The organism is Nitratireductor indicus C115, from assembly GCF_000300515.1.
Taxonomy (GTDB): domain Bacteria; phylum Pseudomonadota; class Alphaproteobacteria; order Rhizobiales; family Rhizobiaceae; genus Nitratireductor; species Nitratireductor indicus.
Map to the genome: position 1 here is coordinate 167,521 of NZ_AMSI01000009.1, position 51,105 is coordinate 218,625.

Sequence of the window (51,105 nt, forward strand, 5' to 3'; positions counted from 1 at the left end):
GCCAGAGAATGAAGATGACGAGAACACTCACAGCAATGAAGCGACCGATGCGGGTTCCCCAAAGTTCGACCGGGTCCTTGTCATCCACGTCGCGTGCGGCGACGTGATCGCGCACACGGGTCATCACGGAAGCATCGCTCTCGCGCCCGATGCGGGCGAGGATGCGGCGGGATTCCGACATCGCCTCGTCCCGGCCGCCGCTTCCGGCTTTATCGGGGGCACTGTTGCGGGCTTCATTCCGAGCCGCGTCGTTTTCCGGTCGTGGAGCCATGCGACAATACCTGGTGAAAAGCTTCCATTGAACCTATAGCATGGGGTCGACATTCGGAATTGGTTTCCTATCACTGGACCAAATCCTATCGTTACGAGACTTAATGCAGATGAAGGAATGCTCCATGTCTGTCGCAAAGCCGCTGGGCGCGGGTGTTCCGCGCGGAATTCTTGCCATTGTCGCTCTCTTTCTCATGTTGCCGCTTCTATCCGCATGCGGGTTCAACACGATCCCGACGCGGGAAGAGCAGGCGAAAGCCGCCTGGAGCGAAGTCCTCAACCAATACCAGCGCCGGGCCGACCTGATCCCCAATCTTGTGGAGACGGTCAAAGGCTATGCGGCGCAGGAGCGTGAGGTTCTGCAGGGTGTCGTGGAAGCGCGCGCCAAGGCAACGCAGGTGCAGGTGTCGCCCGAGATGCTCACCAATCCCGATGCCTTCAAGGCGTTTCAGGAAGGGCAGTCGGGCCTGACGGGCGCCTTGTCGCGCCTTCTGGCGGTTGTCGAAAACTATCCTGACCTGAAGTCCAACCAGAATTTCCTGGCGCTGCAAGCCCAGCTTGAGGGCACGGAAAACCGCATTGCGGTGGCACGGCGTGACTATATCGAGGCGGTGCGCCTTTACAACACGTCGCTTCGCACGCTGCCGAGCATGCTGTGGGCGAAATTCTGGTTCACCGACGCCAAGCCTTTCGAAACCTTCACCATTGCGGAAGACAAGATGGAAGTGCCGTCGGTGAATTTCGGCACGCAGAACGGCGGGTAAGCGGGGCCATCCGGTGATGTTCCATGCGTTCTGGCGCGGCTTGCCGCGCCGCATGTGGATCGGGCGAGGGCTGCTCCGCCTGTCTTTCCTTGCTTCGATGCTGCTTGCCCTCTTCGCGCTGCCGGTCATGGCGGCCGAAATACCGGCGCTTACGGGCCGGGTGGTCGACAATGCCGGGATTATCGACGAAGCGAGCGAAGGCTCGCTTACGGATCGGCTCGCGGCCTTCGAGCAGAAATCCTCCGATCAGATCGTGGTCGCCACCATCAAGAGCCTCGATGGCGAAGCACTGGAACCTTACGCGAACCGAATGTTTCGCACCTGGGGCTTGGGGCAGGCGGGCGAGAACAACGGCGTGCTTCTTCTGGTGGCGCTCGACGACCGCAAGATGCGGATCGAAGTGGGGTATGGGCTCGAAGGTACGCTGACGGACCTGCATTCCAAGCTGATCATCGAGAACACCATGGTGCCGGCGTTTCGCGCAGGCGATTTCTCCGGCGGCATCAGCCGCGCAGTGGATGACATCATCGCTGTTCTGGAGGGCAATGGCGCCGAACTTGAAGCGCGCGCCAAGCGCAACGAGACGAGCATTTCCGGCGAGGACATTGTCGGCGGCATTTTCGTCGTGATCTGGGCAACGATCTTCTTCGGCACGTTCGGCGTGATGTTTTTCGCACGCATTTTCGGAAAGAAGGTGGGGCGCGGGCGTTACCGCTGGCTTGGCATGACGGTGGACTACAACAGCTCGTCGGGTGGCGGGCGTTCTTCCGGCGGCGGCTTTTCGAGCGGAGGCGGCGGCTTCTCCGGCGGGGGCGGTTCGTCGGGCGGCGGCGGCGCTTCGGGGAGCTGGTGAGATGAAGAGAGTGAAGCATATGCTTTCCGCCGCCGATCATGATCGGGTCGCGAAGGCCATCGGCGCTGCCGAAAAGCGGACCAGCGGTGAGATCTATTGCGTGCTCGCGCATCGGAGCGATGCCTATTTCTATCCCGCGGCCCTGATGGCGGCGGCGATTGTCCTTGTGCTCGGGTTCCTTGCCGCAGTTGTTTTGAAGGCGCTCTGGATTACGGTCGACCCGCTGACCATTCCGGCAGCCCAGATCATGACCTTCCTACTTATTGCGGTGCTCTTTGCCTGCTATCCGGCGCTGCGGGTTTCCCTGATGCCGTGGCCGCTGCGCTACCGGCGGGCGCACGACAATGCGCAAAAGCAGTTTCTTGCCCACAACATCCACATGACGCAGAACCGCACGGGCGTTCTCATCTTCGTTTCGCTTGCCGAGCGTTATGTGGAGGTGGTGGCAGACAACGAGATCAACGCGAAGGTCGAGCAGGCCGTCTGGGACAAGACGGTCGATATCCTGCTCGATCATGCCGGGCGCGGGGCGCTTGCAGAGGGCTTCGTATGTGCGGTGGAGCAGGTTGGCGAAGTTCTCACAAAGCATTTTCCGGCGGGCAGCAGCAACCCCAATGAGATCGAAGATCGCCTGACGGAAATCTGATTTTCCACCGGGCGAGAAACAATTCAAAAGCGGAGGTGCATCGCGCTTGCGCATCGCCCGCCGACGCAGCTATGGTTAAGAAACCATGAACACGCTGACGATCGACATCAGACGGGCAGAACCTGCGGACGCGGAAGCGGTCGCCGAGGTGCATGATACCGCATGGCGGGGAGCCTATACGGGCATTATTCCCTACAGCGCCCTCAACCGCATGGTCGGGCGGCGCGGGCCGCGCTGGTGGGCGAATGCGATCCGCCGTTCGGCCACGGTGCTGGTGCTGGAGATTGGCGGAGAAATAGCCGGCTACGCCACCCTGGGCCGGAATCGGGCCCGGGAATTGCCGCAGGAAGGCGAAATCTACGAGCTTTACCTGCGCCCCGAATATCAGGGCGTCGGACTCGGCAAACGTCTTTTCACGGCGGCTCGGGAAATGCTCGTTGCGCATGGGCTGGACGGGCTCGTGGTCTGGGCGCTGGAGGACAACGATCCGGCACTTTCCTTCTATGCCGGTGCGGGCGGCCGCGATGTCGCCGAGGGTGTCGAGGTTTTCGACAACAAGGCCCTGCGCAAGCTTGCCTTCGTCTGGGACTGAAAGACAGGCCGATTTCCTTTTCTGTCGCCTGAAATTGCCGCAGCGCAACATGAGTTGCATTGCCTTGGCGCGCGTGACGCGATAAAGCCCTTCCCATTCCTCCCAGGCTGTGTGTCCGGCAGGCCTCATGACGGTCGCGCCGGTCCTTCGCAGCCCTTACCAGCAGTATGAAGGACTTCACCGCCCATGCGCATCGACGCCATCAGCACCGGCGACAATCCCCCGGAAGACGTCAACGTCATCATCGAAGTTCCGGTCGGCGGCCAGCCGATCAAGTATGAGATGGACAAGAAATCCGGCACGCTGGTCGTAGACCGCTTCCTCTATACGCCGATGACCTATCCCGGCAATTACGGCTTCGTGCCGCATACGCTGTCCGACGATGGCGACCCCATCGACGTGCTCGTGTGCAATACGCGCCAGCTCATTCCCGGTTGCGTCATCAATGTGCGCCCCATCGGCGTTCTGGTGATGGAAGACAATTCCGGCCAGGACGAGAAGATCATCGCCGTACCTTCTCCGCATCTCACTCGCCGCTATGAGAATGTGAAGGACTACAAGGATCTGCCGGAAATCACCCTGCAGCAGATTCAGCATTTCTTCGAGCACTACAAGGATCTGGAGCCCGGCAAGTGGGTCAAGATCGGCGACTGGATGGATGCTTCGGCGGCACGCCGCCTCATCGTCGAAGCCATCGATCGCGCCAAGGCGAACCCGACCGACTGAGGTTCGACCTGCGGGTTCTGCACCCGCGAGACTTGAAAACAGGCGGTGCATGCAGGGAGCTTTGTCCCGGCATGCACCACCTGTTCGCGTTTGTACGGAAGCCTGGCGGGGTTTTACCTGGCCAACTTCTATTCGCTGCCGTCCCCTGTCGCTGGTGCGGGGAGAGGCACGGTCCCGGCATCGATCACCGGCTGATCGGCGCCGCAGGCAAAATCGAAAACCTGCTCATCGGCGATATGGCGGGCCTTTTCATTGGCGTTCTCGTTTCCGGTCGCCACTACATAGCCCAGAACGCAGCCGTCGCGCTCGGTGAGCTGGCCAACCTTCTCCACCACCAGAACTTCTATGTCCTTGTCACCTTCCTCGCCCTGGCTGACAAACCAGCGATGAATGGTCGTGAGCGGAACCTGTCGGGTTTCTTCCTTCAGAATGCGCCATTCCACAGTTGGCCCGGTCCTGTTGAAGGCTGAGAAGGATTCCCATGCGGGCGCGAGATCGCCGGTCGGGGGGAAGCCGTAAAAAAGCGATTCCCGAAGATCGCCGTAATAGACGAGCACGGGATAGCCGCGCCATCCCGGGCAAACGAAATTGGCCCAATCGGCGGGCTCGTCGGCGGGTGGTCCGGAAAACCGGGCGCAGTCCTTCTCAATGTCGAATTCGGTGTAGGCGCTTTCGATCTCGGCCGCCTGGGCAAGGCCCATCAAGCCGGCGAGAAAGAGAATCGAGAGTGGCAGCCGCATCTTCGTCGCTCCGGTGCATTCGGTTCGGCGGAGCTTAACCCAAGGGTGCCGGGACCGAAATCGCTTTTCGGGCTCTCAGGCGAGGAGCCGTTTCAGGGCTTCGTGCAGCGCTGTCGGATCGCCCTTCAGCTCGACCGTTTTCAGACGCGCCGTCGCGCCGGAGACTACGGAGACGGCGCTTGCGGGAATGCCGAACCCTTTCGCGACCAGTTTCTCCAGCGCGGTATTGGCCTTGCCGTTTTCAGGAACGGCCCGCACCCGCGCCTTCATGTGGCTGCGGCCGTCATCGGTTTCACCCAGACCCTCCAGCGCATCGCGTGACGCCTTCGGGGTGAGCCGTACGAACAGCACCAACCCCGCATCGGTCAGGCGGAAGCAGGCGGGCGTTTCCGCCATGTTTATGAAAGAAGCGCGGGGGCGATGGTCGTCAGCAGGAACTGACGCAGGAAAAACAGGATCAGGAGCAAAATGATGGGCGAAATATCGATGCCGCCCAGATCCGGCAGCAGGTTGCGAATGGGACGCAGGGCGGGCTCGGTCACACGGAAAAGGAAATTGCCGATACTGCCCACGAACTGGTTGCGTGGGTTGACCACGTTGAATGCGTACAGCCAGGAAAAGACGGCCGATGCGATGATGAGCCACCAATAAATGTCGAGCGCCATGACGAGGGTCTGGATAAGCGCGAGCATGCCGGTCTCCTGGGCCGTGTTGACTGTGGCGCGGGCTGCCGTTTCCGACCGTGCCGCAATGTTTGCGACATGTAGCCATTGCAGCCCGAAGCGGCAAGCCTACGCGGTGTTTTTACGGTTTCGGCACTGGTCCGCGTGTCGCCTCAGAAAACGATCTCGGGGACGCTCCAGACGGTAACTCGCTTCTTGACAGGCTGGCGTGCGCAGACCTAAATGCGGCCCATCGGTGGAACGGGGCTGTAGCTCAGATGGGAGAGCGCGTCGTTCGCAATGACGAGGTCAGGGGTTCGATCCCCCTCAGCTCCACCAAACCCGGCCTGACCGCTGACAGGGTTTTGTCATTCCTCGAGAATCATGACGCAGTCGACCACGCTGGGGCCTGCTTCGCCTACCAGAACGGGGTTGAGATCAAGCTCCGACAGGCGGGGTTCCATCGCCGCCGCCCAATGCGACAGGCGGAACAGCAACAGGGATATCGCTTCGCGGTCGACGGCGGGTTTGCCACGAACGCCGTCGAGAATCCTGCTCATGCGCAGGTCGTCCAGCATGGAGTACGCCTCGCTCCGATCGAACGGTGCGCGGCGGAAGGTGACATCCTTGAGAACCTCCACCAGTATGCCTCCAAAGCCCACCATGACGATCATGCCGAAGACCGGATCGCGCTGCACACCGATCACGAGCTCGACATGCCCCTCCGCCATTTCCTGGACGAGCACACCCGACAATCGGGCATCGGGCATCGCAGTGCGGGCCCGTTCGATCAAAGCGCGATATCCGGATCGGATGCCTGCCTCGTCATCGATGTTCAAAATGACGCCATCGATCTCGGTCTTGTGAGGAATATCCGGGGACTCGATCTTCAAGGCCACGGGGCGAGCGCTGTCGCGCCACAGGGCAACTGCGTGGTCCTCGCTCTCGGCGAGCCTGGCATGTGCCATGGGAATGCCTGCTTCGCGCAGCCAGGACGATGCCTCCACGGTGGGCTGCATGCCGGAGCCAGTGGTACCGGGACAGGCAGGGGACCCTGATGGGCTGACGGCATCTTCGCTGGTCTTGCGTTGCATTCCGTAACGCGCAAGCGCGGCTGCGGCTTCGACGGCGCGTTCCCCCGCCGTATAGACGGGGATGTCTGCGGCGCGCAGCCCCTTTATGGCGGCGTCGGGAGCTGCGACCCAGCAAACAAGAAAGGGTTTGACGGTGCGTTGCTGGATTTCGCGGAAAATACCGAGCAAGGGTTCGACATGGGCCGTCATCAGCTGCAGCCAGACGATCGCGACGTCGATGTCCGGATCATCGAGAAGGCTAACGACGGATTCTGTCAGCAGCTCGGGCCGGGCGACGAACTGACCGGTGACATCCACCGGATTGCCGGCTGCGCCGAAGGCAGGCATGACAGCGGCAAGTCTTGCCTGCGTTGCCGCGCCCAGTTCAGGTACTGTGAGGCCGACTTCCTCGGCGCGGTCCGCCATCATGACGCCCGCACCGCCAGACTGGGTTGCGATGCCAAGCCCGCTTCCGCAGGCGCGGCGCGGCTGGCAAAAGACTTCCAGCATGTCGAGCATCTGTTCTTCGTTGCGAGCGCGCAGGACGCCATATTGCCTTACCACAGCGTCGAACACCGCGTCGGACACGGCGAGCGCGCCGGTGTGCGACGCAGCGGCACGGGCACCTGAGGACATGCGGCCGACCTTTGTCAGAATCAGCGGCTTTCCGAGTTCCTGGCATTTGCGCGCAAGACGAACGAGAGCATCCCCATCGGTAATACCTTCGAGATAACCGGCTGCGACCTTGATGCGCGGGTCTTCGACAATTGCCATCATCAGCTCGGCAAAACTCAAATCCGCCTGATTGCCGGTGTTCAGGAAGTATCCGAGACCCAATCCCCTCTGGCGCACGAGGGCCGCTATCGCCGTGCCGAAGGCGCCTGACTGCGTGACGAAAGCGATCGGGCCGGCGCCGGTTTCGCCATCGGCATACTGGCTGAAGGTCGCGTAGACATTGTCGAATGCATTGACGAAACCGAGACAGTTGGGCCCGAGGAGAATGACCCGCGCCGCCTTTGCCGTTTCCGCCAGCCGTTTCTCCAGCACCTTGCCTTCATCACCCATCTCACCAAAGCCTGAGGAGAAGATGACGGCGGTGCGGATACCCTTCCTGCCGAGTTTCTCGACGCAATCGCACACATGGGCGGCGGGCAGGGCGATGATCGCCAGGTCGGCGGCTTCGGGAAGCGCCTCGATGCTCGGATAGCAGACAAGGCCCGCTATCTCCTCGTATTTGGGATTAACCGGCAGGATGCGCCCGGCATAACCTTTTTCGATCAGATGCTTCAGGGGGCGTCCGTTGACCTTGCCGAAGTCTGAGGAGGCGCCGATGACGGCTATCGATTTCGGATTTAAAAGCCGGCTAATAGTCTCGCGGCGGTCGGGGTTTGCATAGGTCATTGGCGCGGCCCTAGAATGACGAGATATTGGTCTGGGCGCGCCCGAGAACGAGCGCGTGGATGTCGTGCGTGCCTTCGAGCGTGTTGACGGTTTCCATGTTCATCAGGTGGCGGATGACGTGGTATTCGTCGGAAATGCCGTTGCCGCCATGAATGTCGCGCGCCATGCGCGTTATCTCCAGAGCCTTTCCGGCATTGTTTCTCTTCAACAGGGAAACCATCTCGGGGCTTGCCTTTCCCTCATCGCGCAGGCGGCTCAGATGGATACATGACAACAGGGCGAGCGTGATTTCGGTCTGCATGTCTGCGAGCTTTTTCTGGACCAACTGGTTCGCTGCCAGCGGTTTTCCAAACTGCTTTCGATCCATCGCGTATTGCCGCGAGGTCTGCCAACAGAATTCCGCCGCACCGACAGCTCCCCAGCAAATGCCGAAACGGGCATTGTTTAGACAGCCGAATGGTGCCCCGATGCCTTTTGCACCGGGCAACAAATTCTCATCGGGAACGAAGACATTGTCCATGTGGATCTGTCCCGTGGGAGAAGCGCGGACGGAAAACTTGCCTTCGATCTTGCTTGTGCCGAGACCTTCCATGCCGCGCTCAAGAATGAAGCCGCGGACGGTTCCTTCGTCGTCTTTCGCCCAGACAATCATGATGTCGGCTATGGGTGCATGGGTGATCCATGTCTTGTTTCCGGTAAGGCGATAACCCCCGTCGACCTTGCGGGCGCGGGAATGCATGCCTCCGGGGTCGGAACCGTGATCGGGTTCCGTCAGACCGAAGCATCCCAGCATTTCCGCACGCGCCATGGCGGGCAGAAATCTCTCGCGTTGCTCTTGCGAGCCGTAGAGATAAATCGGCAGCATGCTGAGTGTGCTCTGCACGCCTAGCGCCGAGCGGAAGCTCGTGTCCACCCGTTCGAACTCGCGAGCGATCAATCCATAGGCGACATAGCTGATGCCTGCGCAACCGAAGCCTTCAATCGTTGCCCCGAGGAAACCAAGGTCGGCTATTTCCCGCATGACCTCGATGTCGAAGGTCTCATTGCGGTTCGATTCCAGAATACGCGGCATCAGCTTGTCCTGCGCGTAGCTGCGCGCAGTGTCGCGGATCATGATTTCTTCCTGCGTCAGCAGGTCTTCGATGCGAAAGGGATCCTCCCAGGAGAACTGGGCCCCCTTCATCCGTGCCCGGTCGAGGATATGCTGCGCCGGTTCAGGATTTTCCATGGGTTCTCCTCCCGAGATGCAATCAGAAACGATCTCTATTGTCCGCCCTGCCGAAATCCGGCGTGCGCTTCTGGAGAAAGGCGTCGACGCCTTCCTGCTTGTCGGCTGAGCCGAGGCAGATCTGGAACCAGCGATGTTCGTAGTCGATAGCGTGGTCAATCGTCATGTCCGCGCTGCGCGAGACGGTGTCGATGATCGCCCGTGCGGAAACCGGCGCGAGCTTTGCGAGCCTGTGCGCGATGCTGGAAACCTCCTCGTCAAATATCTCTGGCGCTACGACCCAGTCGACGATGCCCAGCTGTTCCGCCTGCATCGCATCGACATGCTCGGCGAGGAGGATCATCCGCAGGGCGCGTCCCCGGCCGACCAGCCGGGTCAGGCGCGCGGTTCCGCCATTGGCGGGCAGGATGCCGATTCGCGTTTCGGGCAGACCGACCTTCGCGGTGGCGCTTGCGATTCTCAGATGGCAGGCAAGCGCGAGTTCCAGCCCGCCGCCAAGCGCATATCCATTGATTGCCGCAAGGGTCGGAAAGGGCGCTGTCTCGAGCCTGCGGGCGAGTTCGCGCCGGGCGCCGAAGTCGATCTCGTTCCAGGGGGTGCGTCGCTGCATCTCCTCCAGATCGGCTCCTGCGGCAAAGGCCTTGTCGCCCGTGCCGCGCACCACCAGCACGCGCGTGCCGGAGGGAAGATTGCGGACGGCATCGAGAGCCTCCGCGATCATCTGATTGTTCAGCGCGTTCAGCACGTCGGGCCTGTCGAAGGTCAGAAATGCCTTGGCCCCTTCCTGGTGAAACCTGATCGTCTGATAGTCGGACATAGTCATCAAAATCCCGGTGAGGCCCACCTAGCTAGTAAGACGAGCTTTTCTGGTCCAATTTATTTTGATGACAATGATTATTCAGAACCTGAATAAAACATGCGGTGGCGATGTACCGCTTTGTCCAAAGCAGGACCTGACTTTCGCGCACAGGCTAGAGATTTTCGCACAGGGCGATGAGGTGATTGCGCAGCCAGCGGTGGGCAGGATCGGCATCGTGCGTGTCATGCCAGATGAGAAACACCGGAAACTCGGGCGTGCGCACAGGAACCGTATAGGTCTTCAGGCGGAAATGATCCGCGTAGATGAAGGCCATTCTGCGCGGCAGCGTTGCAAGGAGGTTGGAGCGCTGAACCACTGCCGGCATGGAGAGGAAATGCGGAACGGTGAGCGCGATGTCCCGCTTCAATCCCCGCTTGTTGAGCGCGAGATCGATCATGGGTCGGGATTTTCGTCGTGGGGTTATGACAACGTGCTGGAGATCGAGATAGCTGTCGAGGGTGAGTTGCTCCCCGAGCTTCGGATGATCGATGCGGGAAAGCGTCACCAGACCTTCGGTGAGAACGCATTTGCTGACGAAGCCCTCGCCCTGCAGGGCGAAATAATCCAGTGCGAGGTCAACTGTTCCTTCGCGAAGTTCGCGCGTCAACAATGAACTCGGCTCAGGCCGGATCTGGATGTGGATGCCGGGCGCGGCCTCCGCCAGCCAGTCGATGAAGCGTGGAATCAGTACGGTTTCGCCATAATCCTCGACGGCTATGACGAATTCGCGGTTGGATTTGGAATAGTCGAACTCCTCATCGCCACGGAAACCCCGCTCCAGGAGTTCCAGAGCCTGGCGAATGGGATCGCGCAGTGACTTGGCGCGCGGCGTCGGCACCATGCCACTCCCTTCGCGCTTGAATAGCGGGTCGTCGACGGTGTGGCGCAGACGCGCCAATGCATTCGACACTGCCGGCTGGGAAAGGTTGAGGCGTAACGCCGCCCTTGAGATGCTGCGCTCGGAATAGACCGCGTCGAAAACCAATAACAGGTTGAGGTCCATCGATCTGAGATTCATGAAAGCTCCTCCTCGTGGCACGATCACAATATTTAGCCTGTCAATAAAATCTATTCCCTATAGAAATTAGACAAATAATCCTCTCCTGCACATCCTTGGCTCGGATAATGAAGGGCCGGCATGCATTCGTTGCCCGCCCAGGGAGGAGAATTCATGCGAGGAAAGGTAGCCATTGTCGGCTATGGCCGGACGCCCTATAGCCGGCTGAAGCCGGGCGAGCCCGTGCTTACGGTGGATGAGTACATCGCCTGGGCGGCTGAACTGGCGCTTGAACGGGCGGGTATGTCGAAATCCGATTTCGATGGTCAAGGGCTTGGCGTTTCGCATGCCGAAGTGGCTCATACCGTCAACTGGTCGGCGGCGACGGCGGAAAATCTGGGCATCAGTCCGAACGCCCTGATCCGTGGCGATCAGGGAGGGTGTTCGGCCACATCGATGCTCATCCGCGCTGCGACATTGATCGAGGCCGGCGTGATTGACAGGGCCCTGATCGTGGGAGCGGACACGCCCCTCAGCATGCCTTCTCTTGCACCGGGTCTGCCATTGTCGCCAGAGCGGACGCGCGGCGTCTTCTGGGATTTCCAGGGGCCATTCGGGGTCATGGGAGCGACGGCCCAGTTCGCGCTGATATTGCGCCGCTACATGCATGAACATCAGGTGACGCCCGAGCAGCTCGGCAAGGTGGCGGTCACCAACCGGTATCATGCGTCGTTGAATCCCGGTGCAATCTACCGGAAGCCGTTCACGCTGCAGGAATATCTGGATTCGCGGATGCTATCGGATCCGATCCGGCTCTTCGATTGCGTGCCGATCGTGAATGGCGGGCTGGCCTATATCGTGACCTCGGCCGAATCCGCCAAGGCCATCACGGACAGGCCTGTCTATGTGCTCGGCTTCGGCGAAACCAACAATTTCTATTCCGGGTCGCGGGTCTTTCCCGATGTGACCGTTACCGGTTTTTCGGAGTCGGCGCCGCGTGCCATGGAAATGGCGGGCGTCGGGCACGACGATATCGATTTCCTTCAGCCCTATGACGACTACCCCTTCATTTCCATGAAAACCATCGAGGATTGGGGGTTCTGCAAGAAAGGCGAGGGCGGCAAATTCCTTGAGGAACACGACCTGCGGTTCGACGGCGATTTTCCGATGTCCACCGACGGCGGGCAACTCTCCGGCGGGCAGCCCGGCGGTGCCAATGGCGGTTTCATGCCGCTCGTGGAAGGCGTGACGCAATTGCGGGGTGAGGCCGAGGGGCGGCAGGTCCCGAATGCCGGCATCGGTGCCGTCTGCGGTTTTGGCGGCATCCCCTATGGGCGTCCGGGGCGGAGCTGCATTTCAGTCATTCTCGGATCGGAGGCGTGAAGATGGAAAGCATAGCGGCCAAACCCCTGCCGGACATTACCGACCTGACGCGCCCGTTCTGGACTGCGGCGCGCGAAGGGCGGCTCGTGATGCAAAAGTGCCCCAGCTGCGGCACGGTGAATTTCCATCCGAAGCCCTGGTGCATCGAATGCGGGGATCGTGGGCTGGAATGGACCGAAATGCAGACTGGCGGAACGGTCTATTCCTACACGGTCTCCCACTCCGTTGCGATGAATCATCTGGGCTGGCAGGCGGAGCTGCCCGTCATCATGTGCCTGATCGATATCGATGGCGGCGCAAGGATGTATGCGCAGGTCACCGACGTGGCCGCGGAGGATATGCAAATCGGCATGAGGGTGAAGGCCTATTTCGAGCCGATCAGTGAAGAAGCGGGCATCCCGAAATTCCGGCCTGCATGAGCTTTCCGAAGGGGGGCGCCAAGAGCGGCTCCACCCTTTGGACTGGAGAAGCACGCATTTTCTGGGAGGAGAATTGCTATGAAAATCGCATCGAACTCGATAAAACGCGGCCTCGCCATCGGCGCGATTGCACTGGCCGCAGCATCCCTGTCGCAGGGCAGTGCCCTGTCGCAGGAAACGACACAGATCAATCTTATCAGCGCTCCGTTCGGCACCGGCTCCTATGTAATGGGATCGGCGCTTGAGGAGATTTCCAAGAAGAGCGATATCGGTGTCACGATCACGCATTCGGAAAGCCCCGGCTTCGTATTCAACATCAAGAAGCTGGACAATGAGCCGGAGTTGAAAACCAACACGATCGTGGGGTCGGGCGGTGGCGTGCAGGGTCTTGCGAAAGCAGGCGTCGAACCCTTCGACAAGAAGTATCCGGGCTTCAAGCTCATCGCCAACTACAATCTGAATTCCAGCTGGCTGGCGACGCTCGACAAGAACATCAAGACGATCGAGGACCTGAAGGGAAAGAAGGTCGCGGTCGGACGGCGGGCGCAGATCAACTGGGCCATTCAGCCGGTCGCAATCCTGAGGGATGGCTGGGGTCTCAGCGACAAGGACGTCAATATTCAATATGTCGGAACGAAGGAATCGGTGGACGCGCTGCTCGACGGCACGGCCGACGCAGCGATCGTCGGCGGCTACATCGATCCGGTCAGCGACAGGATGATGCTGAGCCCGCAAACCATCGAGTTTCTGGCATCGGGGCGCAATCCGCATCATCTCGACTGGGGTGCGGACATGGTCACGAAGGCGCGTGAGGCCGGTGTAAGCATGGCCAATGTGACGATACCGGCCGGTGTCGATCCCACCATCACCGAGCCCATGGCGGGCTTCGCCGACAGCGTTGCCTGGATGGTCGCACCGGAGTTTCCCGAAGAGGTCGCCTACAAGGTGACCAAGCTGATTCTCGATAACATTGAGAAGTTCGGCGAATACCAGGCGACAGGCAAGCTGATGTCTCCCAAGGGCATGATCTACGGATGGGATCCAGAGGACATTCATCCGGGAGCGCTGCGCGCCTATCGGGAAGCCGGCCTCATCGATTAGCCGGCATCAGCATATTGGGGAGCCGCTCGAATGTACTCGAAGCGGCTCCTCCCGAGTTTTCAAGAAACAACTCACTGCGCTTTGCCCGCGCCTAACGGAGCATCGAAGCCATGCAGATCAGATTGTTGGACGGCGCCATTCTTGCGGTCGGGCTGATGATGGTCGCATATCAGATGGTATCGACCCAGTACCTGTTTCTCGGTTCCTACGAACACCAAGCCGTGCATCTCGGCTTCATCTTCGTCTTGCTGTTCCTGAACCAGGCGCGCAATGCGCGGGGCGCGTTCGGAACCATATGCAATATCGGGCTGGCCGTGCTTGGCGTAGTTGCGGCCGGTTATGTGTTTGTGAACATCGTCCATCTGGAAGAAGTCTTCGGCTATCCCGAAGGGATAGACGTGGTGGTGGGCGTTCTCCTGATTGCGCTCGTGGTGATTGCCACCCGGGCCACATGGGGATGGACGCTGCCCATCGTGTCGGCGATCTTCGTCGGTTACTTTCTGTGGGGCCACCTCATTCCGGGGCACCTGCATCACCGTCCGTTCAATTTCGACTATGTCGTCTCTTATCTGAGCATCGGGCTGTCGGGCATTTTCGGCACCTTTCTCGGCATTTCCGCCAATCAGGTTTTCCTGTTCGTGGTATTCGGTTCGCTGCTCGGCATCATCAAGGTAAATGACTTTTTCCTCGAGGCAGGCAAGATCGCCGGTAAGGCCTTCCGCGGCGGCCCCGGCCAGACTGCAGTGGTTTCAAGCGGCTTCATCGGCATGATTTCGGGCGCGGCCGTCGCCAATGTCGCGGTCACCGGCGCCTTCACGATCCCTTACATGAAACAGGTCGGCTACAAACCCGAGCATGCGGGAGCCATCGAGGCAACGGCATCGACGGGCGGGCAATTGATGCCCCCGGTCATGGGGGCAGCCGCCTTCCTCATGGCATCCTTTCTCGGCGTTTCCTACGATGCGGTGATGCTGGCGGGCATACTGCCTGCCATCCTGTATTTCTGGGGCGTCATGCTGGGCGTGCAGTTCCTGGCCGTGCGTTGCGACATCCGCCCACCGCTCGAGCGGATCAACTACCGCGTTCTGCTGCGGCGCCTGCCCCTGTTCGCGCTTCCGCTGGCGGTGCTCGTCACCATGCTGATCCTGCAATACAGCCCGGCGAACGCGGCATTCTGGGCGATCATCCTTGCCGTGGCCCTGTCCTATGTCGATCCGCAGACGCGGCCGAAATACCCGCATCTTTGCCGCAGCCTCACCAGTGGGGCGATCATCGGGGCGCAGATCGGCATTTCCCTGGCTATCGTCGGACTGGTGGCCCAGACGCTGATCACGACCGGCCTTGGCAACAAGATCGCAAGCCTTGTCGAGCTTCTGAGCGGAGGCAATCTTCTGATCGGGCTCCTGCTGACGATGGTCGTCTCGATCATTCTGGGGTGCGGCGTGCCGACCAGCGCAGCCTATACGCTGGTTGCCATCGTGGTCATTCCCTCGGTGATCAAGATGGGGGTCGATCCGATGGCCGCGCATTTCTTCTCATTCTACTTCGCCGTCATCTCGTCCCTCACGCCGCCGGTGGCGCTTGCGGCCCTGGCGGGTGCGGGGCTTGCCGGGGCGCCCTATTTCAAGACTTCGCTTTCGGCTGCAAAACTGGCCATTTCCGGCTTCATCATTCCGTTCCTGATCATCTTCAACCCGCTGCTGACCTTTAATCCGGTCAGTTGGGCCTGGGGTATCGGGACCATTGTCGCCGTCCCTCTCGGCATGACTGCGCTTACCGCAGCGATCTACGGGTGCGGGTTGACGATGTTCACGGCCCGGGAACGGCTCCTTGCCGCCGTGTCGGCGTTCTGCCTGCTTGGATATTCGGTGTTCCGACACGTCGATGAACTACCGATCGAATATCCGATGCTGGTGATTGGCTGTGTCGTGTTCGCCTGGGTGCTGATTTCCCAGATCAGGGCCAATCAGGAAAGCGGCAAGGCGATGCGTCCGGAATTTCAGAACACATAGCGCTTTTATCAAATCGCCTTGCCCGCGGTCGCACCGCGGGGGCGAGGCCTCGACCCAGGAGAATTGTTGCCATGACCAAGATGACGACAGAGGAAGCCTTCGTAAAAGTCCTTCAGATGCATGGTATCGAGCATGCGTTCGGGATCATCGGCTCGGCCATGATGCCGGTTTCCGACCTGTTTCCGCAGGCGGGGATCACCTTCTGGGATTGTGCGCATGAAACCAATGCGGGGATGATGTGCGACGGTTTCATCCGTTCCACCGGCAAGATGGCGATGGCCATCGCGCAGAACGGGCCCGGTGTTACCGGCTTTGTGACCGCGGTGAAGACGGCCTACTGGAATCACTCGCCGATGTTGCTTGTGACGCCGCAGGCCGCCAACAAGACAATTGGTCAGGGCGGCTTTCAGGAGATGGAGCAGCTCCGGCTATTTGCCGACTGCGTATGCTATCAGGAGGAGGTTCGCGATCCCTCAAGGGTTGCGGAAGTTCTCAACCGTGTGATCCAGAAGGCCTGGCGGGCCTCCGCGCCGGTGCAGATCAACATCCCCCGGGATATCTGGACGAGCGTCATCGATGTCGAACTTCCGCAGATCGTGCAGTTCGAGCGGCCCTCGGGCGGCGAAGAGGCCGTGGCGAAAGCCGCGCGTCTTTTGTCCGAGGCCAGGTTTCCCGTCATTCTATCGGGTGCGGGGGTCGTGCTTTCGGGTGCAATTTCCGATCTCGTTCGACTGGCGGAGCGCCTCGATGCGCCCGTCTGTTCGAACTATCAGCACAATGACAGCTTTCCCGGTTCGCACCCGCTTGCAATGGGGCCGCTCGGCTACAACGGATCGAAGGCCGCGATGGAGACCATCGCGAAGGCGGATGTCGTGCTCGCGCTTGGCACCAGGCTCAATCCGTTTTCGACATTGCCGGGGTATGGCATCGATTACTGGCCGGCCGGTGCAAAGGTCATTCAGGTCGATATCAACGCCGACAGGATTGGCCTGACCAAGAAGGTCTCCATCGGGATCGAGGGTGATGCGGGCAAGGTTGCGCGCGGAATTCTCTCGCAGCTTTCTCCGGAGGCTGGCGACGAGGGGCGAATCGAGCGGCGTGATCTCGTCGCCCTGACCAAGTCGCGCTGGGCGCAGGAGCTTTCATCGCTCGATCATGAACTCGATGATCCGGGCACCGTGTGGAACGAGGAAGCCCGCCAGCGGGATTCCGATCTGATGAGCCCGCGGCAGGCCTGGCGCGCCATTCAGGTCGGGCTGCCGAGAGATGCGGTCATCTCGTCGGATATCGGCAACAATTGCGCCATCGGCAATGCCTATCCAATGTTCGACGAAGGGCGCAAATATCTCGCGCCCGGCCTTTTCGGGCCATGCGGATACGGCTTTCCGTCGATCCTTGGCGCCAAGATCGGCAACCCGGATACACCCGTCGTGGGCTTTGCCGGGGATGGCGCGTTCGGCATTTCCATGAACGAGATGACAGCGTGCGGCCGCAAGGGGTGGCCGGCCATCACAATGGTCATCTTCCGCAATTATCAATGGGGCGCGGAAAAGCGGAACACCACGCTCTGGTACGACAATAATTTCGTCGGAACTGAACTGGATCGGGGTACCTCCTATGCCGGCATTGCAAAAGCATGTGGCGCGCATGGTGTGACGGTTCGCTCGACCGAGCAGCTTACCGAAGCGTTGGCAGATGCTGTCGAACGGCAAATGAAGAAGGGTGAGACCACCTTTATCGAGGTGCTTCTCAACCAGGAGCTCGGTGAACCCTTCCGGCGCGATGCAATGAAGAAGCCGGTGGTTGTCGCAGGCATCGACCGGTCCGACATGCAGCCGCAGAAGATGGCGGTCTGAGCCGCGCGAAACCGGAAGCTTCAAGGGCGATATGATCGATGAAGCCGCTTCTTCGAATCTACGATATCGCCCGCACGGCTCAACGGTATATTCTTTTGCCGGAGGGGGACGACCCGCGTATTCAGCGGGCCGCGGTCCGCGCCGTGCGGGAGGGACTGGCGCGCGTGACGTTGCTCGGGGACCCGTCCGTCCTGAGGCCGGCGCTGGAAGAGCTGGGTGCGGGCGGTCTCGTCGGGATCATCGATCCCGATCGTGCAGACGATATCGATGAGCTCGTACGGGAATATCACCGCCTGAGGGCGCACAAGGGGGTGTCCTTGCAGCAGGCGCGGGCCGGCGTTGCTGATCCGATGATACAGGCGGCATTGCGGGTTCGTCTTGGGCAGGCCGACGGCACGGTTGGTGGAGCAAGCCATACCACCTCGCAGACCCTGCGTGCTGCGTTGCAGCTCATAGGGCCTGCGAGCGGCGTGTCGGTGGTTTCGAGTTTCTTTCTGATGCTCTCCTGCGAAACCCGGGCGGCGGTGAAGGGCGGCATGATCTTTGCCGATTGCGGGTTGAACGTTCTGCCAGATGCGGGGGAGCTTGCTTCGATAGCGAGAGCTTCCGCCGTCACGTGCCGCCAGCTCCTGAACGAGGAACCGCGCGTGGCGATGCTCTCGTTTTCAACAGCGGGTTCGGCGGAGCATGCAAGCCTCGGCAGGATACGCCAGGCGGTGTCGATGATCCGTGAAGCGGAGCCGGACCTCGAGATCGATGGGGAATTGCAATTCGATGCGGCCATCGACGATGCGGTGCGCAAGCACAAGGCGCCCATGAGCCGGCTTTCGGCGCGTCCCAATGTCTTCATCTTCCCGGACCTGGCTTCCGGTAATATCGGTTACAAGATCGCCCAGCGTCTTGGCGGGCTGGACGCCATTGGGCCGATCCTCCAGGGGCTGGCGCTTCCTGCGAACGACCTGTCGCGGGGATGCAGTGTCGATGACGTGCTGGCCGCCATCGCGATCACCGCAGTGCAGGCGGCAAGTGCCGGAACGGTTCAGGCCAGAAGGTCCATTTCGAGCCGGATGTAATCGCCGCGATAGATCACGTCTGCCAGGTAGAGAATCTGTCCGCTGGCATCGCACAGGATGCGCCGCACATTGGCGACCGGGTCGCCGATGGCGAGGCCGAGCAGGCTGGCGGTCTCGTCATCGCTCTTTCCGATCACAAGCGTCTGGTGCGCCTTGCGGATGTCGATGTCGGGCGAGCGCAAAAGAACCGGCAGGGCCAATTCCTCACGCAACCGTGCGGCATGGCGCTCGAACACCGGCACCGCGCAATAGATCGCGATGATGCAATAGTGCTGCCCCTCGCGCGAATGCATGCGGCGCAAGAGGTGATAGCCCTCCGGTGCAGGAGTTCCGATTTCGGGGGAGCCGGGAAGTTCCGCCCGCCGGTCTTCCAGACCGACGAGATCCGGCGTGTCGCCCGAATAGACTTCAAGGAGATCGGCGAGGCGCGTCTCCACCTTGAGCGGTCTTTGGGCGGGAGCCTGCGGCAGCACCGTCGTGCCGCGCCCCCGGCGTGGTGCCAGAAGACCTTCCTGCTCAAGCAGCTTGACCGCCTGACGGACCGTGATTTTGGCGACGGAGAACTCATTGGCAAGATCGCTCAGCGTGGGCAATAGATCACCTTCGCGCCATGTCCCGCGCGCAATCCTCTGGCGCAGGATTTCCGCGACCTGGAGATAGAGAGGCGCGCGGCTCTGGCGGAGAACATTTTGCGGTGTCATGTGTCTCGTCGTCTCCTTGCGCGGCGTCCGGACAAGGGACGGCAGGGCGCCTCAAGCCTTAAATATCTATATTTAGACATTTCGGGTTGCGCGCAAGCCGTGCGGAGATTATGCCTAAATATAGAACTTTTCCCTAACCCCTGCGGACCGACGCCTGCGGGAAGGAGCAATATGTCCGGCTACGACTATATAATCGTCGGCTCGGGAACGGCGGGCTCGACCCTTGCCAACCGGCTTACTGCAGATGGACAAACACGGGTGCTGCTATTGGAGATGGGGGGCCATGACCGGCGCTTCTGGCTCAAGCTGCCGGTGGGTTATTTCAAGTCGATCTACAACAGCCGCGTTTCTCATCTTTACCGTGGCGAACCGGATGAAGGCATTGCCGGACGGCGGATGGATTGCCCGCGCGGCCGTGTGGTGGGCGGGTCGAGTTCCATCAATGGATTGATCTTCATCCGTGGGCAGCATCAGGATTTCGACGATTGGGAGGCCATGGGGGCGACCGGTTGGGGGTATCGCGATGTGCTGCAGAGCTTTCGCAGCATCGAGCGCTACGATGGCCCGCCTTCACAATATCGCGGCGCGCATGGGCCGCTCGGGGTGTCCGACCTGCGCAACGACAATCCGGCCTGCCGGGACTGGCTCGATGCGGCGCGCGGCTACGGTCTGCCCGACAATCCCGATTTCAACGGCGAATCCACCTACGGCATCGGAAGCTATCAGCTGACGCTTAACGGACGCTGGCGCGACAGCGCGGCTACCGCTTTTCTTCACCCGGTGCGCGATCGCCAGAACCTCACCGTGGCACTGCGGGCAGGGGTGACGGGCCTTGTCTTCGAGGGCAAGCGGGCGGTCGGCGTCACCTACCTTCAGAACGGCGAACAGAAGAGCGTGCGCGCCGAGCGCGAGGTGATCCTGTGTGCGGGCTCCGTGCAGACACCGCAGCTTCTCCAGCTCGCCGGCATCGGTCCGGCGGCGCTGTTACGCCAGCACGGCATCAAGGTGCGCCATGACGCGCCGGAGGTGGGGGCGAACCTGCAGGACCATCTCCAGATGCGCACCATTGTCGAACTCACCGACAAGCGCGATTCCCTCAACGATCACGTCCGCAATCCGTTGAAGCTCGCGCAGATGGGTCTTGAATGGCTTTTCGGCGCGCGGGGGCCGCTGACGGTCGGCGCGGGACAGGTGGGTGGTGCGATGTGCACCAAATATGCCGATGCCGGCCGGCCCGACCTGCAGCTCTTCGTGATGCCGCTCTCCGTGGACAAGCCAGGCACGCCTCTGCATCGCTATTCAGGGTTCACCACCTCGTTCTGGCAATGCCATCCCGAAAGCCGGGGCGATATCCGCATTCGCGATACTGATCCCTTCTCCGATCCGGAAATCCGGCTCAATTATCTGTCGCGCCAGCGCGATTGCGACACGATGGTCGAAGGCATGCGTATCGTTCGCGAGCTCTATCGCCAACCGGCATTCCGTGACCGCTGGCGGCGCGAGGTGATTCCGGGAGAGGAGTATCAGACCGACGAGGAAGTGCTCGGCGCGATCCGACGCATGTCCGGCACGGTCTATCATCTGGTCGGCACCTGCCGCATGGGCTCGGACGAGCATGCGGTTGTCGACCCGCAATTGCGTGTCAACGGCGTCGAAGGGCTGCGTGTGGTCGACGCGTCGGTCATGCCCAGGATCACGTCCGCAAACACAAACGCGCCCACCTACATGATTGCCGAGAAGGCGGCCGGGATCATTCTTGGCACAAACGATGCCGCCCGCGGCGAGCGTCCGGCCGCGTGAGCGTTCCCTCCTGCACGAACTTGAGAAAGCACCAGAAATGACGATTGAAATCCGCAATCCCGCTGCTCCGCAAACCATTGTCGCGACCTATGAGGAAATTGGGGATAGGGCGCTCGATGCAATCATCGAACGGGCTCGCGCAGCCCAGGCGGGCTGGAAGGCTGTGCCCCAGCCCGAGCGCGGGAAGCGTGTCGCTGCCTTTCTCGATGCGCTCGAGGCGGCAACGGAGGAAATAGCGGCTTCGATCACGAGGGAGATGGGAAAACCGCTCGCGGAGGCGCGCGGCGAGATCGGCAAAGCCATCGGCGAGGGCCGCATGACCGTCGCACGGGCAGGGGCTCCCATCGGCGAGGTCTTTCCCTCGCAGGTGCCGGGAACGGTGGCCTATACGACGCGCAGGCCGCGGGGTGTGGTGCTTGGCATCAATCCCTGGAATTTCCCGTTCAGCACCCCGGTGCGCAAGGCAATCCCTGCGCTGGTCTATGGCAATGCGATCATTCTAAAGCCCGCGAGCCTGACGCCGGGTGCATTGGTCATCATGGAACGGATCGCTGCCGAGACGCTGCCTGAAGGGTTGTTGCAGGTCGTCATCGGCTCGGGCGCGCTGGCGCAGACACTGTGCGAGCATTCGGGTATCGACGCCATCAGCTTCACCGGCTCGGTCGGGGTCGGCAAGCGCGTGGCGATCGCAGCGGCGAGCCATCTGGCGGAGGTGTCGCTGGAGCTCGGCGGTAAGAACCCGGCAATCCTCAACGATGCGAACGATCTCGACAAGGTGCTCGACCAGATCATGGCCGCCGCATTCGCGGTGTGCGGACAGCGCTGTACTGCGGTCAGCCGGGTCATCGTCAACGAGAAGATCGCCGAGGCCGTCACGGCGGGCCTAGCAGCGCGTGCCCGGGCCATCGCGCCAGGCGACCCCTCGTTGGAAGGGGTCAGAATGGGGCCGCTCTCGAGCCGCAAGCAGCTGGAGGATGTCGCCGGTTTTGTCGCGCGGGCGCGTGCGGCGGGGGCGACCGTGGCGGCGGGCGGTGAGAAGATCGATACGCCCGAGGGCGGCTTCTTCTACGCGCCGACCATTCTTTCCTCAGTGACGCGGGACATGGAAGTGGCGCGCGAAGAGGTGTTCGGGCCCGTGCTTTCGGTGATCTCCTACGCGGATATCGACGAGGCGCTGTCCATCGCCAATGAGGTTTCCTATGGCCTGGCATCCTGCCTGTATTCCGAGCAGGCACCGGTGATCGAGCGTTTCGCGGCTGAAAGCGAAAGCGGCATGCTGCATATCAATGCCGGCAGCTTTCCGGAAAACCATCTGCCGTTCGTCGGCGTGAAAGACAGTGCGCTCGGTGTCGGCGGATCGAACGGCCCCTCGACCATCCAGTTCTACACGTCGGAACATACGGTCTATCGCCGCGCCATGGCTTGAAACGCCTGACGGAACGGCCGCGTGACCCGGGGGACGCATCCGGCGTCTCCCGCCTGTCGTGTTCAGATTGCCCGCATACCCGGTCTGGGCTAGCTTGCGCGCATGTTGAACGACATCAATCTCAACCTGTTGCGATCCTTCTTCATGATCGCGGAGGAGCGCAGCCTCACACGGGCGGCGGCGCGACTCAACATGAGCCAGCCTTCCGTGAGCCAGGCATTGCAAAGGCTCGAAGAGCAGCTTGCGTGCCAGCTTGTTCTGCGCGGCAGCCGCAAGTTCGAACTGACGGCGCGCGGGCAACGCGTCTATCAGGAATGCAGCGAGATTTTCCGCTCGGTGGAGCGGATCGGCCAGCTCACCCAGGAGAGATATGTCGAGGAGTTCGGCGAGCTTCGTCTGCAGATCATCTCCAACCTGGAATCATCGCTGATCGACGAGGCGCTGCGCCTTTATCATCAGCGGCATCCCTCGGTTACCTGGGTAATCGAAGTGCAGAACAGCCAGGAGACGGTGAGGCGCATTCAGACGGAGAAATGCGGCATCGGCCTTTGCCTTCTCGCGCGCCCGGTCTTCAGCCTGAATTGCGAGCTTCTGTTCCGTGAGGATTTCAGCGTCTATTGCGGCGCGGAACACCCGTTCTTCGGACGCAAGGAGGTGGAGAAACGGGAGCTGCGGCAGGAATCCTTCGTCTCCTTCACCTGCGCCACCAAGGGCATGGGGCTCGAACCCATGACGGTGCTGAGCGAGAGCCTGGGGCTGGGCGAACGCATCAGCGGCGAAAGCCCCAATCTGGAGGAAGTGCGCCGCATGATCGTGGCCGGGCTGGGGATCGGCATCCTGCCGGTCACCGCAGCCCAGGACGAGGTCGCAAAGGGGCTCTTGTGGCCGCTCGAAATCAAGGACTTTCCGCTTGGGGCGGACGTGTTTCTCGTCACGCATCCCGAGTGCGAATATTCGCCCGCAGAACAACGCTTCCTTGAATTGGTCTGCGAGTTGCGCGGGCTGTATCCGGACATGCACTGAAGGCGCATGACCCCTGCCTGTCCGGCCGCTTTCACCGGTCGGCGCGCGCCACCACGGCATGCAGCAGAACGTTCACGCCCGGCTCGAGATCGGCGCGGTCGCAATTCTCCTCGTTGTTGTGGGTGATGCCGCCCTTGCAGGGCGTGAAGATCATCGCTGTCGGGCAATGGCGGGCCAGGAAATAGGCGTCGTGACCGGCCTGGGACTGGATGTCGCGCCAGTCATAGCCCATGCGGACCGCTTCTTCCCGGATACCGTCGACCATTGCGCGGTCGAAAATGTCTCCGCCCCAGAACCATTCGTCCTCGATGACGGCCTCGCAGCCGGCGCGCGCAGCGCTTTCGAAGACGGCGCGGCGCATCTTTTCTCCCATCACCCGTGCGGTGGCGGGGTCGGGATGGCGCACGTCGCAGATCGCCTGGGCCGTGTCGGAAAGGATGCCGGGTTTGTTCGGCCAGGCAGCGAGCCGCGCGCCGGTGGCCTTACCGTCACCGATGGCGAAATCCCAGCCGATATCGTCGACGGCGGTCAGCCAGCGGGCGCCGGCGATCAGGGCATTGCGGCGCAGGTCCATCGGGGTTGGACCGGTATGTGCCGTCTTGCCTGAAAAACGCACGCGCATGCCGTAGCTCGGGTAGCCGCCCGTCACTACACCCACATCGCGCCTTTCCAGATCGAGGATGGGTCCCTGCTCGATGTGCAACTCGTAATAGGCGTCGATCTCGCCGGCCTCGCAGGGCTTGTTGCCATTGTAGCCGATGCGTTCGAGTTCGGAGCCGAAACGCGCGCCATCGTCTGAGATCAGATCCTTGACCCACTCGACGTCATAAGCACCCACAAAGCAGCCCGAGGCGACCATGGGGGGCGAAAAACGCGCGCCTTCCTCGTTCGTCCAGTCGACGACCACGATGGGGCGCTTGGTAACGTGCCCGACATCGTTGAGTGTGCGGACCACTTCCAGCCCTGCCAGAACCCCCGCAATGCCATCGAACCTGCCACCATTGATCTGGGTGTCGAGATGGCTGCCGATCAGGATGGGAGGCAGCGAGGGATCCGTGCCTTCACGCCTTGCGAAGATATTGCCCAGCTCATCGATCTCGACGGAGAGTCCTGCGTCGCGGCACCAGTTCACGAAGAGATCGCGCATCGTGCGGTCGTCGTCGGTCAAGGTAAGCCGGGCCAACCCTCCCTCGCGTCCGCGTCCGATTTCGGCGGAACTCTCGATCGTCGACCAGTAGCGGTCGATGTTGATGCGTGTGTTCGATGCGAACGACATGGTTCACCTTTCAAAGCGATTACAGGGATAGCGTCACATACCGAAGGTCATGAGGGACATGAGGCCGGGGAAGAGAACCAGAAGAACCATGATGAATATCATGACGCCGAGGAAGGGCAGGAGATAGCGGAAAGACGCGGCCATCGGTATGCCGCCGGTGCGGCATGCCGCCATGAGGTCGATGCCGAGTGGCGGCGTGTTGGCGCCGATTGCCAGATTGATGGTCAGAAGCACACCGAAATAGACGGGGTCGATCTCGTAGGCGCGCATCACGGGCATGAATACGGGGGCCAGAATGAGAATGATGGCGATGGATTCCATGAAGGTTCCCAGAACCAGAACGGCAAGCATCATCAAAAGCAGGGCCAGCGTGGCGCTGCCGGTAGCGCCGGTTATCGCGTTGACCACCAGTTGCGGTACCTGCTCGACGGTCAGGATCCATCCGAAAACGGAGGCTGCGGCGATGACGATGAGTATGGAGCCGGTCATCTCCGTGGTTTCGCGCAAAAGGTCGAAAATCTTCGCGAAAGTCAGCTTGCGGTAGACGAAAGCACCGACCAGGAAAGCATAGGCGACGCCGATGCCGGCAGCCTCGGTCGGTGTAAAGACACCGAAACGAATGCCGCCGACGATGATAATCGGGGCAAGCAGGGCGAAGATGGATTCGCGCAGCGCCGTCAAAAACCGCGCCCACGAAAATGGCTCGCCGCCCTTCCAGCCATTCCTGCGCGAAATCCACCAGGCAACCACCATCAGGCCGAGGCCCAAGAGGATGCCCGGACCGATCGAGTGAACGAAGAGCTGGCCGATCGACGTGCCCGTGGCGGTTCCATAGACGATCAGCACGATGGATGGCGGTATGACGGTGCCCAGCGAGCCGGCGCATCCAAGGCCGGCTGCCGAAAAGCCCGGATGATAGCCGCGCTCCTTCATGGCGGGCAGCAGCATGGAGCCGATGGCCACCACATCGGCGACGCCGGAACCCGAAAGAGAGCCGAACATCATGCAGGCGGCGATCATCACGATAGCGAGGCCGCCCGTACGCTGGCCGACCGCAGCCGCGCACAGATTGACGATGCGCGGGGCCAGTCCTCCATGCACCATCAGGAGGCCGGCAAGAAGAAAGAGAGGGATTGCCAAAAGCGTGAAACTGTCGATGCCGGCCACCATGCGCTGGGCGACAACCATGACCGGAAGGGCGTTGCCGACCAGGAGATAGGCAACCGAGGAGAGAGCCAGCGCGATGACGATGGGCGCATCGATCAAAAGCAGGAGAATGAAGACGACAAACAGAACGATCAGGGCGAGGCTCATTTGCGCAGCTCCGCAAAGGCAAGGGCGACGAACGCGAAGACGGCGGTTACCGGAAGCGCGAGATAGACAAGACCGGCTGGCCAGCTCATCACGGTGGTTTCATGCGACCAGGTCAGCACGGTGATCTTCCATCCCGACCAGAAAACGACGACCAGGAAGAGGAAGGTCGCCAGATGCGCGAGCGCGGACAGGACCCTGCGAAAGCGGCCGGGTGCAACCATGAGATCGGTCAGTCCGGCGCACAGATGCGTGCCGCGAATGAAGGCGGAAACGGCGCCGACGAACGTCACCCAGATCAGGAGCAGGCGGGGGATTTCCTCCGACCAGCGCGGTGTGAAGGAGAAGACGTAACGGCAGATGACGACATAGACGATCATGCAGGCGAAGACGGCGATGCCCGCAGCCCCGACAGCCCGCGCCAGCCTGTCGATGGCATTTGCAACCCGCGACTGCGGAACCGATGTATCCGACATGTCAACCTCGCTGACTTGGTAGTGCCCTGGACTGGGCAGTACCCCGGACTGGGCAGCGCCCTGTCTTTGCGTTTCCTCATCGAGGCGGAGACCGGGTGGTTTCATCCGGTCGCGAAACGCTCTGGAGCACTTGTCCTGAACGGCGGAAGGGCCGGCCCGGCGTGGCGAACCGGCCTTCGGGATTACTTGCGGTAGCGATCCATCACAGCAAGGAGTTCAGGGCCGAAGACATCCTTCTGGCTTTCCCAGATGGGTTGCAGAGCCTCGATGAAGGCAGCCTTGTCAACATCGTTGAACTGCATGCCCTTCGACTTCAGTTTCTCCATGAGTGCGGTCTCGCTGTCAGCGATCATCTGTCGCTGGGCATTACCCCATTTGACGGCAGCTTCTTTCACCACGGCCTGGTCCTCGGGCGAAATCTGCGCCCAGGTGACGCTCGATACGGTGAGGCAGGCGGCGCCCCAGATGTGGCCCGTCATGGAGACGTATTTCTGCACTTCGAAGAAGGAGGCGGAATCGATGATGGAAAGCGGGTTTTCCTGCGCATCGAACACGCCCTGCTGGAGCGCGGAATAGAGTTCGCCGAAAGACAGCGGTGCCGGCTGCGCGCCGAGCAGTTCGAACGTGGCGAGGCGCACCTTGTCGGGTGTCACCCGGATTTTGAGACCTTCGAGATCGGCGGGCTTTTCGATCGGGCGGACATTGTTGGTGATGTTGCGGAAGCCGTTCTCCCACCAGCCCAAAACCTCTATGCCCTTGGGACGCAAGAGGTCGGAAAGGGCCGTGCCGAGGTCGCCATCGAGCGCGGCGAATGCCTGTTCGCGGCTGGTCCATGCATAGGGCATCTCGATGATGCCGAATTTCGGCTCGACGAACTGGAACGAGCCGCTTCCGATGAGGCCTGCCTGGATCGTGCCGATCTGCATGCCCTCGATGACTTCCTTCTCCGTGCCCAGCTGGCCGGAAGGGAAGACCTCGATCTTGACGCGGCCCTCGGTCTTTTCGGCAACGTCCTTGGCGAACCCGGTCGCGGCCTCATGCCAGCTATGGGTATCGGCAAGCACATGGCCGAGGCGAATGGTGGTTTCGGCAGATGCCGGAGACTGAGTGGACAGGCCAAGGAAGCCTGCCAGAACGGCGGCCGAAACACTGCGGATAATGGTTGAAGTTCCCAATTTCATGTCACCCTCTTGTTGTTGTGTTTGTTCCAGCAAACATTAATCGGAGAGGGTGTCGGCAAGCGCAAATAGACGGGCGCAATGGCAAACATTGCATCCGCTTATGGAAACGACATGTCTTTTCGACCGTTTTCCGGGCAGCGGTTGCCTCAGTCGACAGTCGCAATGCATTCGATCTCGATGTCGAAATGCGTCCATGGCCTGATGGTCACGCAGCTTCTTGCCGGGAAGCCATTGGGGAAATACTCGCGGTAAACCGCATTCATGGGGCCTGCGAAATCATTGTCCGTGATGAATACGAGTGACTTGAAAACGCGCTCGAAGGAAGAGTCGGCATGACGCAGCGTGACACCGAGGGCCTCCATGCAAGCCCTTGTCTGCGTTGTGATATCGCCTTTGACGATTTCGCCCGACTTCAGGTCTATCGGCGGCATGCCGCAGGTGTAGAGAAGCCCGTCGACGCGCGTCAGAGCGGAAGTGGGGGCGCCGAGCCTGCGAATGGCGTCGGAAATGACAGGGATTTCGATGATCTCGTGTTTCATGGCCAGGGGTCCCGTTGGGTTGCCTCGTCTCCTATCGGGTGAGGGCGAAGCGATCTATCTCCATCCTTATGCGTATTTATGCAACGTCAGGCTGGTCTGCCCGGAGGAGAGGCGCAACCAGGCTGCCGCAGGCTGCGTCGGTATGAAAGAGCGAACCCGTTGCTTTCTTGTTTAGAGAAGTGAATCCGCGGCCATCCGGTTAACCTGCTCTTTAGAGCAGTCGGCTAAACAATGCTTTCAAACAACATTTGAAAGCCGAGCTGATCTAACATGGCAAACAGAGCGGGCAATGGACTTGAGTTCCGGGTGCGCGCCGATCAGCTGGAAGATCTCAAGGCCGGTTTATATTTCTCACTCCCCATCAGCACTGCGCTTTCGGCGCTCATTCTGGCGGTGGAACTGAACGCGGGCGACGGGGCAAATGTCCTTGTCTGGTTCGCGGTCGTCAATATCATCAATGTTGCGCGCATCATCATTGCCCGTTTCTGCCCCGCCAGCCCTGCCAGGGATGCATCCGACTGGTTGCGGATTTACGGCATCCTTGCGTTCTTCTCGGGCGTGGCCTGGTCTTTCATCGCCTATCTGACGGCGGGCTTCACGGCTCCGGAATCGACGGTGCATCTGCTCATTCTCGCCGGCATCTCGGCTGGAGCCGTGGTCTACGGCGTCTCCTACGCGGTTTCGCCGATCAGTTTCATCACCCCGCCGCTTCTGATCACAGCGGCGTGCCTCGCAACGAAGGGAACCGTTGGCGACAGCGTTCTCGCCTTTGCGGTGCTTCTGTTTCTTGCCGGCCTGTTCCGGGGTGTTTTTCTCGGGCAGGCGCGGTTTCTCGAGACCAGCCGGTTGCGGCACGAGGCGGAGCGCGGCGCGGCTGAGATGGAGCGGATTTCGCGAGAAGACCCTCTGACCGGCATGCTCAACAGGCGAGGGCTGGAACATGCCATCGAATCCTTCAACGGCGTCAAAGGACCCTTCATCGCCATCCTGATGGACCTCGACGGGTTCAAATCGGTCAACGATACCTACGGTCATAAGATCGGCGATCAGCTTCTTACCGAAATCTCCCTCCGGATCAGGGAGGAAGCCGGACCGGAAACGACCATTGCGCGGATTGGCGGCGACGAATTCGTTCTTCTGCTTCAAAGCCGTGCGGATGCGCCGGACCCGGCGGAACTGGTTACCCGGCTTATCTCAAGGGTCGCGAGCCCCTATCCCGGCATTGCATCGATCAGGATCGGTGCTTCGGCGGGCATCTATCGTGCCGAACGTCTGCGGCTGACGGAGATTTTGCTGCGTGCCGATATTGCGCTTTACACCGCAAAGCATCGCGGCCGAAATGAGTTCCGCGTCTTTGACGAGGAGCTGGAAGAGGAGTTGAAGCGGCGCCAGTGCATCGAACGTGATCTGCGCGCGGCAATCGAGACCGGCATGCTGGGCACGTGGTTCCAGCCCATTGTGCAGCTCGATACGGGCGCGGTGGTCGGCTTTGAGGCGCTTTTACGCTGGTGGCATCCCAGACTCGGCGCGATCGCACCGCCCGAAATCGTCGCGGCGGCTCGCCAGACGGGCATGCTCCAGCTTCTGACCGAGGCGGTGTTCAACAATTGCTGCGGCATGATGTGCAACCTGGCTGAAGCCAAATTTCACGGCATTCGGGTGGCCATGAATGTCTCCCCGCGTGAGCTCGAAGCCGGCAATATCGATGATCTCGTCCTCGATGGCCTGATGGCGCGAGGGTTGCCGCCTTCCATGTTCGAGATAGAGATCACCGAGGAAGCGCCGGTCGATCCCGACCGGGTGGACGAGAAGCTCGGTCGCCTGGCACATGCCGGCATCTCCATTGCGCTCGACGATTTCGGCACCGGCTTTTCAACCCTGGCCTCACTCAAGGACCGGCGCATCAGCAAGGTGAAGATCGACAAGGCGTTCGTGCGGGACCTGCCGAAATCCTCGGAGGACCAGCTGCTCGTGAAGGCGGTGATCGATATCGGCCGGGCGCTGGATATCGATGTCATGGCCGAGGGGGTCGAGACCGAGGCCATGCGCTCCGCGCTGCAGTCGCTCGGCTGCCGAATGGCGCAGGGCTATCTCTTTTCCAAGGCTCTTCCTGCAGCGCAGGCGCTCGATCTCCTGCAAGAAGAGCGTACCCGGCGGCGCAACAGCTCGCAATTGTGCTGAACGCCGCTTCGCGTTCTGGCGTATGCCAAGTGAGCTTGGTGGACGGAGGTGCGTTTATTGCTCGGGCTTATTGCCGGCACGCGCCGCGTGATAGGCAAGATCTATGCTGCCTTCCTCGGCCTTGTGGAAGTATTGCGAGCAAACCAGCCAGCCTTTCAGCGGTCTCAGCAATGCAAGACAGCTCAGGATCGTCAGGGGAACAGTCGTGAAAACGTGAACCCAAAGGGGAAGAGCGAAGCGCGTCTGAAACCATACGCCGAAAGCCAATGCCGGAACGGCGGCGATGGTCATCGCGAAAAAAGCCGGGCCGTCGGCAGGGTCTGCGAAAGAATAATCGAGACCGCAAACCTCGCATTTCGGAGCCAGTTTGAGATAACCCTTGAAAAGATGCCCTTCCTGGCAGTTGGGGCAGCGGCCGAGGATGCCGGTTTTCATCGGATTGTCGGTCGGGACGTAGATTTGTTCGGACATGGCTGAACTCCTTCCCGTCTGAAATGAACAAGCCACACCCGGATTCCAATGTGTCATTTGATCACGCGGCCAAAAGTCTTGGTCTCGTGCGCAGGCCGCGTGAAATCGCGTGTTCCAGCAAATAACGGAAGGTCGAAGAGCTTACCGGCCCTTGGAGTCTGGACGAACAATCGGGCTTATGTGGCCTTGCAAGGTTGTTTGAATTCAGTATTGTATACAAATATGTATGAAGAAGCCGTGGCTGATCGGCGTATCTGGGGGCGCTGCAATTCATGAGCGAGCACAAGATCGAAACCGTGCGCGTGCATCTGGTGACCGTTCCGACGAGAACCGTTCATTCCCATGGGTCGGGGGATGTTGGGGCGATCCGCTCCGTTCTTCTGGAACTGGTGACCGATACCGGGCTTACCGGTTGGGGCGAAGCCTCCCCCTGGCCGGTTTTCACCGGTACGGTGGAGGCCAATGCGGCGGCCATGCACGGGTATTTCGCACCTTATCTGCGCGGCCGCGACCCGGTTCAGGTGGAAGTTTTGATGAACGCGGTCGAGAAGATTCTTGTCGGCCATCACGAGGCAAAGGCCGCACTGGAATGTGCGCTCCTCGATCTGACAGGCCAGATCTGCGGGCTGTCGATTGCCGAACTGGTCGGCGGCCGTCACAGGGAGGCTATTCCTCTGAGCTTTTCGGTGGCAAATCCCGATTTCGGCAAGGACCTCGAAGACATTGCAGCCATGTGGGCGGATGGAGTGCGCCTGTTCAAGCTGAAGACCGGTTTTGCGGGTCACAGCTTCGATTTGATGCGGCTTGAGAAGTTGCGGGCGGTCTATGGCGACGAGATCGATCTGCGGATCGATTACAATCAGGGGCTGCCGGCGTTCGATGCGATCCGCCATGTGCGCGATCTGGAGCCTTTCCGGCCAACCTTCGTCGAGCAGCCCGTCAAGCGACATGAACGCGAGGCGCTGGCGGCGATCACGCGTAGCGTGGACGTGCCGATCATGGCCGATGAATCGGTGTTCGACCCCAAAGAGGCTCTTCTTGGCGCGCAGATGCGGCTCAGCGACGTGTTTTCACTGAAGATCATGAAGTCGGCCGGAATTCGCCGGGCGCTGGAGGTTGCGGCCATAGCGCGAGCAGCGGGCATCGAAGTCTATGGCGGTTGCATGTTCGAGACATCGATTGCCCATGCGGCGGGCGCACAACTGATGGCGGCGGTCCCCGACCTGCGGCTCGGCTGCGAGTTCTATATGTCGACCTACTACGCCGCCGATGACATCGCGCAGGACCCCTTCCCGGTGAAGGGAGGCTTGGTGCATGTGCCCAAAGGCCCAGGTCTCGGGGTTCGGCCCGACGCCGAGAAACTTGCCCGCTACCGTTCGGATCTTTTGATCTGAGGCTGAAAGTCGAACTTTTTCAATGCCTTTCCTGAAAATACAGGCAGGCGCTGGAAGAGGGCTTTTCATGAGTTCATAATTGTGTACAAATAAGAATACAAATAAGGAGAAGTGCCCATGCAGATCGTGTTCGTCGACGCCAATGAAACGCTTGGTGGGATCGCGACGCGATTGCGCGACGAAAGCTGGCCCTTGAAGATCAACCTGCAGCCAGACATAACGCCGGACCAGCTTCCAGCGGTGATCGGCGATGCGGAAGCGATCATCATCGATCACACGCATCTGCCGCTGGACATCGCCAGGGCGTGCCCGAAGCTCAAGCATGTCATCTTTCTTGGCACCGGCCCGCGCAGCTATATGGACCCCGATGCGCTGAAGGCGGAGCTCGGCATAGAGGTTCATATCATCAAGGGGTACGGCGACACGGCGGTGGCCGAGTTCGCCATCTCGCTCATGTGGACCGCTGCAAAGGGCATCGCGCTTATGGATCGCGGCATGCGTGAGGGCCAATGGCTGCGCACCGACGGCATGCAGCTTACCGGAAAGACCCTCGGGCTTATCGGCTTCGGGTCGATCGCCGCCGAGGTGGCGCGCATAGCCGGCGGCTCGGGCATGAAGGTCGTTGCCTGGAACCGGAGTCCGAAGAGCCATCCCGGCGTCGATTTCCTGTCGCTGGAGGAGGTGCTGGGCCAATCCGACGTCCTGTCGATCCATCTTCTTCTCACGGACGAAACGCGCGGCTTCCTGTCGGCGGAGCGCCTGGCGCAGATGAAGCCCGGTTCCATCCTGGTCAACACGGCGCGTGGGGCCATCGTCGATGAAGCCGCGATGATCGCCCGGCTCAAGTCGGGCGAGCTCAGGGCTGCTGGTCTCGACGTCTACAATATCGAGCCGATGCCCGCCGGACACGTGCTGACGACGCTGCCCAACGCGGTGCTCAGTGCGCACTCCGCTTTCCGCACGGCGGAGGCAAACGACAACCTGATCCTGATGGCTTTCGATCACTACAAGCGGGTTTCCGGCCTTGCAACGGTGCCCGCCTGAACCTGGAACCTCTTCGGGAAAGCATAGAACGATGACCATTGTTGCCGAAAGAACAGCCATCCGCAGGATCGACCAGAACCATCGGCGTTCGCGCGTGGTGGTGCATGGCGACACGATCTATCTCGCCGGCCAGTGCGGCGATGACATGACGGGGGATGCGGGGCAGCAGACCCGCGAGGCCCTTGCGCGGATCGACCGGCTGCTGGCCGAGGCGGGCAGCGACAATTCACGGCTGCTCTCCGTGCAGATCTGGCTGAGCGACATGGCCGATTTCGATGCGGTCAATGCGGTTTACGATGCTTGGGTGGTTTCAGGGGAGACGCCGGCGCGTTGCTGCGGCGAGGTCAAGCTGGCTGTCCCGGGCGCCCGTGTTGAAATCATCGCGGTCGCGGCGGCTTGAGGAGGTGGGCATGACGGGTGAAACATCGTTCCGCCGCGCGGCGCGCATTCAGGCCATCGCGGTTTCCGAGATTTTGCGCATCGGCGAAACGGCCCGGCGCATGAAAAGCGAAGGGCGCCCGGTCATCGTGCTCGGGGCCGGCGAGCCGGATTTCGATACGCCTTCATGGGTGAAGGAGGCGGCCAAGGCGGCAATCGACGCGGGCCAGACGAAATACACCGCGCTCGACGGTACGCCGGCAATGAAAGATGCCGTCATCGGGAAGTTCGAGCGCGAGAACGGATTGCGGTTCCGGCGCGACGAAGTGACCGTCGGCGCCGGCGCCAAGCAGATTCTCTACAATGCCTTCATGGCGACGCTCGATCCGGGCGATGAGGTCATTCTGGCCGCACCCTACTGGACGAGCTATGCGGACATCGTTGCGATTTCGGGCGGAGCAGTGGTTCCGGTCCGCGGCCGCCCGGAAACGGGACTGCGTCTCGATCCGGCGGACCTTGAAGCCGCAATAACGCCGCGGACGCGCTGGCTGCTTCTCAACAGCCCGTCCAATCCTTCCGGCAGTGCATATGATGCGGAGAGCCTCGGCGCCATACTGGACGTGATCGCCCGTCATCCGCAGGTCTGGCTGATGATGGACGACATCTATGAGCACCTGCTTTATGACGACCGCGCCTTTGTGACGGCGGCAGCACTTCGACCTGACCTTGCCAACCGCATCCTGACCATCAACGGCGTTTCCAAAGCCTATGCCATGACCGGCTGGAGGCTGGGTTACGGGGCGGGGCCGGCGGAGCTTATCGCGGCCATGGCCGTGGTGCAGTCTCAATCGACGTCCAATCCGAGCTCGATAAGCCAGGCGGCGGCCATTGCCGCTCTCGAGGGGCCTCAAGAGATACTGGCCGAGCGGCGGGCGGCCTTCCAGGCGCGCCGTGACCGTATCAGCGAGCGGCTCGACAATTGTCCCGGGATCACCTGCCGCAAACCCGAAGGCGCGTTCTATGTGTTTCCGGATTGCACGGGGCTGATCGGTGGCCGCACGGCCTCCGGGCGTGTGCTTGAGAACGATAGCACGGTCGCCCGCTGGCTGCTCGAGGAGCACGACGTTGCCGTGGTTCCGGGAAGCTGTTTCGGCCAGCCAGGCCATTTCCGTATCTCATATGCCGCCGCGCAGTCGGAACTCGATATGGCTTGCGACCGCATCGCCGCTGCCGTGGCGGATGTCGCGCCGGCAAGGGAACTCGCCTGATGAATGTATCCTTTCCTACTCTCACCCGCACGGCTGCCGAGGCGCTGGTCGACCAGCTGGTTCTGCAGGGCGTCGAGCGTGTGACCTGTGTTCCGGGGGAGAGCTATCTCGCCGTGCTTGATGCGCTGGTCGATACGGATATCGATGTCCTTACCTGCCGCAATGAGGGCGGTGCGGCGATGATGGCCGAAGCCGAAGGCAAGCTCACCGGACGGCCGGGCATCTGCATGGTGACCCGCGGACCGGGCGCCACCAATGCGGCTGCCGGCGTTCATATCGCGGCGCAGGATTCCACGCCGATGATCCTGTTCGTGGGGCAGATAGACAATCGCATGCGGGGCCGCGAAGCCTTTCAGGAACTGGATTATCGGGCGGTGTTCGGCTCGGTCGCCAAATGGGTTGCCGAGATCGATCATCCCGAGCGGATGAGCGAGATGGTGGCGCGCGCGTTCCGCGTCGCCATGCAGGGGCGGCCAGGACCGGTGGTGCTGGCCCTGCCGGAGAACATTCTGAGCGAACCCTGCCCCTCGATTGGCATTCCGCGCATCGAGCCGGTGCGAGCGGCTCCCGATCCGCAAGCCATGGTTCAGCTGGGAGCGATGCTTGGTCAGGCCAAAGCACCGATTGCCATTGTCGGCGGTTCGGGCTGGACGCCGGAGGCGCGTCAGGATCTCGTCGATTTCGCCGAGCGGTTCGATCTTCCTGTGGCGACCTCCTTCCGCCGGGCGGATCGCTTTCCGCCACTGCACCGCTGTTACGCCGGCGACCTCGGCATTGGACCCGATCCAGCATTGAAGGCGCGGGTCGATGCCGCCGATCTCATCCTTCTCGTCGGCGGGCGCCTGTCGGAAATGCCATCGCTTTCCTACACGCTGCTCGGCGTGCCGAAAACGCAGCAGAAGCTCGTCCATGTTCATGCCGGAGCGGAGGAACTGGGCCGCGTCTATCAACCCGATCTCGCGATCCAGGCGTCGCCCGTAAGCTTTGCCGCTGTTCTGGAAGAGCTCGATCCTCCCGCGCATCGCCCCTGGGCCGGCGGGACGGAGCAAGCGCATGTGGCCTATCTGCGCTGGTCGGGGGAGCCGCGGGTGCTTCCGGGAGATTTCCAGTATGGCGAGGTGCTTGCCTGGATGGCGCGCGAACTGCCTGAGGACACGATCCTGTGCAATGGCGCGGGCAACTATGCGGGTTGGCTCGGGCGGCATTATCGCTACCGCGCGTTCGGTACGCAGCTTGCGCCCACTTCGGGTTCCATGGGGTACGGCGTTCCCGTCGCGGTCATGGCGAAGCGCATGTTCCCCGAGCGCCTCGTTGTCGCGGTTGCCGGCGACGGCTGTTTCCAGATGAACGGGCAGGAGTTCGCCACCGCCGTCCAATATGGCATCGCGCCGATCGTCGTCGTGATCGACAATTCCCAGCTCGGCACGATCCGCATGCACCAGGAACGCGAGTATCCCGGCCGGCGCAGCGCGACCGAACTCGTTAATCCCGATTTTGCGGCGCTGGCACGGGCATGCGGCGGACATGGCGAAACCGTGCGAAACACCGCCGAGTTCGCGCCGGCCTTCGAGCGGGCGCGCGCTTCCGGCAAGGCTGCTATCCTGCATTGCTTCCTGGATCGGCGCGCGCAGTCCCATGCGCGCGATCATCTCGCCGAGGCCGCTTCATGAGGTCCGACGCGGTCATCATCGGCGCCGGGGTGATCGGCGCGCAAACGGCGCTCCAGCTGCTGGACCGGGGCCTGACCGTCACGCTGGTGGATCCGGGTCCGCCCGGAGGCGAGCAGGCGGCCAGCTATGGCAATGCCGCCTGGCTGTCCTCCCATTCGGTCATTCCGCCGTCTTCGCCCGGCGTTTGGCGTCAGGTTCCACGCTGGCTGCGCGATCCGCTCGGGCCGCTGGCGGTGCGTCCTTCCTATTTGCCTCGCGCATTGCCGTGGTTGTGGCGCTATCTGCGTTCGGCTTCCACGCCCGCTAAGGTCGAGGCGATCGCGCGGGCGTTGCGCACCCTTTTGGTCGATGCGCCTGCCCTGCATGCCGAAGTCGCGGCGAAGGCGGGCCTCGCGCATCTGATCGATGCGAAAAGCGGCCTGATGCATGTCTATACCGACCGCGCGGGCTTCGAGGCCGAGGCGCTGGGCTGGCGTATCCGCCGCGACCTGGGCATCGTGTTCGAAGAGATCGAGAGCGAGGCGCTAGCGGAACGGCAGCCGGACCTGTCTCGCGAATACCGCTTCGGCGTCTTCGTTCCCGAGGCCGGGCATTGCCGTAACCCCGGCGCCTATGTCGCCGGGCTGGTCGCACACGCGGAATCCAGAGGCGCGCGGCGGATTGCCGCCAGGGCACTGGACTTTCGACATTCGGGCGGACGGCTTGGTGCAGTTGTCACAACCCAGGGCGAGATCGACTGCGGAACGGCCATCATCGCGGCGGGCGTGCGGTCGGGGCCGCTCGCGGCCAAGGCAGGCGACCGGGTTCCGCTCGACAGCGAGCGCGGTTACCACGCCATCGCCGAGGGCGACGGACCGGGGCCGACGACGCCAATCATGGTGGGCGACCGCAAGGTCGTGATCACAAGGCTGGAGCAGGGGGTGCGCTGCGCAGGCCAGGTGGAAATCGGCGGTATCGAGGCGCTGCCCGATTGGCGCCGCGCTGAAATTCTCAAAAGCCACCTCGTCGCCATGTTCCCCGGCATCGACACGAGCCGGATCCGGTTCTGGATGGGACATCGCCCGAGCACGCCGGACGGCATTCCCTGCATTGGCGCCGCTTCGGGCGTCGCTGGTGTGGTGCATGCCTTCGGGCATGGCCATATCGGCCTCGTCAGCTCGGCCCGCACCGGGCGGCTTGCGGCACAGCTGGCCACCGGCGAGGCGCCGGAAATCGATCTCACTCCCTTCAGCGCGCAAAGGTTTTCCTGATGCCAGACCAGACAAAACCGTGCCAGACAAATCCATTCGGTTCGCCGGGGACCAATATCGCGCGTGGCGGTAAATCGCTCTACGGCGCGCCACTCGGCATCCTGATGCTCGAAGCGCGTTTTCCAAGGGTGCCCGGCGATATGGGCAATGGCCAGACCTGGCCTTTTCCCGTGCTCTATCGGGTGGTGCGCGGGGCGAGCCCGGATCGCGTCGTGTGCAATGCCGCTGAAGGGCTTCTCGACGCGTTCATCGAAGCGGCCCGCGATCTCGTTGATCTGGGAGCCGAGGCGCTGACGACAAATTGCGGCTTCCTCTCCATCTACCAGCGGGAACTGGCAGAAGCGGTGAAGGTTCCGGTTGCCACGTCATCCATGATGCAGGTGCCGTGGGTGCAGGCCACGCTTCCGCCTGGACAGCGGGTCGGTATCGTCACCGTGAACTCCTCAGGTCTGACACCCGCGCATCTTTCGGCCATCGGTGTACCGGCCGATACGCCGGTGCGCGGGACCGAAAACGGGGTCGAATTCTTCCGCACGCTGATCAAGGCAGAGAAGACCGATCTCGATCTGGCCCTTGCCTGTCAGGATGTGGTCGGCGCTGCGTGCGAGCTTGTCGCGGCGCATCCCGAAGTGGGAGCCATCGTTCTGGAATGCACCAATATGCCGCCCTATGCGGCAGCCGTGCGGGAAGCGACCGGGCGTCCCGTCTACGACATCTATTCGCTGGTGACCTGGTTTCACGCGGGGCTGCGGCCCCAAACCTTCTGATCTCGGATGTGTGCCGATGTGGTAATGACCGCAGACATCCAACCGAGGAAGGATCGCATGGAAACACAAACAACATCCGCATTGGCCTATGAGGCCCTGCGCAAAAGAGTTCTGACCTTCGACCTGGTTCCGGACCAGAAGCTCAACGAAGTCGAGCTTGCGGACCAGATGTCCATCAGCCGCACGCCCCTGCGCGAGGCGCTGAACAGGCTCACCGCCGAAGGCATATTGCGCCGCGCCGGGCGCAGTTTTCAGGTGCCAGGGCTCAACCCGGCCGATGTCCGCGCGTTGTTCGAAGCACGGATAGAGGTCGAGGCCTCGATTGTACGGCTCGCTTGCCAGAGGGCCAGCGACGACGAGCTGGAAGCGATGGCCGTGTTTCTCGACGGGTCGGTGCGTGAATCTCCCGATGCTTCCATCGACCGGCTCGTGGAACTCGACTGCCGGTTTCACGAAGGTATCGCGCTTTTGGCCAAGAACACCGAATTGCTGCGCATTCTCAAGAATCTAAACGACCGTATCCATCTGATCCGATGGATCGCGATGGAAGGCAAACGCGACAATACCCAAAGCGAGCATCGCAGCATTCTCGACCGGCTTCGCGCACGCGATGCAGCGTCGGCGGAAAGATTGATGCGGGAACACATCCTGCATCGCAACGATGAGATCCTCACGGCGATCAGGCAGGCCTATGCTCACGTGCATACGAAGCATTTCGCGGAAGAGGGCGGATAGCCAAACCCCCGGGACCGGAGGCCCGGTCCACAACCTTCAGAGAGGCAATCATGATAAGAACGACCTTCCTCGGACTCTTCTTAGGCTTCGGCCTCACCGCAACGGCGGGCGCCCAGACCATCGAATGGACTGCCGGCCAGGTTGGCGGCGGCTGGTTCGGCCAGGCATCCGGCATGGCCGCGATGGTGCATGAAAGCGATCCCAACGTCACCATTCGCGTGGTGCCCGGCGGCGGCACGGCCAACCCCACGAAGGTGCAGAACGGTACAAGCCAGATCGGCACCGGCCTCGATATCTTTCTGAAGGCTGCCTATGACGGCACCGGCATCTATGAGGGCAAGCCGCACGACAAATTGCGCCTTATCGGCATGTCCTTCTCCGACATCTACCTGCATATGGTTGTGGCCAAGAATGCGCCGATCCAGGACATGGACACGCTGTTCAAGGAAGGCAAGGACATCTCCATCGCTGTGACGAAGGTGGGTTCCTCCGACGAGCAGACCTTCCGCTATCTGATGGAACATTACGGCACGTCCTATGACGACCTGAAAAGCCGCGGCTGGAAGCTGAATCTCGTCGAATACTCGACCGCTGCAAGCCAGTTCGGCGACGGTATTGTCGATTACGTGTTCAATGCGCTGGGTATTCCCGGTGCAGCCATCGTGGAAGGCATGCAGGCACGTCCGGCGACGATCATGCCCTTCCCGGAGGCGACACTTACGGCAATGGGCGAGAAATTCGGCTATGGGCACAAGACGCTGGCAGCCGGGACCTATCCCGGACAGGACAGCGATGTGCCGACACTGATCATGGCAACGGCGCTGATGGCAAGCTCCGATCTTTCGGAGGACGTGGCTTATCAGATGATCAAGACCTTCTGCGAAAAGCCGGAAGGGCTTGCGGCCATTCATGCCTCCATTGCCGTGTTCGATTGTGCGACGGCTGCCGGCACGAAGCCTGCACCGCTTCATCCCGGTGTTGAAAAATACCTGAAGGAGCGGGGCTTCATGTAAGCCCTGCGATGGCGGGCAGGCCAGTGCCTGCCCGCTCTCTCATTCTGAAATCATTGGCCTGCCATGGCGGCAGGCCTCACCTTCCGGACAACGCCTGGCCAGGAGTGTCACATGCGCAAGCTGACCAGACACTGGAGCCTTGTCGTCGCGGTTTGGGCCGCGCTCGGCACGATTTTCCAGCTTTATACGGCGTGGATCGGCTTTCTGCCGCCGCGTGAGCAGCGCTCGCTTCACCTGTTCTTCTTTCTGTCGCTCGCCTTCCTGCTTTATCCTGCACGGGCATCGGGGCGCGATCGCGATCCCACACTGCTCGACATCGGGATGATGACGATCGCGCTCGTTGCCTGTTTCAACTCCTATTGGAACGCGTTCGATTTCAACATGCGGCTGGAGGGCGTCTCACCGGTCGAGACCAAGGAACTGATCCTCGGCGGCCTGATGATCGTGGTCGCACTGGAGGCCATCCGTCGTGCGGTGACGCCCGTCCTGACCTACATGATCCTGCTGGCCTTTCTCTATCTCTTCACCTCGGAATATTGGCCGGGCATGATGAACTATCGGAACATGCCGTATTCCGAGATCATCGACATCATGTATCTGGGCAACGACCAGGGCATGTTCGGAACGCTGACGGGAATTTCCACCAGCATGGTGGCGATTTTCATCGCCTTCGGGGCTGCTGTCGAGCAGCTCGGCCTGGGGCGTCTGTTCAACTCGTTGGGTTCGCGCATTGCGGGCCGGCAGGTGGGCGGGCCCGGCAAGGTGGCAGTCATCACATCCGCATTGTTCGGATCGATCTCCGGTTCGGCCACGGCAAATGTCTTCTCCACGGGTTCCTTCACCATCCCCATGATGAAACGGATCGGCTATCGCCCCAATTTCGCTGGCGGCGTCGAGACGGCTGCCAGCGTCGGCGGCCAGCTCATGCCGCCCATCATGGGTGCGGGCGCCTTCGTGATGGCTGAATTCACAAACATCGCCTATATCGAGATCGTCAAGGCGGCCGCGCTCGGTGCTATCTGCTACTTCCTGATGCTGCTCATCACCGTGCATCTGACAGCGAAGCGGCAGGGTCTCAAAGGGCTCGACGAGGCGGATATCCCCACCTGGCGCGATGTGCTTCGCGATGCGCATCTGGTGCTGCCGATCATCGTGCTCGTGGTGATGCTCACCATGCGCTTCAGCCCTCATATGAGTGCGCTCGGCTCGATCATCGCCACCGTTCTTGTCGCCTGCCTGCGACGCCATACCTTTCCGACGCCAGCCATCATCTGGAACATGCTGGTCAGCGCGGGTTTCAACACCGTCATCGTCGCGCTTGCCTGTCTTGGGGCAGGCATGATCGTCGCTGCCCTCACGGTGACCGGCCTCGTGATCTCCATCGGCGGCCTGATAACCTCGCTGGCGCACGGATCGCTCGTGATGGCGGGCATCCTGATCATGTTCACCACGCTGATGATGGGGATGGGGCTTCCCACCACCGCAGCCTATGTGATCACCGCGTCGATCAGCACCCCCATTTTGACTGCGGAGTTCGGCGTTCCGACGCTCTCGGCGCACCTCTTCGTGTTCTACTTCGCCATTCTGGCGGATGCGACGCCACCGGTGTCGATTGCCTCCTATGCTGCGGCATCGATTTCGGGAGGATCGCCTCTGGCAACGGGCGTGCATGCGATCCGAATGGCTGTCGCGGGCTTCATCGTCGCCTTTTCCTTCCTCTTCTCACCCGGCCTGCTGATGACCGGGACGATCAGCGACACGATCGGACAGGGAATTCTTGTCATCGGATCGCTTATTGCCATTGCTGCCGGCTTTACGGGCTATCTGCGAGACCGGCTCGTCCTCCCGCTGCGGGTCGTGGCATGCGTGGGGGGTGCTTCGATCGCACTCAGCCACAATCTGGATATGGCGGTACGGATCGGCGGATTGGCGGTGCTTCTTGCCCTGCTCGTCGCTGTGCCAAGGTTCTGGCAGGCGCCCGTGCCTGGAAAACCGGAGGAGGCAAGCCGTTGACCCAGGTCGCCATATTGGGAGCCGGGGCTGGCATTGGCGCCGCCCTGGCGCGCCGCCTTGCCGGCCCGGGCCAACGCCTGATCCTTCATACGGGAAGCAGGGCTGCCTCGCTCGACGCGGTCTCGCGGGATTGCGTGGAGGCGGGCGCTGAAACCAGGACTTTCCTCGGCGATCTTGCCGAGGAAGAAACCATGAACGGTCTCAGAAATGCCTTCGAAGGCTCAGCACCGCTCGATGCGCTCGTGTTTGCCGCCGGATATGCACGACGTTCGACCTATGAGGGGGCTTCAGAAAAGGATTTGTTGGCGGCGCTTCTGGCCATGCCGGTGGCGTTCCACCGTGCGGCGCGCTGCTGCCTTCCGTATCTCGCGAAGGGGCATGGCCGGATTGTCTGCATCTCCGCTTTCGGGGCGCATCGGACGCGCCAGGTCCGCTTTCCCGCAACAGCGCCGGCAAAGGCGGCGCTGGAAGCGCAGATCCGAACACTGGCCGCGGAAGCCGCTCCTTACGGGATCACCTGCAATGCGGTGGTGCCCGGCCTCATCGCGAAGCCGAAAGGCGCACATTCCTCGCTGACCGAAGACGAGTGGGCAGAACTCCGGTCCGCCATTCCAGCCGGTCGCTTCGGCGATGCGAATGAAGTTGCCGCGGTGATCGCCTTCCTGCTCTCACGGGAGGCGGGCTATATCACCGGGCAAAGCATTCATGTCGATGGCGGGCTTACCCTTTGAAGCGGCCGCTCAGTTCGCGCTGCTCAGGCGCGATGGCTTGCCTGCCGCCAGGTCGCGTGCCTGGATCACCCACTCGTCGCGGGTGACGCGGCCCTTGAAGCCTTCGAGGTTCTCGTCGACCCAGGCGATTTCGGAGGCGGTCCATTCCGCGATCTGATCGAAGTGGAAATAGCCGAGCTTGTGGCACAGTTCCTCAAGCACTGGCCCGACACCCTTGATGAGCTTCAGATCGTCTGGCTTGCCCGAACGTGGGGCTTTCAGCGATGCCGGACGGGACATTTCGACAGGGGCAGCAAGCGGAGCGGGCTCCGACATCTCCTTTTCGGCCAGCGCACTTTCCAGTTCGGCGACCCGCTCGGAAAGCTTCTGGCCCTGCTTGCCGCAGGCCTCGAGTTCCGCGCGGAGCCGTTCGGTTTCCGACTGGTCCGTAATCACCTCGGTGCGTTGCCGCGCCCAGATCAACCAGCCAGCAAACAGGCCGAGCAAGGCAGCCAGAAGCAGAAGCCCCCAAATCTCCGAAAGCAGAAAACCCCAGTTCTGAAACATCCTATCAATCCCTTATTGCGGCTGCGCCATCGGGCCGCCGCGACTGCCTGTGTTCGGTTTGGCTGCGGGTCGAGAAGCCGCTTCGCCGACCCGCATTCGCATGTGGTTTATCTCAATCAGTCCAGGTGACCGTGGTGCGGCGGTTTTTTGCGCGTCCCTGTTCGGTGCCGTTGTCGGCAATGGGCTTCGACATGCCATAGCCGCGCATGTTCAGTCGATCCGCGGCGACACCGCGCACGATCAATTCCCGGCCCACTGCTGTGGCACGCCGCTGGCTCAGATCGAGATTGGCTGCCTCGTCTCCGACATTGTCGGTGTGCCCGCCGATTTCGGCCTTCAATCCAGTTTCTTCCGAACATTGCACCATGAAGCGCGCAAGCTCGTTGATTGCTCTTACCGCGCCGGTGTCGAGCTTGTCGGACGCGGTGACGAAGTTGATGGAGATACGGTCGAGCACGTCATCGGCTGCAGCCTGGCATCCGGCGCGGTCGGTGCGGATTTCCGGCAGCGCAAGCCAGAAGCCACCCATATAACGCTGGGTCATGCGGCTTGCCGCGTTGACCCGCGTCGCGCCATTCGAGCCCTCGGGCGTTACGACGGAAACCTCGGTGGCAAGACCGCTTCCGGCGAGCTCCTTCTTCAGCATATCTGCGTCGACATCGCCCTGCACCTCAATCCTGGCTTCACGCATTTCCGGAGAGACATCGAGCGTGAGGCGTTCGACGCGGTCGAGCCAGCCGCGGAGCGTTGCAAGGAAGTTCATGTCTTCCGCTCCGCTCTCGTCTATCTGTGTCGGCGTTCCGGCGATGCCGTCCAGACCCAGCGCCCCGGCGAGCGCCTCGGCGTTCATTCCGGCTGGCAATGCGCCCGAGACGGTCGCGCCAGTTGCCGCGTCATATTCCAGATGCCAACCGGCGGGTTGTCCTCTGTCCGGCTTCAGGATCATCTGCGTCACCATCTCCGCAGGCAATTGCGAAAGTGCTTTTTCCGCCATCGCATAATCTTCAGCGCTTGCTGCTTCGCCGACGATGGTCAGCTTGCCGTCCGCGAGGGTCATCTGCCCCTTCCTGAGAAAGCCGAGCACCTCGACCCCGGCACGCGCCAGTTGTTCCCAGTTTTCCGGGGCGCCCGATGCAAGCTGCAGCGAACCGGCGCCATTCGCGATGCCCAATGCCGCTCTGGCGCTTTCGCTTGGCACATATCCGCCGAGGGCAAGCGGCGCATCGGGGCTCTCTTTCGTGACCTGTGTCGTGAAGGGGGAGACCTTCTCAAGAACGCGCAGATTTTCCGTGACCACGCGGCGTCCTTCAACAGCGTCGAGCGCTGCCAGAATATGCTCCTTCTCGCCGGTGTTGTCGGCGACACCGGAAACATGAATGTCGCGTCCCGATACCCCGATCTCCAGGGGATGCACGGTTTCCCCAACGGCTTGGGCAGCCCCTTCGCCAATCATGGTCTCCATGCGTACGGCATTGTGGCCTTGCGCCCAATAGCCCAAACCGACGGTGCCGAGAGACAGCACCACAACACCCAGAATTGCCCGCATATCCTGCCTGCCTAACCTAGCGAAAACCCTCAATAAACCGGCCCATGCGCGAAGAAAAGAAGCTATCGGGCGCCAGATGCGGCCAAACGATCAAAGACGGAATGCGGCTATCGTTGCCAGCTGCATTTGTTGCTTAAAGATCAGGAAGATGCACGTGAAGCGTGTAATCTGGAAGGCTTTTGCTGCCAATCGTTTGTTGTGCAATTAGGTTGTTGAAAAAGCGAAAACCGGGAGCGATCTGCCGCATCGGCTGGTTGCGCTCGCTGAGCGCACCGTCATTTCTCCGATGTAGCAATTGGCATATGATGCTCGGATATCGGGGGCGGATATCGAGGGCATATATGATTTTGAAGCGATCGGAATGGCGAAGAAGCATTGCTGCCGTGCTTGCCCTTGCGCTTTTCCCGGCCGTGGCGTTGTCCGCCGAAGGGGAGGTGGAAAAGATCGAGCCGCAGTCGCTGATCACTTCCATTTGCAGCCTGATCGAAACGCATGCCGGCAAGCAGGGGCTGGAAGCGCCTTTTTTGGCACGGCTTCTATGGAAGGAAAGCCGTTTCAATCCGAATGCGGTCAGCCCCAAGGGTGCGGAAGGCGTAGCGCAATTCATGCCGGGCACGGCGTCGCTTCGGGGACTTCAGGACGCCTTCGATATCGAGCAGGCCATTCCGGCCGCTGCCGCCTATCTTTCGGAACTGGAGCGGAAGTTCGGCAATCTCGGGCTGGCTGCCGCTGCCTATAATGCGGGGGAAAACCGTATCGCACGATGGCTCGGCGCCGGCGGATTTCTGCCCCTCGAAACGGAAAATTACGTGCTCTCCATCTTCGGGGAGCCGGTCGATAATTTTTCCGACAGGGAGCATCGACCGCGTATTGCGCCGCTCGATGCTGACAAGTCCTTCAAGGAAGCCTGCCAGCAATTGCCGGTGACAGCGCGGGCCGTGATCGCGATGGCAAGTGTGCCGTCCCAGCCCTGGGGCGTGCAGGTTGCCGGGCATTTTCGGCGCGACGTGGCCATTCGGCTCTGGCAGCAGGCCAAGCGACGCAACGCGGCTTTGCTTGCCGGCCACGAGCCCGTCGTCAGCCGGGTTCGCTCGCCGCGCGGTTGGCGCGGCATCTATGCGGTGCGGATCGGGGCGAAGAGCAGGGAAGAGGCGGGCCGTCTTTGCGAGCGGCTCTACAAGGGCGGAGTGCCCTGCATCGTGCAGCGCAACCGGTGACCCTGGCTCCGCGCACTGAAAAAGGCCCGGGACCGAGCCCCGGGCCTGATGATAATCCGGTCTGAAAATCCGGTGGCCAGTCTGAAAAAGCGGCTGGTCGGTTCGTGAAATCAGCTGGCGTTGGAAGCGCTGCGGCTTACCAGCTCCGGCTGGCCGTTCGCACCCACCACATAGAGCTCGAGGTAATCGGTACCGTTCGAGGTAAAGCTGTGCTGGATCACGGAACCCACGGGGCTCTTTGCAAGAGCCTGAGCATGCGGAGCATCGTAAGTGATGCTTCCCTTGATGGGCTCGATGGCGAAAGCAGGGGCAGCAACCAGCGACGAAAGAGCAATCGCATAAATAACAGACTTCATTTCCAATACTCCATATATATTATGCTTGTACTCTCAGCGAAATATGCCAAGCAGTACATCAAGTTACAGCCTGACACTGAACCTTGGCTGTGTCGGATATCTAGGAGCTGGGGTTCTTCCCGGTTAGATCGGGAATTTGAAACAGAGCGTTCAAGAATGCTGGAATGTTACGATCTCCCCTGAGCGTGAGGGCAGGTCGCGACATTGCGAATGTCGGGGCAAATGACGCTTGAAATCCGAGGTGCGTTGAATCGCCCCTTTTTGGACATTCGTATTGACACTGAAACATATGTTCAATAAGCCTCTGATCGAGGAAACGTCCATCTGGGAGAATGGCGAAAATGCCTACCAATGTTGCACTTACGGGTCTGGCCCGGGATCTCGAAGACCGCGCCAAATCCGGTAAGCCGATTCGCATCGGCCTCGTCGGTTCCGGTGAAATGGGAACCGATATCGTCACCCGCGTGGCCCATATGCCGGGCATCGAGATCGGCGCCATTTCGGAGCTGAACCTGCCCGCGGCCAGCCGCGCCGTGGATATTGCCTATCAGGAAAAAGGCCATGCCAAGGAGGCGGACAGCCAGTCCGCCATGACCGCGGCCATGGAGAGCGGCAAGGTTGCCGTCACCAACGACGCCGATCTTCTGATCAACAATGAGCTGATCGATGTGGTGATCGATGCGACCGGTGTCCCGGCCGTCGGTGCCGAGATCGGGCTCAGGGCCATGGAACACGGCAAGCACCTCGTCATGATGAATGTCGAGGCGGACGTGACCATCGGGGCCTATCTGAAGAGCGAAGCCGAGCGCCTGGGCGTTACCTATTCGCTGGGTGCGGGCGATGAGCCCTCTTCCTGCATGGAGTTGATCGAGTTCGTTTCAGCCATGGGGCATCCGATCGTGGCTGCCGGCAAGGGCAAGAACAACCCGCTCAATATCGATGCCATTCCAGACGACTATATGGAAGAAGCCAAGCGTCGGAACATGAATGTCCGGATGCTGGTCGAGTTCGTCGACGGGTCCAAGACCATGGTCGAGATGGCGGCAATCGCCAACGCAACCGGTCTCGTTCCCGACAAGCCGGGCATGCACGGTCCGGCAGCGACGCTGGACCAGCTTTCCTCCGTTCTCATTCCCGAGAAGGATGGCGGTGTCCTGTCGCGTGTCGGCGTTGTCGATTACTCCATCGGCAAGGGCGTGGCGCCGGGCGTGTTCGTCGTGGCCGACATGTCGCATCCGCGCATCTCGGAGCGCATGGAAGACCTGAAGATGGGCAAGGGTCCGTACTTCACGTTCCATCGCCCCTATCATCTGACCTCGCTCGAGGTTCCGCTGACCTGCGCCCGCGTGGTGCTTTATGGCAAGGCGGACATGGTGCCGCTCGACAAGCCGGTGGCTGAGGTCTGCGCCGTGGCGAAGAAGGATCTGCAGCCGGGCGACAAGCTCGATGCCATCGGTGAATATTGCTACCGCGCCTGGATCATGACCGCGCCGGAAGCGCGGGCGGCGAAGGCTATCCCCTGTGGTCTGCTGCAGGGCGGCACGGTCAGCAAGCCCGTCAAGAAGGGCGAACTCATCACTTTCGACAACGCAGCACCGCCCGCCGGTTCCAAGATCGCGGAACTCCGCGCCCGGCAGGACAAGCTCGTTTACGGTACGACAGGAGCATAAAGATGGCCGGCAAAGCCAAGACAGGCGCCGCGGCAAAGAAGGACGGCGCCAACCTGCCCTTCTTATATCAGCATTACGATCACGAGACGCTGCGCGGCGCGTTGCGCAAGATGTATCTGATCCGCCGGTTCGAAGAGGGCGCCGAGGAAAGCTATATGCGCGGCCTCATCCACGGCACGATGCATCTTTCCATCGGTCAGGAAGCATCGGCCATGGGCATCTGCCTCGGGTTGACGGATGACGATCAGATCACCTCCACCCACCGCGGCCATGGCCATTCCATCGCCAAAGGTGCGGATGTATCGCGCATGTTTGCCGAGTTCTTCGGCAAGACCACGGGCTATTGCCGAGGTCGCGGCGGTTCCATGCATATTGCCGATGTGACCAAGGGCAATCTGGGTGCAAACGGCATCGTGGCGGGTGGCATTCCGATTGCGGTCGGTGCGGCGCTGACGGCCAAGAAGATGAAGAACGGCAAGGTCGTCGTCTCCTTCTTCGGCGACGGGGCCAATAATGAAGGTGCTTTCCACGAAGCGCTCAACATGGCTTCCATCTGGAAGCTGCCGGTGGTCTTCGTCTGCGAGAACAATGGCTACGGCATGTCGACCTCGGTTGCCCGCGCAACGGCGGTGAAGAACATCGCCGACCGTGCAGCGGCCTATGCTATGCCGGGCGAAATCGTCGACGGCAATTCGGTTGCCGACGTGGCTGCCGCAGCGCACCGCGCCATCGAGCGCGCCCGCAACGGTGAAGGTCCGAGCCTGATCGAGTGCAAGACCTACCGCTATCGCGGCCACTCGAAGAGCGATCGCAACCGCTATCGCACGAAGGAAGAGATCGAGGAGTGGATGACGCAGCGCGACCCGATCGAACATTTCGAGGAAGAGCTTCAGGAGTTCGGCGTGATCGATCTCGCCGGTATCGAAGCCATTCGCGAGGATGTCGCCAAGGAGATCGCCGCAGGGATCGAGTTCGCCAAGGAGAGCCCGATGCCCGACGTCGCCAATCTTGAGAAATACGTGTACACGGAGCAGGCGTAATGGATGCGCAGGTCGAGACAGCTTCGCGCGAACTGAGCTACGCGCAGGCCATCCAGGAGGCGATGGCCATCGCCATGGAGCGCGATGAGCGCGTTTTCCTGATGGGTGAGGACATCGGCGTCTATGGCGGCGCCTTCCAGGTCACCGGCGATCTGGTCGAGCGCTTTGGCACCGACCGCGTTATGGACACGCCGATCTCCGAGCTTGGCGGTGCGGGCGTTGCCGTCGGGGCGGCCGTGACGGGAACGCGTCCGATCTTCGAGTTCCAATTCTCCGATTTCGCCACTCTGGCGATGGAGCAGATCGTCAACCAGGCGGCAAAGATGCGCTACATGCTGGGCGGTGCGGTTTCCGTTCCGGTCGTCATGCGCTTTCCGGCCGGTTCCGGCACGGGCGCGGCGGCACAGCACAGCCAGAGCCTCGAGGCATGGCTCGGTCATGTTCCCGGCCTGAAGGTCATCCAGCCGGCAACGCCGCATGACGTCAAGGGCATGCTGCTTGCCGCGGTGGAAGATCCCGATCCCGTGATGATCTTCGAGCACAAGCTCCTCTACAAAATGAAGGGCGAGGTTCCCGAAGGCTATTATACGGTGCCCATCGGCAAGGCCGAAGTGCGCCGTCAGGGTGCCGACCTCACCATCGTCGCCACCTCCATCATGGTGCACAAGGCGCTGGATGCCGCCGAGCAGCTGGCGGCCGAAGGCATCGACGTCGAGGTCGTGGACCTGCGCACGGTGCGCCCGATGGACCGTGAGACCATTATCGAGAGCGTTCGCAAGACCTCGCGGCTGATGTGCGTCTACGAGGGTGTGAAGACGCTGGGTGTGGGCGCGGAAATCTCCGCCATGATCGCCGAAAGCGAGGCGTTCGACTATCTCGACGCACCGATCGTGCGGCTGGGCGGCGCGGAGACGCCGATCCCCTATAACCCCGAGCTGGAAAAGGCCACGGTTCCGCAGGTGGACGGCATCGTCAAGGCGGCCCGCGACCTGGCCAAGGGAGCGCGCTGATATGCCGGTCGAGGTCATTCTGCCGAAGGTCGATATGGACATGTCGACCGGCCGCATCTCCTCCTGGGCGGTTGGAGAAGGCGACACCGTGAAAAAGGGCGATCTCCTGTTCGAGATCGAGACCGACAAGGCGGCGATGGAGATCGATGCTCCGGCGAGCGGCATCGTGCGCAACATCACCGGCAAGGAAGGCGTCGACATTCCCGTTGGACAGGCTGTGGCCTGGATCTACGAGGAAGGTGAGGCGGCTTCGGATGCGCCGGCAGCAGCTGCCGCACCCGCCGGGGCCGAGAAGCCTGTCGCGCCGGCAGCCGCTGCTCCTGCCAAGGTGGAAGCCGAGCCGGCGCCTGCCGCGGCGAAGCCGGCTGCAGTCGTGTCCAGCGATGGCGTGCGGGCCTCTCCGCTTGCGCGTCGCCT

The 51,105-nt window shown here is 61.5% G+C and carries 49 protein-coding genes and 1 tRNA gene (1 of these 50 only partly in view); 32 read left to right on the forward strand and 18 right to left on the reverse strand.

Going from position 1 to position 51,105, the window contains the following annotated elements:
- Window positions 1-181, reverse strand: partial view of a hypothetical protein gene (locus NA8A_RS14495; protein ID WP_040672679.1) — the 5' portion only. Its footprint begins 26 nt before the window's first position; the window shows 181 of its 207 coding nt (coding positions 1-181); it begins with the start codon at window positions 179-181; the stop codon falls past the left edge of the window.
- A 214-nt stretch (window positions 182-395) separates the two neighbouring features.
- Here NA8A_RS14495 and NA8A_RS14500 point away from each other — a divergent pair, with 214 nt between their 5' ends.
- The 5 genes from NA8A_RS14500 to ppa all read left to right on the forward strand — a co-directional run bounded on the left by NA8A_RS14500 (window position 396) and on the right by ppa (window position 3,851).
- The gene (locus NA8A_RS14500; protein WP_009451074.1) at window positions 396-1,034 is read left to right on the forward strand and encodes a LemA family protein; all 639 of its coding nucleotides are present in this window, start codon (window positions 396-398) and stop codon (window positions 1,032-1,034) included.
- Between the two features lie 16 nt (window positions 1,035-1,050).
- Window positions 1,051-1,887 (forward strand): TPM domain-containing protein, encoded by an 837-nt coding sequence (locus tag NA8A_RS14505; RefSeq protein ID WP_009451075.1) that lies wholly within the window; start codon window positions 1,051-1,053, stop codon window positions 1,885-1,887.
- Between the two features lies 1 nt (window position 1,888).
- On the forward strand, window positions 1,889-2,533 hold the full coding sequence (locus NA8A_RS14510; RefSeq protein WP_143088066.1) for a TPM domain-containing protein: 645 nt from the start codon (window positions 1,889-1,891) through the stop codon (window positions 2,531-2,533).
- Between the two features lie 85 nt (window positions 2,534-2,618).
- On the forward strand, window positions 2,619-3,125 hold the full coding sequence (locus tag NA8A_RS14515) for a GNAT family N-acetyltransferase (protein WP_009451077.1): 507 nt from the start codon (window positions 2,619-2,621) through the stop codon (window positions 3,123-3,125).
- Between the two features lie 186 nt (window positions 3,126-3,311).
- Entirely contained in the window at window positions 3,312-3,851 is a 540-nt protein-coding gene (gene ppa / locus NA8A_RS14520; protein ID WP_009451078.1) for an inorganic diphosphatase, read from the forward strand.
- A gap of 128 nt (window positions 3,852-3,979) precedes the next feature.
- On the opposite strand, the gene NA8A_RS14525 is transcribed toward ppa, so the two are convergent.
- The 3 genes from NA8A_RS14525 to NA8A_RS14535 all read right to left on the reverse strand — a co-directional run bounded on the left by NA8A_RS14525 (window position 3,980) and on the right by NA8A_RS14535 (window position 5,283).
- Window positions 3,980-4,591: a hypothetical protein gene (locus tag NA8A_RS14525; RefSeq protein WP_009451079.1), complete on the reverse strand. Its 612-nt coding sequence runs from the start codon at window positions 4,589-4,591 to the stop codon at window positions 3,980-3,982.
- 75 nt (window positions 4,592-4,666) lie between these two features.
- A complete protein-coding gene (locus NA8A_RS14530) occupies window positions 4,667-4,987 on the reverse strand; it encodes a DUF167 family protein (protein WP_009451080.1) in 321 nt (106 codons plus the stop codon).
- 2 nt (window positions 4,988-4,989) lie between these two features.
- Window positions 4,990-5,283 carry a YggT family protein gene (locus NA8A_RS14535; protein ID WP_009451081.1) on the reverse strand — a complete coding sequence of 98 codons (294 nt, stop codon included), beginning with the start codon at window positions 5,281-5,283 and terminating at the stop codon, window positions 4,990-4,992.
- Window positions 5,284-5,516: 233 nt separating this feature from the next.
- On the opposite strand from NA8A_RS14535, the gene NA8A_RS14540 reads away from it, so the two are divergent.
- A tRNA-Ala gene (locus NA8A_RS14540) sits at window positions 5,517-5,592 on the forward strand.
- Between the two features lie 29 nt (window positions 5,593-5,621).
- Here the strand turns inward: NA8A_RS14540 and NA8A_RS14545 are convergent.
- From NA8A_RS14545 to NA8A_RS14560, 4 genes are all read right to left on the reverse strand, one after another.
- Window positions 5,622-7,727, reverse strand: a complete 2,106-nt coding sequence (locus tag NA8A_RS14545) for an acetate--CoA ligase family protein (RefSeq protein ID WP_009451082.1) — start codon at window positions 7,725-7,727, stop codon at window positions 5,622-5,624.
- Window positions 7,728-7,737: 10 nt separating this feature from the next.
- Window positions 7,738-8,955 carry an acyl-CoA dehydrogenase gene (locus NA8A_RS14550; protein ID WP_240532794.1) on the reverse strand — a complete coding sequence of 406 codons (1,218 nt, stop codon included), beginning with the start codon at window positions 8,953-8,955 and terminating at the stop codon, window positions 7,738-7,740.
- Between the two features lie 22 nt (window positions 8,956-8,977).
- Window positions 8,978-9,772, reverse strand: coding sequence for an enoyl-CoA hydratase/isomerase family protein (locus NA8A_RS14555; RefSeq protein WP_009451084.1), 795 nt, complete (start codon window positions 9,770-9,772; stop codon window positions 8,978-8,980).
- Window positions 9,773-9,926: 154 nt separating this feature from the next.
- Complete coding sequence (locus tag NA8A_RS14560; RefSeq protein ID WP_009451085.1) at window positions 9,927-10,832, reverse strand: LysR family transcriptional regulator; 906 nt, start codon at window positions 10,830-10,832, stop codon at window positions 9,927-9,929.
- A 153-nt stretch (window positions 10,833-10,985) separates the two neighbouring features.
- Here NA8A_RS14560 and NA8A_RS14565 point away from each other — a divergent pair, with 153 nt between their 5' ends.
- The 6 genes from NA8A_RS14565 to pta all read left to right on the forward strand — a co-directional run bounded on the left by NA8A_RS14565 (window position 10,986) and on the right by pta (window position 18,655).
- Window positions 10,986-12,194: a thiolase family protein gene (locus NA8A_RS14565; protein ID WP_040672641.1), complete on the forward strand. Its 1,209-nt coding sequence runs from the start codon at window positions 10,986-10,988 to the stop codon at window positions 12,192-12,194.
- A 2-nt stretch (window positions 12,195-12,196) separates the two neighbouring features.
- The gene (locus NA8A_RS14570; RefSeq protein ID WP_009451087.1) at window positions 12,197-12,613 is read left to right on the forward strand and encodes a Zn-ribbon domain-containing OB-fold protein; all 417 of its coding nucleotides are present in this window, start codon (window positions 12,197-12,199) and stop codon (window positions 12,611-12,613) included.
- Window positions 12,614-12,691: 78 nt separating this feature from the next.
- Window positions 12,692-13,714, forward strand: coding sequence for a TAXI family TRAP transporter solute-binding subunit (locus NA8A_RS14575; protein ID WP_009451088.1), 1,023 nt, complete (start codon window positions 12,692-12,694; stop codon window positions 13,712-13,714).
- A gap of 110 nt (window positions 13,715-13,824) precedes the next feature.
- On the forward strand, window positions 13,825-15,726 hold the full coding sequence (locus NA8A_RS14580) for a TRAP transporter permease (RefSeq protein WP_009451089.1): 1,902 nt from the start codon (window positions 13,825-13,827) through the stop codon (window positions 15,724-15,726).
- A gap of 71 nt (window positions 15,727-15,797) precedes the next feature.
- Window positions 15,798-17,582, forward strand: a complete 1,785-nt coding sequence (xsc, locus tag NA8A_RS14585) for a sulfoacetaldehyde acetyltransferase (RefSeq protein ID WP_009451090.1) — start codon at window positions 15,798-15,800, stop codon at window positions 17,580-17,582.
- 38 nt (window positions 17,583-17,620) lie between these two features.
- Window positions 17,621-18,655 carry a phosphate acetyltransferase gene (gene pta / locus NA8A_RS14590; RefSeq protein ID WP_009451091.1) on the forward strand — a complete coding sequence of 345 codons (1,035 nt, stop codon included), beginning with the start codon at window positions 17,621-17,623 and terminating at the stop codon, window positions 18,653-18,655.
- On the opposite strand, the gene NA8A_RS14595 is transcribed toward pta, so the two are convergent.
- Complete coding sequence (locus NA8A_RS14595; RefSeq protein ID WP_009451092.1) at window positions 18,622-19,356, reverse strand: GntR family transcriptional regulator; 735 nt, start codon at window positions 19,354-19,356, stop codon at window positions 18,622-18,624. The two genes, pta and NA8A_RS14595, sit on opposite strands and share 34 nt — an antisense overlap.
- Window positions 19,357-19,527: 171 nt before the next feature.
- Here NA8A_RS14595 and NA8A_RS14600 point away from each other — a divergent pair, with 171 nt between their 5' ends.
- The 3 genes from NA8A_RS14600 (at window position 19,528) to NA8A_RS14610 (ending at window position 23,605) form a co-directional block, all read left to right on the forward strand.
- Window positions 19,528-21,156, forward strand: a complete 1,629-nt coding sequence (locus NA8A_RS14600; RefSeq protein WP_009451093.1) for a GMC family oxidoreductase — start codon at window positions 19,528-19,530, stop codon at window positions 21,154-21,156.
- 37 nt (window positions 21,157-21,193) lie between these two features.
- On the forward strand, window positions 21,194-22,582 hold the full coding sequence (locus NA8A_RS14605; RefSeq protein WP_040672688.1) for an aldehyde dehydrogenase family protein: 1,389 nt from the start codon (window positions 21,194-21,196) through the stop codon (window positions 22,580-22,582).
- Between the two features lie 102 nt (window positions 22,583-22,684).
- Window positions 22,685-23,605 carry a LysR family transcriptional regulator gene (locus NA8A_RS14610; protein WP_009451095.1) on the forward strand — a complete coding sequence of 307 codons (921 nt, stop codon included), beginning with the start codon at window positions 22,685-22,687 and terminating at the stop codon, window positions 23,603-23,605.
- Between the two features lie 31 nt (window positions 23,606-23,636).
- Here the strand turns inward: NA8A_RS14610 and NA8A_RS14615 are convergent, their stop codons facing one another.
- The 5 genes from NA8A_RS14615 to NA8A_RS14635 all read right to left on the reverse strand — a co-directional run bounded on the left by NA8A_RS14615 (window position 23,637) and on the right by NA8A_RS14635 (window position 28,388).
- On the reverse strand, window positions 23,637-24,881 hold the full coding sequence (locus tag NA8A_RS14615; protein ID WP_009451096.1) for a Zn-dependent hydrolase: 1,245 nt from the start codon (window positions 24,879-24,881) through the stop codon (window positions 23,637-23,639).
- A gap of 33 nt (window positions 24,882-24,914) precedes the next feature.
- Window positions 24,915-26,195 (reverse strand): TRAP transporter large permease, encoded by a 1,281-nt coding sequence (locus NA8A_RS14620; protein ID WP_009451097.1) that lies wholly within the window; start codon window positions 26,193-26,195, stop codon window positions 24,915-24,917.
- Window positions 26,192-26,668: a TRAP transporter small permease gene (locus NA8A_RS14625; protein WP_009451098.1), complete on the reverse strand. Its 477-nt coding sequence runs from the start codon at window positions 26,666-26,668 to the stop codon at window positions 26,192-26,194. The genes NA8A_RS14620 and NA8A_RS14625 overlap by 4 nt, the downstream gene beginning before the upstream one ends.
- A gap of 182 nt (window positions 26,669-26,850) precedes the next feature.
- The gene (locus NA8A_RS14630) at window positions 26,851-27,849 is read right to left on the reverse strand and encodes a TRAP transporter substrate-binding protein (protein WP_009451099.1); all 999 of its coding nucleotides are present in this window, start codon (window positions 27,847-27,849) and stop codon (window positions 26,851-26,853) included.
- A 146-nt stretch (window positions 27,850-27,995) separates the two neighbouring features.
- Window positions 27,996-28,388, reverse strand: coding sequence for a RidA family protein (locus NA8A_RS14635; protein ID WP_009451100.1), 393 nt, complete (start codon window positions 28,386-28,388; stop codon window positions 27,996-27,998).
- 270 nt (window positions 28,389-28,658) lie between these two features.
- On the opposite strand from NA8A_RS14635, the gene NA8A_RS14640 reads away from it, so the two are divergent.
- Window positions 28,659-30,569 carry a putative bifunctional diguanylate cyclase/phosphodiesterase gene (locus tag NA8A_RS14640; protein ID WP_009451101.1) on the forward strand — a complete coding sequence of 637 codons (1,911 nt, stop codon included), beginning with the start codon at window positions 28,659-28,661 and terminating at the stop codon, window positions 30,567-30,569.
- Between the two features lie 54 nt (window positions 30,570-30,623).
- On the opposite strand, the gene NA8A_RS14645 is transcribed toward NA8A_RS14640, so the two are convergent.
- Window positions 30,624-31,040, reverse strand: coding sequence for a DUF983 domain-containing protein (locus tag NA8A_RS14645; RefSeq protein WP_009451102.1), 417 nt, complete (start codon window positions 31,038-31,040; stop codon window positions 30,624-30,626).
- A 272-nt stretch (window positions 31,041-31,312) separates the two neighbouring features.
- Here NA8A_RS14645 and NA8A_RS14650 point away from each other — a divergent pair, with 272 nt between their 5' ends.
- The 11 genes from NA8A_RS14650 to NA8A_RS14700 all read left to right on the forward strand — a co-directional run bounded on the left by NA8A_RS14650 (window position 31,313) and on the right by NA8A_RS14700 (window position 43,303).
- Window positions 31,313-32,434: an enolase C-terminal domain-like protein gene (locus NA8A_RS14650; protein ID WP_009451103.1), complete on the forward strand. Its 1,122-nt coding sequence runs from the start codon at window positions 31,313-31,315 to the stop codon at window positions 32,432-32,434.
- 117 nt (window positions 32,435-32,551) lie between these two features.
- Window positions 32,552-33,478 (forward strand): NAD(P)-dependent oxidoreductase, encoded by a 927-nt coding sequence (locus tag NA8A_RS14655; protein ID WP_009451104.1) that lies wholly within the window; start codon window positions 32,552-32,554, stop codon window positions 33,476-33,478.
- Between the two features lie 31 nt (window positions 33,479-33,509).
- Window positions 33,510-33,878: a RidA family protein gene (locus tag NA8A_RS14660; protein ID WP_009451105.1), complete on the forward strand. Its 369-nt coding sequence runs from the start codon at window positions 33,510-33,512 to the stop codon at window positions 33,876-33,878.
- 10 nt (window positions 33,879-33,888) lie between these two features.
- The gene (locus NA8A_RS14665; RefSeq protein ID WP_009451106.1) at window positions 33,889-35,124 is read left to right on the forward strand and encodes a pyridoxal phosphate-dependent aminotransferase; all 1,236 of its coding nucleotides are present in this window, start codon (window positions 33,889-33,891) and stop codon (window positions 35,122-35,124) included.
- Window positions 35,124-36,794 carry a thiamine pyrophosphate-binding protein gene (locus tag NA8A_RS14670; protein ID WP_009451107.1) on the forward strand — a complete coding sequence of 557 codons (1,671 nt, stop codon included), beginning with the start codon at window positions 35,124-35,126 and terminating at the stop codon, window positions 36,792-36,794. Before NA8A_RS14665 ends, NA8A_RS14670 begins: the two co-directional genes overlap by 1 nt.
- Window positions 36,791-38,044 (forward strand): NAD(P)/FAD-dependent oxidoreductase, encoded by a 1,254-nt coding sequence (locus NA8A_RS14675; RefSeq protein WP_009451108.1) that lies wholly within the window; start codon window positions 36,791-36,793, stop codon window positions 38,042-38,044. Before NA8A_RS14670 ends, NA8A_RS14675 begins: the two co-directional genes overlap by 4 nt.
- The gene (locus NA8A_RS14680) at window positions 38,044-38,811 is read left to right on the forward strand and encodes an aspartate/glutamate racemase family protein (RefSeq protein ID WP_009451109.1); all 768 of its coding nucleotides are present in this window, start codon (window positions 38,044-38,046) and stop codon (window positions 38,809-38,811) included. Before NA8A_RS14675 ends, NA8A_RS14680 begins: the two co-directional genes overlap by 1 nt.
- 57 nt (window positions 38,812-38,868) lie before the next feature.
- On the forward strand, window positions 38,869-39,546 hold the full coding sequence (locus NA8A_RS14685; RefSeq protein WP_009451110.1) for a GntR family transcriptional regulator: 678 nt from the start codon (window positions 38,869-38,871) through the stop codon (window positions 39,544-39,546).
- Window positions 39,547-39,596: 50 nt separating this feature from the next.
- Window positions 39,597-40,559, forward strand: coding sequence for a TAXI family TRAP transporter solute-binding subunit (locus NA8A_RS14690; RefSeq protein WP_009451111.1), 963 nt, complete (start codon window positions 39,597-39,599; stop codon window positions 40,557-40,559).
- 111 nt (window positions 40,560-40,670) lie between these two features.
- Complete coding sequence (locus NA8A_RS14695) at window positions 40,671-42,572, forward strand: TRAP transporter permease (protein WP_009451112.1); 1,902 nt, start codon at window positions 40,671-40,673, stop codon at window positions 42,570-42,572.
- On the forward strand, window positions 42,569-43,303 hold the full coding sequence (locus tag NA8A_RS14700) for an SDR family NAD(P)-dependent oxidoreductase (protein WP_009451114.1): 735 nt from the start codon (window positions 42,569-42,571) through the stop codon (window positions 43,301-43,303). The genes NA8A_RS14695 and NA8A_RS14700 overlap by 4 nt, the downstream gene beginning before the upstream one ends.
- Before the next feature lie 9 nt (window positions 43,304-43,312).
- Here the strand turns inward: NA8A_RS14700 and NA8A_RS14705 are convergent, their stop codons facing one another.
- Window positions 43,313-43,849, reverse strand: a complete 537-nt coding sequence (locus tag NA8A_RS14705) for a hypothetical protein (protein WP_009451117.1) — start codon at window positions 43,847-43,849, stop codon at window positions 43,313-43,315.
- Between the two features lie 112 nt (window positions 43,850-43,961).
- Entirely contained in the window at window positions 43,962-45,395 is a 1,434-nt protein-coding gene (locus NA8A_RS14710) for an OmpA family protein (RefSeq protein WP_009451119.1), read from the reverse strand.
- Window positions 45,396-45,736: 341 nt separating this feature from the next.
- Here NA8A_RS14710 and NA8A_RS14720 point away from each other — a divergent pair, with 341 nt between their 5' ends.
- Window positions 45,737-46,612, forward strand: a complete 876-nt coding sequence (locus tag NA8A_RS14720) for a lytic transglycosylase domain-containing protein (RefSeq protein WP_081581956.1) — start codon at window positions 45,737-45,739, stop codon at window positions 46,610-46,612.
- Window positions 46,613-46,722: 110 nt separating this feature from the next.
- Here the strand turns inward: NA8A_RS14720 and NA8A_RS14725 are convergent, their stop codons facing one another.
- Window positions 46,723-46,968: a hypothetical protein gene (locus tag NA8A_RS14725; RefSeq protein WP_009451123.1), complete on the reverse strand. Its 246-nt coding sequence runs from the start codon at window positions 46,966-46,968 to the stop codon at window positions 46,723-46,725.
- A 341-nt stretch (window positions 46,969-47,309) separates the two neighbouring features.
- Here NA8A_RS14725 and NA8A_RS14730 point away from each other — a divergent pair, with 341 nt between their 5' ends.
- The 4 genes from NA8A_RS14730 to NA8A_RS14745 form a co-directional block, all read left to right on the forward strand.
- Complete coding sequence (locus tag NA8A_RS14730) at window positions 47,310-48,638, forward strand: NAD(P)H-dependent oxidoreductase (protein WP_009451124.1); 1,329 nt, start codon at window positions 47,310-47,312, stop codon at window positions 48,636-48,638.
- Window positions 48,639-48,640: 2 nt separating this feature from the next.
- Window positions 48,641-49,678: a thiamine pyrophosphate-dependent dehydrogenase E1 component subunit alpha gene (locus NA8A_RS14735; protein ID WP_009451125.1), complete on the forward strand. Its 1,038-nt coding sequence runs from the start codon at window positions 48,641-48,643 to the stop codon at window positions 49,676-49,678.
- Entirely contained in the window at window positions 49,678-50,688 is a 1,011-nt protein-coding gene (locus NA8A_RS14740; protein ID WP_009451126.1) for an alpha-ketoacid dehydrogenase subunit beta, read from the forward strand. The genes NA8A_RS14735 and NA8A_RS14740 overlap by 1 nt, the downstream gene beginning before the upstream one ends.
- A gap of 1 nt (window position 50,689) precedes the next feature.
- Window positions 50,690-51,105 (forward strand): biotin/lipoyl-containing protein (locus NA8A_RS14745; protein ID WP_009451127.1); only part of this gene is annotated, 416 nt, incomplete at its 3' end.

Coding starts and splice junctions, on each gene's coding strand:
- NA8A_RS14500 (WP_009451074.1), top strand. CDS start 396: ATGTCTGTCGCAAAGCCGCTGGGCGCGGGTGTTCCGCGCGGAATTCTT.
- NA8A_RS14505 (WP_009451075.1), top strand. CDS start 1,051: ATGTTCCATGCGTTCTGGCGCGGCTTGCCGCGCCGCATGTGGATCGGG.
- NA8A_RS14510 (WP_143088066.1), top strand. CDS start 1,889: ATGAAGAGAGTGAAGCATATGCTTTCCGCCGCCGATCATGATCGGGTC.
- NA8A_RS14515 (WP_009451077.1), top strand. CDS start 2,619: ATGAACACGCTGACGATCGACATCAGACGGGCAGAACCTGCGGACGCG.
- ppa (WP_009451078.1), top strand. CDS start 3,312: ATGCGCATCGACGCCATCAGCACCGGCGACAATCCCCCGGAAGACGTC.
- NA8A_RS14525 (WP_009451079.1), bottom strand. CDS start 4,591: ATGCGGCTGCCACTCTCGATTCTCTTTCTCGCCGGCTTGATGGGCCTT.
- NA8A_RS14530 (WP_009451080.1), bottom strand. CDS start 4,987: ATGGCGGAAACGCCCGCCTGCTTCCGCCTGACCGATGCGGGGTTGGTG.
- NA8A_RS14535 (WP_009451081.1), bottom strand. CDS start 5,283: ATGCTCGCGCTTATCCAGACCCTCGTCATGGCGCTCGACATTTATTGG.
- NA8A_RS14545 (WP_009451082.1), bottom strand. CDS start 7,727: ATGACCTATGCAAACCCCGACCGCCGCGAGACTATTAGCCGGCTTTTA.
- NA8A_RS14550 (WP_240532794.1), bottom strand. CDS start 8,955: ATGGAAAATCCTGAACCGGCGCAGCATATCCTCGACCGGGCACGGATG.
- NA8A_RS14555 (WP_009451084.1), bottom strand. CDS start 9,772: ATGTCCGACTATCAGACGATCAGGTTTCACCAGGAAGGGGCCAAGGCA.
- NA8A_RS14560 (WP_009451085.1), bottom strand. CDS start 10,832: ATGAATCTCAGATCGATGGACCTCAACCTGTTATTGGTTTTCGACGCG.
- NA8A_RS14565 (WP_040672641.1), top strand. CDS start 10,986: ATGCGAGGAAAGGTAGCCATTGTCGGCTATGGCCGGACGCCCTATAGC.
- NA8A_RS14570 (WP_009451087.1), top strand. CDS start 12,197: ATGGAAAGCATAGCGGCCAAACCCCTGCCGGACATTACCGACCTGACG.
- NA8A_RS14575 (WP_009451088.1), top strand. CDS start 12,692: ATGAAAATCGCATCGAACTCGATAAAACGCGGCCTCGCCATCGGCGCG.
- NA8A_RS14580 (WP_009451089.1), top strand. CDS start 13,825: ATGCAGATCAGATTGTTGGACGGCGCCATTCTTGCGGTCGGGCTGATG.
- xsc (WP_009451090.1), top strand. CDS start 15,798: ATGACCAAGATGACGACAGAGGAAGCCTTCGTAAAAGTCCTTCAGATG.
- pta (WP_009451091.1), top strand. CDS start 17,621: ATGAAGCCGCTTCTTCGAATCTACGATATCGCCCGCACGGCTCAACGG.
- NA8A_RS14595 (WP_009451092.1), bottom strand. CDS start 19,356: ATGACACCGCAAAATGTTCTCCGCCAGAGCCGCGCGCCTCTCTATCTC.
- NA8A_RS14600 (WP_009451093.1), top strand. CDS start 19,528: ATGTCCGGCTACGACTATATAATCGTCGGCTCGGGAACGGCGGGCTCG.
- NA8A_RS14605 (WP_040672688.1), top strand. CDS start 21,194: ATGACGATTGAAATCCGCAATCCCGCTGCTCCGCAAACCATTGTCGCG.
- NA8A_RS14610 (WP_009451095.1), top strand. CDS start 22,685: ATGTTGAACGACATCAATCTCAACCTGTTGCGATCCTTCTTCATGATC.
- NA8A_RS14615 (WP_009451096.1), bottom strand. CDS start 24,881: ATGTCGTTCGCATCGAACACACGCATCAACATCGACCGCTACTGGTCG.
- NA8A_RS14620 (WP_009451097.1), bottom strand. CDS start 26,195: ATGAGCCTCGCCCTGATCGTTCTGTTTGTCGTCTTCATTCTCCTGCTT.
- NA8A_RS14625 (WP_009451098.1), bottom strand. CDS start 26,668: ATGTCGGATACATCGGTTCCGCAGTCGCGGGTTGCAAATGCCATCGAC.
- NA8A_RS14630 (WP_009451099.1), bottom strand. CDS start 27,849: ATGAAATTGGGAACTTCAACCATTATCCGCAGTGTTTCGGCCGCCGTT.
- NA8A_RS14635 (WP_009451100.1), bottom strand. CDS start 28,388: ATGAAACACGAGATCATCGAAATCCCTGTCATTTCCGACGCCATTCGC.
- NA8A_RS14640 (WP_009451101.1), top strand. CDS start 28,659: ATGGCAAACAGAGCGGGCAATGGACTTGAGTTCCGGGTGCGCGCCGAT.
- NA8A_RS14645 (WP_009451102.1), bottom strand. CDS start 31,040: ATGTCCGAACAAATCTACGTCCCGACCGACAATCCGATGAAAACCGGC.
- NA8A_RS14650 (WP_009451103.1), top strand. CDS start 31,313: ATGAGCGAGCACAAGATCGAAACCGTGCGCGTGCATCTGGTGACCGTT.
- NA8A_RS14655 (WP_009451104.1), top strand. CDS start 32,552: ATGCAGATCGTGTTCGTCGACGCCAATGAAACGCTTGGTGGGATCGCG.
- NA8A_RS14660 (WP_009451105.1), top strand. CDS start 33,510: ATGACCATTGTTGCCGAAAGAACAGCCATCCGCAGGATCGACCAGAAC.
- NA8A_RS14665 (WP_009451106.1), top strand. CDS start 33,889: ATGACGGGTGAAACATCGTTCCGCCGCGCGGCGCGCATTCAGGCCATC.
- NA8A_RS14670 (WP_009451107.1), top strand. CDS start 35,124: ATGAATGTATCCTTTCCTACTCTCACCCGCACGGCTGCCGAGGCGCTG.
- NA8A_RS14675 (WP_009451108.1), top strand. CDS start 36,791: ATGAGGTCCGACGCGGTCATCATCGGCGCCGGGGTGATCGGCGCGCAA.
- NA8A_RS14680 (WP_009451109.1), top strand. CDS start 38,044: ATGCCAGACCAGACAAAACCGTGCCAGACAAATCCATTCGGTTCGCCG.
- NA8A_RS14685 (WP_009451110.1), top strand. CDS start 38,869: ATGGAAACACAAACAACATCCGCATTGGCCTATGAGGCCCTGCGCAAA.
- NA8A_RS14690 (WP_009451111.1), top strand. CDS start 39,597: ATGATAAGAACGACCTTCCTCGGACTCTTCTTAGGCTTCGGCCTCACC.
- NA8A_RS14695 (WP_009451112.1), top strand. CDS start 40,671: ATGCGCAAGCTGACCAGACACTGGAGCCTTGTCGTCGCGGTTTGGGCC.
- NA8A_RS14705 (WP_009451117.1), bottom strand. CDS start 43,849: ATGTTTCAGAACTGGGGTTTTCTGCTTTCGGAGATTTGGGGGCTTCTG.
- NA8A_RS14710 (WP_009451119.1), bottom strand. CDS start 45,395: ATGCGGGCAATTCTGGGTGTTGTGGTGCTGTCTCTCGGCACCGTCGGT.
- NA8A_RS14720 (WP_081581956.1), top strand. CDS start 45,737: ATGATTTTGAAGCGATCGGAATGGCGAAGAAGCATTGCTGCCGTGCTT.
- NA8A_RS14725 (WP_009451123.1), bottom strand. CDS start 46,968: ATGAAGTCTGTTATTTATGCGATTGCTCTTTCGTCGCTGGTTGCTGCC.
- NA8A_RS14730 (WP_009451124.1), top strand. CDS start 47,310: ATGCCTACCAATGTTGCACTTACGGGTCTGGCCCGGGATCTCGAAGAC.
- NA8A_RS14735 (WP_009451125.1), top strand. CDS start 48,641: ATGGCCGGCAAAGCCAAGACAGGCGCCGCGGCAAAGAAGGACGGCGCC.
- NA8A_RS14740 (WP_009451126.1), top strand. CDS start 49,678: ATGGATGCGCAGGTCGAGACAGCTTCGCGCGAACTGAGCTACGCGCAG.